The 57,671-nt window shown below is 44.5% G+C and carries 46 protein-coding genes (2 of these 46 running past the window's edge); 37 read left to right on the top strand and 9 right to left on the bottom strand.

The window, feature by feature from the left end; translation table 11 throughout:
* Together M2444_RS15920 and M2444_RS15915 are read left to right on the top strand one after the other, a co-directional pair.
* A protein-coding gene (locus M2444_RS15920) for a DUF5692 family protein (RefSeq protein WP_094876867.1) crosses the window boundary here: on the top strand, window positions 1–163 show its end. Its footprint begins 755 nt before the window's first position; the window shows 163 of its 918 coding nt (coding positions 756–918); the start codon falls outside the window, past its left edge; the stop codon is at window positions 161–163.
* Window positions 164–1,984: 1,821 nt separating this feature from the next.
* The gene (locus M2444_RS15915; RefSeq protein ID WP_094876576.1) at window positions 1,985–3,370 is read left to right on the top strand and encodes an MATE family efflux transporter; all 1,386 of its coding nucleotides are present in this window, start codon (window positions 1,985–1,987) and stop codon (window positions 3,368–3,370) included.
* A 199-nt stretch (window positions 3,371–3,569) separates the two neighbouring features.
* On the opposite strand, the gene M2444_RS33570 is transcribed toward M2444_RS15915, so the two are convergent.
* Window positions 3,570–3,893 (bottom strand): CPBP family glutamic-type intramembrane protease, encoded by a 324-nt coding sequence (locus tag M2444_RS33570; RefSeq protein WP_481857502.1) that lies wholly within the window; start codon window positions 3,891–3,893, stop codon window positions 3,570–3,572.
* Window positions 3,894–4,755: 862 nt separating this feature from the next.
* Between M2444_RS33570 and alaS the strand changes: the two genes are divergently transcribed.
* From alaS to M2444_RS15850, 13 genes are all read left to right on the top strand, one after another.
* Window positions 4,756–7,389, top strand: a complete 2,634-nt coding sequence (alaS, locus tag M2444_RS15910; RefSeq protein ID WP_280787438.1) for an alanine--tRNA ligase — start codon at window positions 4,756–4,758, stop codon at window positions 7,387–7,389.
* 316 nt (window positions 7,390–7,705) lie between these two features.
* Entirely contained in the window at window positions 7,706–7,981 is a 276-nt protein-coding gene (locus M2444_RS15905) for an IreB family regulatory phosphoprotein (protein WP_042125473.1), read from the top strand.
* Complete coding sequence (gene ruvX / locus M2444_RS15900) at window positions 7,981–8,397, top strand: Holliday junction resolvase RuvX (RefSeq protein ID WP_094870613.1); 417 nt, start codon at window positions 7,981–7,983, stop codon at window positions 8,395–8,397. The genes M2444_RS15905 and ruvX overlap by 1 nt, the downstream gene beginning before the upstream one ends.
* A 13-nt stretch (window positions 8,398–8,410) precedes the next feature.
* On the top strand, window positions 8,411–8,719 hold the full coding sequence (locus M2444_RS15895) for a DUF1292 domain-containing protein (RefSeq protein ID WP_038569507.1): 309 nt from the start codon (window positions 8,411–8,413) through the stop codon (window positions 8,717–8,719).
* A complete protein-coding gene (locus tag M2444_RS15890) occupies window positions 8,712–9,020 on the top strand; it encodes a DUF1292 domain-containing protein (protein WP_280787437.1) in 309 nt (102 codons plus the stop codon). Before M2444_RS15895 ends, M2444_RS15890 begins: the two co-directional genes overlap by 8 nt.
* Window positions 9,021–9,196: 176 nt before the next feature.
* The gene (gene mltG, locus M2444_RS15885) at window positions 9,197–10,246 is read left to right on the top strand and encodes an endolytic transglycosylase MltG (protein WP_280787436.1); all 1,050 of its coding nucleotides are present in this window, start codon (window positions 9,197–9,199) and stop codon (window positions 10,244–10,246) included.
* A gap of 56 nt (window positions 10,247–10,302) precedes the next feature.
* Window positions 10,303–11,235, top strand: coding sequence for a peptidase U32 family protein (locus M2444_RS15880; protein WP_280787435.1), 933 nt, complete (start codon window positions 10,303–10,305; stop codon window positions 11,233–11,235).
* Window positions 11,236–11,332: 97 nt separating this feature from the next.
* Window positions 11,333–12,664 (top strand): peptidase U32 family protein, encoded by a 1,332-nt coding sequence (locus tag M2444_RS15875; RefSeq protein ID WP_094870568.1) that lies wholly within the window; start codon window positions 11,333–11,335, stop codon window positions 12,662–12,664.
* A 318-nt stretch (window positions 12,665–12,982) separates the two neighbouring features.
* The gene (locus M2444_RS15870; protein WP_280787434.1) at window positions 12,983–15,160 is read left to right on the top strand and encodes a methyl-accepting chemotaxis protein; all 2,178 of its coding nucleotides are present in this window, start codon (window positions 12,983–12,985) and stop codon (window positions 15,158–15,160) included.
* Between the two features lie 162 nt (window positions 15,161–15,322).
* Window positions 15,323–17,203, top strand: a complete 1,881-nt coding sequence (locus tag M2444_RS15865; RefSeq protein WP_280787433.1) for a cache domain-containing sensor histidine kinase — start codon at window positions 15,323–15,325, stop codon at window positions 17,201–17,203.
* 22 nt (window positions 17,204–17,225) lie between these two features.
* Window positions 17,226–18,533: an ABC transporter substrate-binding protein gene (locus tag M2444_RS15860; RefSeq protein WP_094870571.1), complete on the top strand. Its 1,308-nt coding sequence runs from the start codon at window positions 17,226–17,228 to the stop codon at window positions 18,531–18,533.
* Window positions 18,534–18,578: 45 nt separating this feature from the next.
* Complete coding sequence (locus tag M2444_RS15855; RefSeq protein WP_094876584.1) at window positions 18,579–19,643, top strand: LacI family DNA-binding transcriptional regulator; 1,065 nt, start codon at window positions 18,579–18,581, stop codon at window positions 19,641–19,643.
* Between the two features lie 65 nt (window positions 19,644–19,708).
* Window positions 19,709–20,269 carry a GNAT family N-acetyltransferase gene (locus tag M2444_RS15850; RefSeq protein ID WP_094870573.1) on the top strand — a complete coding sequence of 187 codons (561 nt, stop codon included), beginning with the start codon at window positions 19,709–19,711 and terminating at the stop codon, window positions 20,267–20,269.
* On the opposite strand, the gene M2444_RS33565 is transcribed toward M2444_RS15850, so the two are convergent.
* The 4 genes from M2444_RS33565 to M2444_RS15830 form a co-directional block, all read right to left on the bottom strand.
* Window positions 20,156–20,395, bottom strand: coding sequence for a manganese catalase family protein (locus M2444_RS33565; RefSeq protein ID WP_373455820.1), 240 nt, complete (start codon window positions 20,393–20,395; stop codon window positions 20,156–20,158). The genes M2444_RS15850 and M2444_RS33565 overlap by 114 nt on opposite strands.
* A gap of 207 nt (window positions 20,396–20,602) precedes the next feature.
* Entirely contained in the window at window positions 20,603–21,775 is a 1,173-nt protein-coding gene (locus tag M2444_RS15840; RefSeq protein ID WP_280787432.1) for a glycoside hydrolase family 130 protein, read from the bottom strand.
* Window positions 21,775–22,989, bottom strand: a complete 1,215-nt coding sequence (locus M2444_RS15835; protein WP_280787431.1) for an AGE family epimerase/isomerase — start codon at window positions 22,987–22,989, stop codon at window positions 21,775–21,777. Before M2444_RS15835 ends, M2444_RS15840 begins: the two co-directional genes overlap by 1 nt.
* Before the next feature lie 22 nt (window positions 22,990–23,011).
* A complete protein-coding gene (locus tag M2444_RS15830; protein WP_280787430.1) occupies window positions 23,012–23,962 on the bottom strand; it encodes a glycoside hydrolase family 113 in 951 nt (316 codons plus the stop codon).
* 296 nt (window positions 23,963–24,258) lie between these two features.
* Here M2444_RS15830 and M2444_RS15825 point away from each other — a divergent pair, with 296 nt between their 5' ends.
* From M2444_RS15825 to M2444_RS15790, 8 genes are all read left to right on the top strand, one after another.
* Complete coding sequence (locus M2444_RS15825; RefSeq protein ID WP_280787429.1) at window positions 24,259–25,038, top strand: response regulator transcription factor; 780 nt, start codon at window positions 24,259–24,261, stop codon at window positions 25,036–25,038.
* 319 nt (window positions 25,039–25,357) lie between these two features.
* Window positions 25,358–26,728: an ABC transporter substrate-binding protein gene (locus M2444_RS15820; protein ID WP_280787428.1), complete on the top strand. Its 1,371-nt coding sequence runs from the start codon at window positions 25,358–25,360 to the stop codon at window positions 26,726–26,728.
* A gap of 129 nt (window positions 26,729–26,857) precedes the next feature.
* On the top strand, window positions 26,858–27,739 hold the full coding sequence (locus M2444_RS15815) for a carbohydrate ABC transporter permease (protein ID WP_042186108.1): 882 nt from the start codon (window positions 26,858–26,860) through the stop codon (window positions 27,737–27,739).
* 3 nt (window positions 27,740–27,742) lie between these two features.
* Window positions 27,743–28,576 carry a carbohydrate ABC transporter permease gene (locus M2444_RS15810; RefSeq protein WP_042186110.1) on the top strand — a complete coding sequence of 278 codons (834 nt, stop codon included), beginning with the start codon at window positions 27,743–27,745 and terminating at the stop codon, window positions 28,574–28,576.
* Window positions 28,577–28,652: 76 nt separating this feature from the next.
* Window positions 28,653–29,684: a glycoside hydrolase family 130 protein gene (locus tag M2444_RS15805; protein ID WP_094870579.1), complete on the top strand. Its 1,032-nt coding sequence runs from the start codon at window positions 28,653–28,655 to the stop codon at window positions 29,682–29,684.
* Between the two features lie 701 nt (window positions 29,685–30,385).
* A complete protein-coding gene (locus tag M2444_RS15800; RefSeq protein ID WP_280787427.1) occupies window positions 30,386–31,348 on the top strand; it encodes an acetylxylan esterase in 963 nt (320 codons plus the stop codon).
* Window positions 31,349–31,396: 48 nt separating this feature from the next.
* Window positions 31,397–33,469, top strand: coding sequence for a methyl-accepting chemotaxis protein (locus M2444_RS15795; protein ID WP_280787426.1), 2,073 nt, complete (start codon window positions 31,397–31,399; stop codon window positions 33,467–33,469).
* Between the two features lie 182 nt (window positions 33,470–33,651).
* Entirely contained in the window at window positions 33,652–35,451 is a 1,800-nt protein-coding gene (locus M2444_RS15790; RefSeq protein WP_094876589.1) for a peptidoglycan D,D-transpeptidase FtsI family protein, read from the top strand.
* Here the strand turns inward: M2444_RS15790 and M2444_RS15785 are convergent.
* A complete protein-coding gene (locus M2444_RS15785) occupies window positions 35,412–36,602 on the bottom strand; it encodes an AI-2E family transporter (protein WP_094870583.1) in 1,191 nt (396 codons plus the stop codon). The two genes, M2444_RS15790 and M2444_RS15785, sit on opposite strands and share 40 nt — an antisense overlap.
* Window positions 36,603–36,811: 209 nt before the next feature.
* On the opposite strand from M2444_RS15785, the gene M2444_RS15780 reads away from it, so the two are divergent.
* Window positions 36,812–38,212 carry a polysaccharide deacetylase family protein gene (locus M2444_RS15780; RefSeq protein ID WP_280787425.1) on the top strand — a complete coding sequence of 467 codons (1,401 nt, stop codon included), beginning with the start codon at window positions 36,812–36,814 and terminating at the stop codon, window positions 38,210–38,212.
* 172 nt (window positions 38,213–38,384) lie between these two features.
* Here M2444_RS15780 and ilvD read toward each other — a convergent pair whose 3' ends face one another.
* Entirely contained in the window at window positions 38,385–40,070 is a 1,686-nt protein-coding gene (gene ilvD / locus M2444_RS15775) for a dihydroxy-acid dehydratase (RefSeq protein WP_094870585.1), read from the bottom strand.
* 493 nt (window positions 40,071–40,563) lie between these two features.
* Here ilvD and M2444_RS15770 point away from each other — a divergent pair, with 493 nt between their 5' ends.
* From M2444_RS15770 to M2444_RS15735, 8 genes are all read left to right on the top strand, one after another.
* Window positions 40,564–41,517: a glycoside hydrolase family 43 protein gene (locus M2444_RS15770; protein WP_094876590.1), complete on the top strand. Its 954-nt coding sequence runs from the start codon at window positions 40,564–40,566 to the stop codon at window positions 41,515–41,517.
* Between the two features lie 404 nt (window positions 41,518–41,921).
* Window positions 41,922–43,667, top strand: a complete 1,746-nt coding sequence (locus M2444_RS15765; protein WP_094870587.1) for an extracellular solute-binding protein — start codon at window positions 41,922–41,924, stop codon at window positions 43,665–43,667.
* 11 nt (window positions 43,668–43,678) lie between these two features.
* Window positions 43,679–44,650: an ABC transporter permease gene (locus tag M2444_RS15760; protein WP_280787424.1), complete on the top strand. Its 972-nt coding sequence runs from the start codon at window positions 43,679–43,681 to the stop codon at window positions 44,648–44,650.
* 15 nt (window positions 44,651–44,665) lie between these two features.
* Window positions 44,666–45,601, top strand: a complete 936-nt coding sequence (locus tag M2444_RS15755) for a carbohydrate ABC transporter permease (RefSeq protein WP_094870589.1) — start codon at window positions 44,666–44,668, stop codon at window positions 45,599–45,601.
* Window positions 45,602–45,658: 57 nt separating this feature from the next.
* Entirely contained in the window at window positions 45,659–47,440 is a 1,782-nt protein-coding gene (locus M2444_RS15750) for a glycoside hydrolase family 2 protein (RefSeq protein WP_280787423.1), read from the top strand.
* Between the two features lie 27 nt (window positions 47,441–47,467).
* Window positions 47,468–49,216, top strand: coding sequence for a glycoside hydrolase family 2 protein (locus tag M2444_RS15745; protein ID WP_280787422.1), 1,749 nt, complete (start codon window positions 47,468–47,470; stop codon window positions 49,214–49,216).
* A 42-nt stretch (window positions 49,217–49,258) separates the two neighbouring features.
* Complete coding sequence (locus tag M2444_RS15740) at window positions 49,259–50,653, top strand: family 43 glycosylhydrolase (protein WP_280787421.1); 1,395 nt, start codon at window positions 49,259–49,261, stop codon at window positions 50,651–50,653.
* 144 nt (window positions 50,654–50,797) lie between these two features.
* A complete protein-coding gene (locus M2444_RS15735; RefSeq protein ID WP_280787420.1) occupies window positions 50,798–51,745 on the top strand; it encodes an ArsR/SmtB family transcription factor in 948 nt (315 codons plus the stop codon).
* 88 nt (window positions 51,746–51,833) lie between these two features.
* On the opposite strand, the gene M2444_RS15730 is transcribed toward M2444_RS15735, so the two are convergent.
* Window positions 51,834–52,874: an acyltransferase family protein gene (locus M2444_RS15730; protein ID WP_280787419.1), complete on the bottom strand. Its 1,041-nt coding sequence runs from the start codon at window positions 52,872–52,874 to the stop codon at window positions 51,834–51,836.
* A 199-nt stretch (window positions 52,875–53,073) separates the two neighbouring features.
* On the opposite strand from M2444_RS15730, the gene M2444_RS15725 reads away from it, so the two are divergent.
* The 5 genes from M2444_RS15725 (at window position 53,074) to M2444_RS15705 (ending at window position 57,526) form a co-directional block, all read left to right on the top strand.
* The gene (locus tag M2444_RS15725) at window positions 53,074–53,817 is read left to right on the top strand and encodes an alpha/beta hydrolase (RefSeq protein WP_094870594.1); all 744 of its coding nucleotides are present in this window, start codon (window positions 53,074–53,076) and stop codon (window positions 53,815–53,817) included.
* A 34-nt stretch (window positions 53,818–53,851) separates the two neighbouring features.
* A complete protein-coding gene (locus M2444_RS15720) occupies window positions 53,852–54,616 on the top strand; it encodes an HAD family hydrolase (RefSeq protein ID WP_280787418.1) in 765 nt (254 codons plus the stop codon).
* Between the two features lie 34 nt (window positions 54,617–54,650).
* Window positions 54,651–55,391 carry an NAD-dependent protein deacylase gene (locus M2444_RS15715; protein ID WP_280787417.1) on the top strand — a complete coding sequence of 247 codons (741 nt, stop codon included), beginning with the start codon at window positions 54,651–54,653 and terminating at the stop codon, window positions 55,389–55,391.
* A 99-nt stretch (window positions 55,392–55,490) separates the two neighbouring features.
* Entirely contained in the window at window positions 55,491–56,495 is a 1,005-nt protein-coding gene (mgrA, locus tag M2444_RS15710) for an L-glyceraldehyde 3-phosphate reductase (RefSeq protein ID WP_094870597.1), read from the top strand.
* Between the two features lie 32 nt (window positions 56,496–56,527).
* Window positions 56,528–57,526: an aminoglycoside phosphotransferase family protein gene (locus M2444_RS15705; RefSeq protein WP_280787416.1), complete on the top strand. Its 999-nt coding sequence runs from the start codon at window positions 56,528–56,530 to the stop codon at window positions 57,524–57,526.
* Between the two features lie 86 nt (window positions 57,527–57,612).
* Here the strand turns inward: M2444_RS15705 and M2444_RS15700 are convergent, their stop codons facing one another.
* Window positions 57,613–57,671, bottom strand: the end of a protein-coding gene (locus M2444_RS15700) for an AraC family transcriptional regulator (protein WP_280787415.1). The gene runs 808 nt beyond the window's last position; 59 of the gene's 867 nt are visible here — the last part of the coding sequence; its start codon lies beyond the right edge, outside the window; the stop codon is at window positions 57,613–57,615.

The raw sequence follows: 57,671 nt of genomic DNA, 5'->3' as shown, positions 1-57,671 counted from the left end.
CGAAACGGCGCTTTGGGTTGTGAGTGCATTGTCTTTAGCTGCTAATATTGCAGTGTTTGGCTATCACTTCTATAAGATTATCAAACATAAACGCAATCCGCTTAAAGTGGAAGTGTATACAGATTTAGCGGCTTATAAGACGATTGCGGAGAGTGCGAAATAATAGAAGAATTAATAGCTTCTTTAAGAATCCGCGCCTAGCGCGGGTTTTTTTATGGAATAGAATTTATAAAATTTCGAGATTTCGGAGAAATGTGAAACGAATTTATGGGATGGGCCTATATTCAACTGGTGGCGATGGGGAGCCCTGTTTTTAATTAAGCACACGCCTCTTTGGGATGTATAACGGGCCGAGCGCACCTTATATCCTTCGAAATGCATGTTTTAGTCGAGCTTACGGACAAATGTATGCGAAAAACCAAATACAATGTGCCGATGGTAACGTAAGCGAGCCAAATGTATGCGAAAAACCGAATACAATGTGGCACAAGTAACGTAAACGAGCCGAATGTATGCGAAAAACCGAATACAATGTGGCACAAGTAACGTAAACGAGCCGAATGTATGTGAAAAACCGAATACAATGTGCCGACGGTAACGTAAACGAGCCAAATGTATGCGAAAAACCGAATACAATGTGCCGACGGTAACGTAAACGAGCCAAATGTATGCGAAAAACTAAATACCAACCAAATACAATGTGCCGCTAGTAACGTAAACGAGCCGAATGTATGTGGAAAACCGAATACAATGTGCCGATGGTAACGTAAGCGAGCCAAATGTATGCGAAAAACCGAATACAATGTGCCGACGGTAACGTAAACGAGCCAATTGTATGCGAAAAACCGAATACAATGTGCCGACGGTAACGTAAGCGAGCCAAATGTATGCGAAAAACCGAATACAATGTGCCGACGGTAACGTAAGCGAGCCAAATGTATGCTAAAAACCGAATACAATGTGCCGACGGTAACGTAAGCGAGCCGAATGTATGCGGAAAACTAAATACAATGTGCCGACGGTAACGTAACGAGCCAAATGTATGCGAAAAACCGAATACAATGTGCCGACGGTAACGAAACGAGCCGAATGTATGCGAAAAACCAAATACAATGTGCCGACGGTAACGTAACGAGCCAAATGTATGCGAAAAACCGAATACAATGTGCCGACGGTAACGTAAACGAGCCAAATGTATGCGAAAAACCGAATACAATGTGCCGACGGTAACGTAAACGAGGGAAATGTATGCGGAAAACCGAATACAATGTGCCGCAAGTAACGTAAACGAGCCGAATGTATGTGAAAAACCGAATACAATGTGCCGACGGTAACGTAAACGAGCCAAATGTATGCGAAAAACCGAATACAATGTGCCGACGGTAACGAAACGAGCCGAATGTATGCGAAAAACCAAATACAATGTGCTAATGGTAACGTAAACGAGCCATCGCCGTTATCCGCCCCAAGTCACCCGGGAATGGGCTTGTTATTAGGGAATAAGTGCAATACGGTCCGTCTCTCGGAACCTTACTACGAAGTTCTTGCTTATAAGAAGCTTTCGAGTCACAAGTAAGAATATTCCTACACATTCGCATTTGCAGTTTTTAGATGTAGTGAAGAGGATATCTGAACAAAATGCTGTATTATTGCAGGGGCTTTAAGTGATATTAAGATATAATTTAGATGAAATATCAGACAATAGGTGCGACATCGTTCGAAGCCTTCTCAATCGAAGTTCCAACCTTGAAGGAGAGAGTCTGAACGAATGATTCTATGGTCTGAAGCTATATAATTCTGATGAAGTTTATGTTCTCCAAATATGTGAAGGACAGTTGCTGTTTTTTGACTCCCGCTTAAAGACTTAAAAGTGTATCTATAGTAAACTGAATGTAAAGTGCCCACGGTATAATGGGTATAATTTGTTGAAAAGCTCTTCGGATGAAGAGTTTTTTCCATTTTACAGAAAAGAATGTGATATGTTATGCAGCTTCGCGCGAGTCTTCAGAAGAAAAGATTGCTGGAGAAATATCTTTCTGGGGAGGGGATGGATTATCGGCAAATTATAGCTTTATTTATTCCAATTCTGATTGACCAGGCCTTCATTATTGGACTTAATCTGGTAAATACCGCAATGATCAGCTCGTCCGGGATGGCGGCGGTCAGTGCAGTGAATATGGTGGATTCGCTGAATATTTTTCTGATCAATGTGTTCGTGGCGGTTGCAACCGGGGGGACAGTGGTAGTCGCGCAGTATAAAGGGAGCGGAAATGACCGGATGGTGTCCCAGGCTACGGCGGCTTCGGTCGCCTCGGTGTCGCTGATCGCTTTGGGAATTGGTCTGCTGCTGATGGGCTTACATACTCCTATATTGAACCTTTTATTCGGAACCGCCTCACCCGAAGTGCTGGACAATGCCCGCATCTACCTGATCGGCAGCAGCATCTCATATCTGGGCATCGCGGTGGTTCAGGCGGTATGCGGGGCTCTGCGAGGAGTGGGCAAGACTCGGGCTTCTTTGATGCTGTCGCTCATCATGAACCTGCTGTATGTTATCCTGAACGTGGTCTTCATTAACCTGTTGCACATGGGTGTGCTGGGGATGACGCTTGCGATTAATATCGCGCGGTATGCAGGTATGGTTTGTGCCTTGGTGTATCTGTTCAAAGTGGATACGGCCCTGCGGGTGCGTTTTCGTGACCTATTCAGAATCCCTCTGACCATGCTGCGGAGAATCATGTTTATCGGCGTGCCGTTCGCGGCGGAGCAGATGTTCTTCAACGGGGGTAAACTGCTCACCCAGGTGTTTATTGTCAGCCTAGGCACTTATGCCATTGCGACCAATGCGATTGCCGGCTCGCTGGCTCTGGTGTTTCAAATTCCAGCCAGCGCGCTGTCGCTAACTATTGTAACGGTGGTCGGCCAATGTATCGGGCGAGGGAATGTCTCTGAAGCCAGAAAGTTCATCAAGTCCTTTCTCTGGATCGGGTCCGGCTCTTTGGCGTTGATCGCCTTGATTCTGATGCCGCTATTCCACCCGCTGGTATCGATCTTTTCCCCACCTTCCGAGATCATTGATGATCTGTTTGTGGTGCTGCTGGTGAATTCCATTGCCCAAGTTCCGCTGTGGGCCGTCAGCTTTATTTTGCCGTCCGCGCTTCGGGCAGCTGGAGATTCCCGCTTCACCTCAATTACCTCGATGCTGACAATGTGGCTGTTTCGGGTGATTTTTGGGTACATCCTTGGGATCCAGCTGGGCTACGGCGTCATGGGTGTCTGGCTGGCAATGAACTGCGAGTGGGCCGTTCGGGGGGGCATTTTTCTGTGGCGCTTCAAGGGCAAAAAGTGGTTTGCGCATAAGCTGATTTAGAATTGTTGATAAGGATACGTACTGCCAACGCCTGTTGCCAGAAACGTAGCTATTAAAAACGTGAAAATACAGCACAGGGCAGCGATTCTCATATTTACTTGAGAATCGCTGTCCTACGTTTTGGTTATCGACTGCTTGCATTAGCTGATTATGATTAGGACTGGGTCAGTCACCACTCTAGAAAATTCTCCGACTCCATCTATTCAGCTTGGCACTGCCCCTCTGATTTCTGCGCTCGGAATTCCTTTCTTTTGTAACAAATTAAAAGACAAGTCAGTAACAACACACAGATTAAAGTTGCTGTATAAGTGAAACTACTATCCCAAAACATAATCTGAACATTCATTAAGGCATGGACGCCTATCACGAAAAATAGATTCTTGGTTATGACATAGAGTAATGAGAATATGACCCCTAGAATTAATAGTGCGATAAAATCATAAACAAAATCCTTTCTGACTAATCCTGAATAGATCCGATTTGGGATATGTATAGCGACATAGATAGATTGTGAGATAAGCATTGCTTATCCAATTCGTGAAGTATTGTTATCGCCTTTTTTATAAGAGATAGCATTTCCGAAAATCTGTCCCAGGAATTCACCAAAAACGACGTTTGAATTCGTAAAGATATCATTATTGAATGTTAAACTTGAGTGAGTCAGTAATGTCATACCTAAATCAACAATGTTTATAGCGAGCCAAAATAATAAACTACCGAAAAGTGCTGCTAATAAAAATGAGACTGACCATAAAGCGTATTGATGTAGGCTTAACTTTATCCATCGATAGCTCCTCAGTTACTTTATTGCGCAGCATGATTTGTAATCCTCCATAGGTTTTACCCGAGAATTGAGTATTATAGAGCACTATTTATAATACATAATTTCCTAAGTAATATCTGAGATTTACTATGTTCTTTAAGTGCTTGAGTTCACCATTACAAAAATCATATATTCTCACGTATCCTTAACTCCTCCCCAGATTGACAGATGAAGGGGCACTGGCTATACTTGAAATGTTAAAATGCAAATCGGATAAAACGTTGATGAAAATGAAGTACACCGGAGGATGGCTTGATCAGAGAACAGGTTCCTTTACGAAAGCGTTTCGTAATGGCTGGGAGAACCTTGAAGACAGGCCGGTGGAAAGCTAATTTCGGAGTGTGAGATCACAAGCTCACCGGGGGCACCCGTTATCAGCCGCGACAAGGCGATCGCCCTTTAACTTTCCCGTAAATTGGGTCAAGGCGATAACCAGGGTGGTACCGCGATATTAATCGTCCCTGAATTATTCAGGGGCGTTTTTTTGTTTTTATTTTTTTAGAAAATTTGTAAAATCTGGCGCATGCGCCGAATTAAAAAGATGAGACGGGAGCTGTAAACAATGAAAGCAAGTGAAATTCGTTCCAAATGGCTTAAGTTTTTTGAAAGTAAAGGTCACAAAATTGAACCTAGTGCATCTCTCGTACCGCATAACGATCCTTCGCTGTTGTGGATCAACGCAGGTATGGCGCCGCTGAAAGCATACTTCGATGGCCGTGAGATTCCTGAGAATCCGCGCCTGACGAACTCGCAGAAATGTATTCGTACCAATGATATCGAGAATGTAGGGAAGACACGCCGTCACCATACGTTCTTCGAAATGTTAGGTAACTTCTCTATCGGCGATTATTTTAAAGAAGAGGCGATCACATGGGCTTGGGAATTCTTGACCGGCAAGGAGTGGATCGGCTTCGATCCAGAACGTATCTCCGTAACTGTGTATGCTGAGGATGAGGAAGCTTTCAAGCTGTGGAATGAAAAAGTAGGCTTGCCAGCAGAACGCATCATTAAGCTGGGAGATGAGAACTTCTGGGATATCGGCGAAGGTCCTTGTGGTCCTTGCTCGGAAATCTTTTATGACCGCGGCGAAGCTTACGGCAGCGACATGAGTGATCCAGAAATGTATCCAGGTGGAGAAAACGAACGTTGGCTCGAAGTATGGAACCTTGTGTTCTCACAATTCAACCATAATAAGGATGGCAGCTATACGCCGCTTCCGAACAAGAACATTGATACTGGTGCTGGACTGGAGCGTTTTGCATCCATTCTTCAAGATGTAGATTCCAACTTCGATACCGATTTGTTCCAACCGATTATTCAAAAAACAGCTGAGCTTGCTGGTGTAACTTACAAGGATAATGTTGAACAGGATATCGCGCTTAAAGTTATCGCAGATCATGTGCGTACCGTTACTTTTGCCGTAGGGGATGGAGTACTTCCTTCTAATGAAGGTCGTGGTTATATTATCCGCCGTTTGCTGCGCCGTGCTGTTCGCTACGGAAAGACCCTGGGTCTGGATCGTCCGTTCCTGCATGAACTGACAGAAACAGTTGGTGAGATTATGGGTGTGTATTATCCATCCGTTGTCGAGAATCGGGAATATATCGCCAAGATTATCCGTACAGAAGAAGAACGTTTCCATGAGACATTGTCTGATGGATTGGCTATCTTGGGTGAGATCAGTGCTAAAGCAAAAGCAGATGGACTCAGCACAATTCCTGGATCCGATGCATTTAAGCTATATGACACTTACGGATTCCCATTTGACCTGACGGAAGATTTCGCAGCAGAGCAAGGATTAACTGTAGACCGTGAAGGCTTCGATGTCGCTATGCAAGAACAGCGTGATCGTGCAAGAGCTGCACGTCATGACGGTGGCAGCATGAAGATCCAAGGTGGCGCATTAGCGGACCTGACGGTTAAAAGTGAATTTGTTGGATATAATGACTCGGTAACAGAGTCGAAAATCATGGCTATTGTTGTGGGTGATGAATTGGTCGATACCGCTGGTGAAGGCGTAGAGTGCCAAGTAATTCTTGAGGCAACACCGTTCTATGCTGAAAGTGGTGGACAAGTGAGTGACACAGGACTGCTTACTGGCGGTTCAGTTACAGCTAAGGTAAAAGGATTGTTCAAGGCTCCACATGGTCAACATGTACATTTGGTAACTGTGGAAGCTGGAGAATTGAAAGTAGGCGAATCGGTTCGCGCTGAAGTGGATCGTGCACAGCGTGAAGATATCGTGAAGAACCATACAGCTACTCACCTACTGCATAAAGCGCTCAAAGAGGTTCTGGGCGGTCATGTCAACCAAGCAGGATCTTTAGTGGAAGGTGCACGTTTACGGTTTGACTTCTCCCATTTCGGAGCGATTACACCGGAGGAACTAAGCGACATCGAGCATCGCGTGAATGCACAAATCTGGCGTGGTCTTGATGTAGTCATTGAGAACAAGCCAATTGATGAAGCTAAGGCTATGGGAGCCATGGCACTATTTGGTGAAAAATATGGCAATATCGTCCGTGTCGTTCAAGTCGGCGATTACAGCCTTGAGCTTTGTGGTGGATGCCATGTATCCAACACATCTCAAATTGGAATTTTCAAGCTGCTTAGCGAAAGTGGCATTGGTTCCGGAGTGCGCCGTATCGAGGCAGTAACTGGACGTTTCGCTTACCAGTTTACTGAGAGCCAACTGGATCTGCTCAAGCAATCTGCGGGTCTGCTGAAGTCTTCTCTGAACGACGTTCCAAAACGGATTGAAGCATTGCATAACCAAGTGCGTGAGCTTTCGCGTGAGAATGAATCCTTGCAATCTAAGCTTAGCGCAACCTTTGCCGCTGAACTAACAAGCAGTGTGAAGACGGTTGGTGCAGGTACACAGCTTCTTGCTGTTGCTGTTCAAGCAGGAAATATGGACGCTCTGCGTTCTACTGCAGATGAATTGAAATCCAAGCTCCCGGATGCTGTGCTTGTTCTGGGTGCAGCCATGGACGACAAGGTGAACTTTGTTGTTGCTGTACCACAGGATCTGGTGAAGAAGGGCTTCCACGCTGGTAAGATTGTTAAAGAAGTCGCAGCAGTATGCGGTGGCGGCGGTGGAGGACGTCCAGATATGGCACAAGCTGGTGGTAAAGATGCCTCCAAGCTTGGCGTGGCACTGGCTAAAGCAGAAGAATTAGTGGCTTCCCTAGCATAAATAAAAATTACGAAACTATTTCTTAATTTAAACGTATTACGAAAAAACATAGCGGTACTGAGAGTTTGACATCAGTACCGCTACTCTTTATTAACAGGTGGTTAGATTTTCATGAATAGTTGTGCTTGACAATAGCTTAAAAGCCAAAAATATCATTATTTTTGTAGAGGAAATGCCAAAAAAATCGTGATTCCACGCGCAGGATTTCCTCGTTGGGCTATGAATATGTTATGATAAAGGAAGCAAGTGAGCTGCACAGTAGCAACTTTGCGAAGCCGCCCTTTTAGGGTGATTTTGCAGAAGGAAGGTGTCACAAATGGACTCCATGGACAAAACGGTCAAATTCAATGTGAAGGGCGACGAAAAGGAAGCTTCTCCCCAGGAAATATTGCTCGCTGTATACGATGCACTGGTGGAGAAAGAGTATCATCCGATCAATCAGATCGTAGGGTATCTACTTTCCGGAGACCCAGCTTACATTCCGCGTCATAACAATGCGAGAAGTTTGGTCCGGAGAAAAGAACGTGATGAGCTGATTGAAGAGCTGGTTAGATTCTACCTCGTCAATCACAAGGTGGATAATCCCAGATGATGAAGAAGTTAGGACTGGATTACGGCGACCGTAGAATCGGTGTAGCCACAAGCGATGTTTTTGGATGGACGGCACAAGCTCTTGAAACGATTGAGCGCCGCGGTACTGGTAATGAGTTCGAACGTATTCGTGAACTTATTACGGAGCACGAAATTGGAGAGATTGTCGTTGGTCTACCGAAGAATATGAACGGCTCAGTAGGACCCCGGGGCGAAATCTGCATAGAGTTCGCTGACAAGCTACGGGAGCAATTTGCAATGCCCGTACACCTTTGGGATGAGCGTCTGACGACGGTATCCGCAGAGCGGGTGCTGATTGAAGGGGACGTCAGCCGGAAGAAACGCAAAGGGATTGTGGACAAAATGGCTGCAGCCCTGATTTTGCAAAATTTTTTGGATGCTAACAGTAAAAGGTGAGGGGTGCGAGGATATGACAAACGAACAGATTGGCCAAGAGGAAGAACCGGAAATTATCTATATTCCTGATGAGGAAGGTAATGAAGAGGAATTCGAGGTCATTATGAAGTTTGAGGTTGATGGCTCGGACGCTAAGTACATGATGGTGGTTCCGCTTGATTCCGAGGACGAGGAAACCGATGAGGTTTATGCGTTCCGTTATGTGGAAGAAGGCGATGATCTTCAATTGTTTATGATCGATAATGACGAGGAGTGGGCGATTGTCGAAGAGACTTTCAACACACTGGTTGACGAGTTGGACGGAGGATCAGAGAATGACTGATGTATCCGCTGATCAAGCGGTTTGGACCTCGCGGCTTAAGGAAGCCTATGGAGAAACAGTAGAACTGGAAGATGAGCAGGGCAAGTCTTCCATTTACGATATTATCGCCGAATTTGAAGTCGGTGGTATTGGCTATGCGGTGCTGAAAGGCGCTGGTAAAGATGTGGAATATGAAATTCTGCGTATCGTTGTCTCTCCTAACGGACTTCCGGAACTAGAGAACATCGTGGACGATGAAGAGTGGGAAGACATCTCTGAGCTATATGATGAGATGACGTTTCCAGTGGACGATGCAGAATAAACTTTAAACATGTACGTTACATTTATGATGAGTACGGAAGAGGGCGGAGAATTCCGCGCTCTTTTTGCTTGGAATACGATCAATATAATTAAAACAACAATCATGATCATGAAATATGTATTGAATTTTAAGTAGTACACTTTTATACTTTATAGTCGGAAAGTGAGGAACCTGACTTGAAATCCGCAATCCGTACGGTGCTTATCGTTATTCTTTTGCTGGTAGCAGCAGGAGGCGGAGGCGCTTGGTACATTTGGAACGGGATGCAGCCGGTAGAACCTGCAGGTCCTGCCGTAACATTTACGATAGAAAAGGGCATGGGCAGCGCGGAAATTGCTGATCTGCTCGAACAAAATGGCATTATTCGGAACAGTCTTTTTTTTAAGGGATATTTGAAATGGACTAAAGAAGGCTCCAGCTTTAAAGCTGGTACTTATGTTGCTAGTCCAGGAGACACCTATGACGAGCTCATCGAGAGGTTAAATGCTGGTGATGTTGTTAAAGAAGAGACCGTGACTTTCACGATTCCGGAAGGATATACTGCTGAGCAGATTGCCAAGAAGCTTGCTGAGGCTTGGAATCAGGATGCTGCTATTTTTCTTGAAATCATGGATACCGGTGCAGGCTTGAAGGGAATTGATGCTCTAGGTATCCCACAGGATAAGAACCTTCGTCATCGTCTTGAAGGATATTTGTTCCCTGAAACATATGAACTGGCCAAGGATAGTACGCCGCAGGAAGTTGTAGAAGCATTATTGGATCAGTTCCAGCAGAAACTGGATACGATCCCGAACTGGAAGCAAAAGCTTGAAGCACGTGGAATGACACTTCATGGGCTGTTGACAGTGGCCTCGTTAGTCGAACGTGAGGTTGTTGTAGATAGTGAACGACCACTAGTTGCTGGCGTGATTTATAACCGCTTAAAGAAAGAGCAGAAGCTTGAGATCGATGCTACGGTTCAATATTTGCTCGACAAACAGAAGGAAAGACTGTTATATAAAGATTTGGAAGTTGACAGTCCTTATAATACGTATAGAAATATTGGGCTTCCTCCGGGACCTATTAGTAATCCGGGGCTGGCCTCCATTCAGGCAGCACTTGAACCTCAGGCATCTGAATATTACTTCTATGTGACTAAGAAAGATGGTACACAGGGCCATTTGTTTGCTAAGACCTACAAGGAACATTTAGCCAATATCGAAAAAAGTAAGCAAGAATCGAAATAAAATATTAAAATGAAGAGTGGTGCGGTTGAAATAACTGTACAAGTAGGAGGTACAACATGATTAACAAACCGGAATTGTTGGCGACAGCAGCATCCTTAGAGGAAGCTGCTGCTTTGCTGGATGCCGGAGCAGATGCATTGCTCATCGGGGATGACCGTTTCGGCATGCGTCTTGCCGGACATTTCTCTTTGGAGGATACAGCTGCTGTTGTAGAAATGGCACATGCGCGTGGCTGCAAAGTATATGCTGGACTAGGTGGACTCATGTCCAACCTTCTTCTGGAAGAGCTTCCTGCCTATGTGAAAGCTATAGGTGAACTTGGTGTTGACGGTGTTGAGTTCGGTGATCCTGCGGTGTTAACCACAGTGAAGAAGGAAGCACCGGGTATGAATCTGCATTGGAATGCGGAAATGACCTCTACCAATTACGCAACCGCGAATTATTGGGGGCGTAAAGGTGCTACTCGCGTAGTTCTTGCGCGTGAGCTGAATATGGATGAAATGACGGAAATGGTTCCGCTTGTAGAGGTAGAGGCACAGGTTCAGGTTCACGGCATGACCAATATATACCATTCCAAGCGTAAGCTTGTAGAAAGCTATATGTCACATCAAGGACGTCCAAGCGAGGGCGGCAGTCTTGGTAAGGAACGTGGTCTATTTTTGATCGAGGCAGAACGAGATGACCAAAAGTTCCCGATCTATGAAGACGAGAACGGTACACATATTATGAGTTCGGAAGATATTTGTATTTTGGAGGATCTTCATATTCTTATGGCTGCAGGCGTGCAGAGTTTTAAGATTGAAGGATTGTTGAAATCAACAGCGTATAATGTGGCGGTTGTTAAGACTTATCGCAAAGCTATTGATCTTTATGCAGCTGATCCAGAAGCTTATTCTTTCCAAGAGGATTGGATGGAAGCTATCAGAACGCTGCAGGATCCAGAACGGGAGCTAAGCTTCGGATTTTTCTATAAAGAGCAAGTATATTAAGTTTAATTTAATGAGAGTTTTTTAGATCCCCGCAAAGACTAGGTGCAGTAATCATGCATAGACATCACTTTGTGGGGCGATGGAGGGGAGAACAGGAATGGGAACCATGACAAAGCCGCAATACAAGGGCAAACGATACCGTCTGGATAAACCGGAGCTCCTAGCTCCGGCCGGTAATTTGGAAAAATTAAAATTCGCAGTACACTATGGTGCGGATGCTGTTTATATCGGAGGGCAGAAATACGGCTTGCGTTCAGGAGCAGACAATTTCAGCTTTGAGGAAATGCGTGAAGGTGTTGAATTCGCCAAGAAATACGGCGCTAAGGTATTTGTTGCAACGAACATCTATGCTCACAATGAAGATGTCGCAGGGATTGAAGAATATCTGCGTAACTTATATGAAGTTGGTATTGCTGCTATTATCGTTGCTGATCCGGTCATTGTAGATACAGCACGCCGTTTAGTACCTGGATTAGAGGTACATTTGAGTACTCAGCAGTCTACACTAAACTGGCAAGCGGTATCCTTCTGGAAAGAAGAGGGTCTGCCACGTGTCGTACTCGGACGTGAGACAAGCCTGGAAGAAATCGCTGAGATTAAGAAGCATGTTGATATTGAAATCGAAAGCTTCATCCATGGAGCGATGTGCTCTTCATACTCAGGAAGATGCGTATTATCCAATCACTTTACAGACCGTGACTCCAATCGGGGAGGCTGCTGCCAGTCTTGCCGCTGGAAATATGATCTGTTCGAGGATGCGCGGCCTGAGGACACTTGGGTGTCTGAAGAAGATCAAGCTGAAGCACAATCTCCGGCACCTATGCTTCCAGGTGTAACTCAGATTCCACTGCATCAGCAAGGAGATAATCCTTTCTCTATGGGATCTAAGGATTTGTGCATGCTGGAAAGTATCCCTGAACTTATTGAAGTAGGTATCGATAGCTTCAAGATCGAGGGACGGATGAAATCGATTCACTATGTAGCCACTGTCGTTAACGCTTATCGTAAAGCTATTGATGCTTACATGGCTGATCCTGAAGGATACGAGTTGAAGCAAGAGTGGTTGGATGAGCTGAACAAAGCGGCGAACCGTCCGCTTAACACAGGATTCTTCTACGATACTCCGGATCATGAAGATCATATCTATGAGCCTGAAGAAAAAGCGGCTCCTTATGATTTTGCCGGACTTGTACTGGAATACGATGCTGAGAGTGGAATGGCGCTAATTCAACAACGTAATCACTTCAAGCCTGGTCAGGAAGTTGAATTCTTCGGACCCAATGATACATTCTTTAAGCAGACTGTAGCGGAATTGTGGGATGAAGCAGGTAACCCGCTTGACGCAGCCCGTCATCCTCTGCAGCGTGTTCGCATGAAGGTAGATCAGCCCGTAGCATACTTTGATATGATGCGTAAGAAAAAATCTTGATAAGATACAGGGATGTTCTTTGCAAAAAGGGCATCCCTGTTTTTCTTTTGACAAAGCTAACAATAAGTTATATATATTAGTAACTAACAAATAAATCCAAGAAGGAGGGTAGAACGAAGGGAGTTTTTTTGTCGAAACATACATAGGTTAAAAGTTATAAAAAAAGTATAGTAAAGCTAAGAAAAAAGGCCTAATAAACCGATATATAATATAGTTAGCGCTTTCATATGTCCTCTAATATTAGCGGGTAGATGATCATGATGGGGATCCTGATCAAGATAGTATTAGTGAATAGCATAAAGAGAGAAGGTTAGAGAGATGAAGAAGAACAATAAAAAATCTGTAAATGCACAGGGCAATGAAGTAGGCACAGGAAAGACATCAAAGTTAGAGGCTAAGAAAATGATGTTGGGTTGGGGAAGCCAAATCAAGAGAGTTAATCCTATCCAATCCGTAGGAGTGAAGTTATTTCTAATATTCCTATGTTCCACTGTAATTGTAGTTATGTCACTTGGACTTATATCTTATTCGAAGGCGAAAACAACGATAAAGAATAATGTATCCGAAGCCTATCGTCAGACTATTATCCAGACTGCTGAGAAGCTGGATATTACCTTGAAACAGTATGAGAACTTGGCATTACAGCTTTATTTTGATGCGCAAATGCAAACAGATCTGAAGGCTTTGTCTACTGCACAAACAGCATACGAGAAATTTGAAGCAACAAGTGCAATAAGTAAGAAATTGTCCAGTCAGACGACAACTGATTCTAATATTATCAGTGTCTCTTTGATTCCAGAGACACCTGAGCAGGATATCGTTACTAGTGGTAGTGCTGGCATTAGTCTTGACGGATTACGTGAACAAGAATGGTACAAGAAGATTGTAGCCGACACCAAAGAGTATAATTCATATTATTCGGACGGTGACAAAGGCGGCGCGAAGAATATTTGGTTCTCCACTTCTATTCAAGGAAATGAAGATAAGGAGATTGCTATGGTAAGATCCCTTAAAAATTTGGGATCGGAAAAAGGATACATAATCATGCTTGTGTTGAAAAACACACTGCTGGAGGAATCTTTTGCAAGTGTGAAGCTGGGAGAAGGCTCCCGTATTCAACTAGTATCTCCTGAAGGTACAGTTGTAGCTTCTTCTAATTCGGTAGACGATGGTAAGCCATCGGAGTTTTCTTTTATTAAAGAGAGTAAGAAAAATAACAGTAGCCTAGAAGCTAAAGATCCAAATGGAAAAGAAATTCTGGCAGTCTTTAATCCGATGATACGGGCGGATTGGAAGCTATCAGGCGTAGTGCCTACAGACGAGTTAGTGAAGGAAGCCCGTCCGATTCTGTTGACGACGTTCATTACGGCTGCTGGTGCGGCACTGCTTGCAATATTGATCGGGATTTGGATGGTTCGTATGATCGCTCAGCCTCTGGCACGATTGAAGAATCTTATGGTTCAAGGTGCAAGCGGGGATTTGAGTGTACGTACAGAATATGTGTCTAAGGATGAGATTGGACAACTTTCAGCCTCCTTTAACTTGATGATGGAGCGTATTACTGAGCTTGTATCGCAAACTAGAGAAACTGCTCGAGATGTGCTAGAGACCGCTGGCGAGCTTGGAGAAGCTTCGCGTAAGACGGCTATATCCGCGAAGGAGATAGCAGCTGCTACGGAAGAAATCGCTGGAGGAGCAGGCAGTCTGGCACTTGAAGCTGAACGTGGTAATGAGCTTACAGACGTGATAGCTACGCAAATGCAGACCGTGATTAATGCCAACAGTGAGATGGATGAGGCCGCACGCGGGGTTGGAGAAGCCAGCGCTCAAGGTGCCAAGCAATTAACGGATTTACTGGAACAGACTAGCCGTACTGGGGAAAAGACAGGTGCGCTTGTAGAACGAGTTAACAATTTGAAAGAAACAGTATTCTCTGTGATTAAGGTGCTGGATGTGATGAAGAGTATCACACAGCAGACGAATATTTTGTCATTAAATGCGACGATAGAAGCTGCACGTGCAGGCGAAGCTGGCAAGGGCTTTATGGTGGTAGCCGGTGAGGTAAGGCAGCTTGCCGACCAATCGAAGCAGTCTATTGCTCTAGTAGCCGGAATCACTGACAAGATCATAACGGAAATGAACGAAACGGAAGCTGTATTATCTGAAGTGGCTCCTCTCTTTAAAGAGCAAATAAGCTCAGTGAAGAACACGAGCGATATCTTTGTATCGGTAAAAGGACAGATGGATGAGTTCATTACTAGTCTGGAATCGGTGACAACAGCGATCAGTAGCTTGAATCATTCACAGGTTGTATTGTCGGAAGCAATGGGTAACGTAAGTGCTGTAGCTGAGCAATCATCAGCGACTTCCGAAGAAGTGGCTTCACTCAGTAATGAACAGCAAAGTGTAAGTGATCAACTTGTTTCATTGTCAGGTAAGCTGGAAAGTGCTTCAGGACAGTTAAAGGATAAATTGTCATTATTCACGATAAAATAACTGGATCTAACTAATTTTTTTATGATTTACATAACAAAACCGCTTCTTCGTTATGAGGAAGCGGTTTTGTTATTGTGTAAAGAAGGACTTCCCCGTATAATAATTTTGTTAGGTAAATAATAATAACAAGTTAGGTAAAAAAGGGTTAAGGAGAAGGACCGTATGAAAGGTAAACGCATCTTTGGCTGGTGGTCCGTTATCGGGGACATGAGTATGGAACGCAAGCTGCTCCTCGTCTTTTTAATAATTATTACCCTTCCGCTTACCTTCATTAGTGTGTTTACTTATAAGAGTTATTCAGAATCTATACAAGGCAACACCATTGCTTATTCTGAGAAGTTAATCGATCAAATGATGGATGGAGTAGATGATTATATCGAAGATATGAAGCGTATTTCATCTATGCCAGCCTATGTGAACGATATTAAACAAAATTTAATTCGTTCAAACCAATACCATGAGCAGAAAGAGATCATGGGTGGCGAATCAGGCAGTGCTACATTGTTACCCGGAGATTTTGATTTACTGTTGTCCATCCAACGGGGCATAGAAGGCAACATTTCATTTATTAACAATATTAAACGAGGCGCGAACACGGTTTATATTTTTGACGCGTATGGAAATGGGTATTATTCTGCCAAAGATGGTGGTGTACGGCTCGACCTCGATCAAAGCTATAAGTATTGGAGTCAGCAGACGAAGAATTCCAGCGGAGAGGCACTTTTGTTTGGTACCCAATCATTTACGAGTAATTTGCAGAGCACTCGATATGCTTTTACCGTTGTTCGCAAAATCGTGGATGGTTTGTTAAATCCGATTGGGCTTATCGCGGTTGAAGCGAATATTAGCAATTTGGAGAATCGGGTTACGGAGTTGGATAAAGTAACGCATGGCAAATCTCTGATTGTTGATGAGATGGGGATGGTCGTGTACAACAGTGACAAAAAGCTTCTTGCCACGGATGTATCTGATTCAGAGCTATTCAAAAGGGCCGATGGGAAATCCGGAAGTTTCTATGATACAGTCAACGGAAAAGAATTTCTGAATATTTACTCAAGCTCTAGCAAGACCAATTGGAAGGCCATTATCTCTATTCCTGTGGATGTTCTGATGCGGGATGTGAAGGTAACCCGTAATGCAACGCTCGTTGCTACACTAAGTATCATTGTACTGGCGTTAATTATCTCCATTATCCTTTCCTTTGCACTCACTAAATCACTATCGCAGATGATTCAACTAATGAAAAAGGTTCAGGGCGGCGATCTAGAGGTGATGTTTAGGGTTAGACGGCGTGACGAGATTGGTCTGCTCGGGCATCAGTTTAATCGAATGCTGGCTCGGATCAGGCAGTTAATTCAGGATATCTACCGAATTGAAGAGCAGAAGAAGGAAGCGGAGCTTCATGCTCTGCAGAGTCAGATTAATCCTCATTTTATCTATAATACACTGGAGTCGATCCGAATGACCGCTGAGCTCAATGATGATATTGAAGCTGCGGATATGATCTCAATTTTAGGTAAACTGCTACGGTATAGTACAAGTGATTTGAGCGGCAAAACGACAATGAAGCAAGAGCTTGGATATGTACGGAATTATGTTGAGCTGCTGAACTGTCGTTACCCTAATCGTTTCGTACTCGAAATCGACGTGCCGAAGGAGCTAGATAATTACTCTATTATCAAGCTGGTCTTCCAGCCGATCATAGAGAATGCTGCTTATCATGGCTTGGATGATAATAAACCACAAATGAATTTAAGTATCCGTTGTGAGATGACTGAGCAAATGCTGTTCTTTCATATTAAAGACGATGGCTGTGGAATGGATAAGATCACTTTGGAGAGATTGAACGCTGGGCTGCAGAAAGAAAGTCCTCCTAAGAAAAGTATCAATGGGGGGATTGGTATGAAAAATATACAGCAGCGAGTGCGTCTTCATTATGGAGCGGCTTTTGGAATTGAGGTATTTAGTGAGCTTGGACAAGGGACGGATGTTATTTTGTCGCTGCCGTTGCTGGAACCGGAAATGATTAGATTATCTGACTGAAATAAGAGGAGGCTGTCCGTTGATGGGGATGAGATTACACTGGACTACGCGTACCATACTGCTGCTTCTCTTTTTGTTATCGATAAGTGGCTGTGAGAACAACACCAAGCAGACGGAATCAACAGTGCCTCCAGTTGGAGATGAGGGGAAGTCTGACTTATCCGGCACCATAGTCATGATGACCAATCGAATAGATCTGATTGAGAACGGAACCTTTCAAGGGTACGCGGATCAATTCAAGCAAAAGTACCCCGAAGCGAATGTTGAATTTGAAGGTTTATCCAATTACGCAACGGACATTCTGGTAAGACTATCCACCAAGGACGCCGGAGATGTACTTTTGCTTCCTGTGAATCTTCCATCAAAGGAACTGGATTATTTTTTTGAACCGTTGGATGAAGAAACTTCGGCTAGTGAGCGCTTCACTTCTTATGCTACTTATGATGGTAAGCGATATGGGCTATCTACGGGAACTACCACGGTAGGGATTGTCTATAATAAAAGATCCTTCGAAAAAGCAGGAATTACCGCGGTTCCACAGACACTGGATCAATTCTACGAAGCTTGCGCTAAATTAAAAGAGGCTGGAATTATCCCGCTGTATATGAATTATGGAGCCGTCTGGCCACTGCGTGAATGGGGAAATAGTCTGGTCAATTATATGACAGGCAACCCTGAGTATCTAAATAATATGGTAAATGAGGATAGTCCATGGCAGCTTGATAATGAGTGGGGGAAATCCATTTCCATTGCTCGAACCTTAATTGCTAAAGGTTATGTAGAGCATGAACTTTTCTCGAACAATTGGGAGATCTCTAAGACTAGACTCGCTAAAGGTCAAGCTGGCATGTATTTACTTGGAAATTGGGCGGTTGGTCAAGTGCTTGATATGGGGGCTTCACCAGATGATATCGGATTCTTCCCTTTTCCTTATGATAATAGTAGTACTCACTATGCGCCGATCAATCCAGACTGGTTCGTGGGTGTTAGCAAATACAGTAAGAATAAAGAGCTTGCTATGGCTTGGTTGAATTTTTTTGTAAAAGAGACTTCGTATTCAGATGATTGGGGATTCCTTCCTGCTGATGGTAGTCTGAACCCTTTTATGCCGCAGTACCGTGAATTTTTATCTTATGAACCAAAGCTGGTTTATGGCACGGTACAAAGTGATGCGTTCATCGATCTGGCGAATGGAGCTAAGCTATCCTTTTGGTCCGGGGATTATATTCAGGAGTTACTTGCTGCGCCTGATTTACAAAAGTCTTTTGACGAATTAAATGCAAAATGGACGGAAGCGCGGGCAGGTACACAGGTAACTTCTCAGCCTTAACTTTAGTTCAACATTAATTTTAATACAATCTCTGGAGGGTTTAATATGGCTAAAAAAGTCACCATGCAAAAAATAGCTGATCATCTCGGTGTATCCAAATTTGTTGTCTCTAAGTCACTTTCTGGTAAAGCTGGCGTTAATGAGATGACCAGAGAACGAGTGATTCAAGCGGCTTCGCAGTTAGGCTATTTTACGCAAAAGAATGCTTTTGTCCAAGGTGTCAAGCGTACTCCTCCGGTAGGGGCCAGTGATCGGAATAAGCAATCTGTGCTTGTATTAATGCCGAATATCCGCTCGCAAACTCAGGATTCTTTGTATTGGGGGAAAATTGTGGACGGCATTGCCCTTGCGCTGGATCAAGAAGGACTTGGAATGGTGATCATCTCTGAGAATCGTGCGGATAATTTCGTGAATATCTTGAACCCAAGCGGGATTCTTGGTTTGGTAGGTGTGGGCGAAATCTCCACTTCTTTACTACTTGAGGTGCATCGCATCGGTCTGCCGATGGTGTTGATTGACCATGAAGATCCATTAATTCCAAGTGATACTGTATTCGCGAACAATGTGGATTCCATGGCTCGACTTACTAATCATTTGATGGGGACAGGCCATACACAAATGCATTTTATCGGGAATATTGGATTTTCACGCAGTTTCCGGGATCGGTGGATCGGCTTTCGGAGTGCGCTGGAGGAGAGTGGGATAAGACTGCCTTTGGAAGATGATGCGAATCTCTTTTTGGAAGGGGTGGAGGAAGAGGTATTCCAAGAGGATTTTAAAAATTGGGTGATGAAACGGAAAAAAGCTAAGACACTCCCCACCGCCTTGGTCTGCGCCAATGACAAAACCGCACTTACGGTCAGTGATATCCTGAAGGCAGATGGTATTAATATTCCTGGGGATATCTCGGTTACGGGCTTTGATAATATTGAGGATGCCTCAAGAGGCGTTCCGCCGCTTACTACTGTGCATGTCCCTAAAGAAGCGATGGGCCGGGCGGCAGTGGAGAAACTGCTAAGTCGGATTGGGCACCCCTCTGCACCGCTGGAGAAAATCCTGATCGCAGCAGACATAGTGCATCGTGATTCTGTGGATATACCGCGAGATTAGAAATTAGCCGATTAAAAATAATTGAACGCCATGAAATTATGGTTATGGTTAGGGGGAATTCAGTTATGTCAGAAGCAGTTGCAATACCAAAGATTGAGGGCGAGAATATTCATCTGCGTGGTGTAGAAGAGTCCGATCTGGAGGCCTATTACAAATTTTTACTTGATGAAGAGATGGGACGTCTAACAGGGTCGCAAGGAGAAATCTCACGCGAGCAAACTGCAGCCTGGATTCGTAAGATTAGTGTTCCAGCTGAAGATCGTGTGGATCTTATGATTATCGTCAAGGAAACGGATGAGCTTATTGGAGAAGTGGTGCTGAACGAAATGGATCCAGACAACCGTAGCGCAAACATTCGAATTGGGATTCGTAGTCATAAACATAGAGGGAAGGGGTACGGTACTGAAGCTATGACTCTAATGCTGCGATATGGCTTTGAAGCCTTGAAGCTGCATCGTATCCATCTGGGTGTATATCCTTTTAATCCAAGAGCGATTCATGTCTATGAGAAGCTAGGTTTCAAGCGCGATGGTGTGGAGCGGGATGCTCTTTATGTAGACGGAGAATTTCATAACATGATTCTGATGTCTATACTGGAAGATGAATATCGGGCTTTGTACAATTAAAAATTTGCTCGTCGACATTTCTCCGAACTTTCCGCCTAGCAGTTCTTGTACAGCGGCAGCAGCATTGGGATCTGGCTTCTTTACTTCAGGAATTTCGATCATGATCTCATCCATACGTTTGAACATTTATATCTCAGCCTCCTTCGAGTTAGGGGATTACTGAGCAATTTTGAGCTTCTTACCAAGCAATAGCGTCATCTGAGTCCGTAAGCTCCGGGGATGATGGATATACGATATAAGCTAGCCGCCAATGATCCAAAAAAACAGAACAGCGATCCTCCGATAACAGGAGAATCGCTGTTCTGTTGATTTCTATGGACTCTGAACTCTTACTTACAGAGCTAAATTACGATCAATGAGGGCGATGCGTTGCTGTACACAAGCATAAGAGCGAAGCGGGTCTTCTGGTGTGTTCAGTACATAATCTAACATTTGGTCAACGGTAGTTGTCGCTACATGGATGCGAGTGTCGGAGGAAGCGTAGTAGATATAAATCTCACCGTTATCGCGTGCAATCACACCATTACAGAATACGACGTTGGATACATCACCGACACGTTCCTCACCGTCTGGTGCGATGAAATGACCGCCTGGGGAATGGGTAACTTTGTTTGGCTCCTCCAAATCAGTTAAAAAGGCATAAAGCACGTATCTAAGCCCAGCAGCAGTGTTTCGCACACCATGAGCAAAATGCAACCAGCCTTTTTCAGTTTTGATTGGAGCTGGACCTTGACCATTCTTAACTTCCTTGATGGTATGGTAATGGCGCTCATCCATGATGGTTTCACTCGTAATCACGGCATCCTCAATCGAATCCGAGAGCCCCCAGCCAATTCCGCCACCGGAACCTGCATCAATAAAGCCATCCTGTGGGCGAGTGTAGAAGGCGTATTTTCCATCAACATATTCAGGATGGAGCACAACATTACGCTGCTGAGCTGACCCTGTTTGGAGATCGGCCAGACGTTCCCAGGTCTTCAGATCTTTTGTGCGAACAATACCACATTGGGCTACTGCGCTAGAAAGGTCACCGTGTGGGGCATCTGGATCTTTACGTTCTGTACAAAAAAGGCCATAAATCCAGCCATCTTCATGGCTTACAAGGCGCATGTCGTAAACGTTAATATCCGGAACATCTGTCTCGGGCAGCACGACTGGACGATCCCAGAAGCGGAAGCCATCCACACCATTATCACTTTCAGCTACAGCAAAAAAAGATTTACGGTCATTACCTTCCACGCGGGCAACAAGATAAAACTTACCATTAAGTTCTATGGCACCAGGGTTGAAAACGCCGTTGACACCGATTCTTTCAGCGAAGTATGGATTGGTGTCAGGGTTGAAGTCGTAACGCCAGATTAGAGGAGCGTGCTCAGCGGTAAGCAGTGGATGAGTATAACGGTCATAAATACCGTTTCCATAAGGGAGCTTTTCATTGTTACGGGTGATCAGTGCCTCATAACGTTCTGTAAGTTGTTGTTTGCGTTCTTGAAATAATGATGACATTATACAGTCTCCTTTAGAGTTGGTTTGATTCGTCCGATCATTTCAAAGCAGGCTCTGCTGTTATGATAAGGGCATTTCCAGGCACTAACCTTGGTTGCGTGAGGGAGAGGCAGATGCTTCTCGTCCACACCCCAGTACCATTCGCCTAATTTGTGATCCACCATATATTTATCTATAAAAGTCCAGGAGGCTTGGGCAGCCTCGTTAAATTTGCTGTTACCGGTCAGCTGATAAGCATTATAGAATCCGACAACCGCCTCCGCTTGCGGCCACCAATCTTTATCTTTGCTTAGCAATCCGCTCGGATCAGCTTCATTCCATATCCCGCCATCGGTATCTATACCTTCTGCAAGAACAGCTTCTGCCATGGAGGTAGCGACAATTCGAACACGCTGTAGCAGCTTTTCTTCTCCAAGTATTTCTGCGGCTTCCACAAGCAGCCAGCTGCCTTCGATATCATGTCCATAGGAGATAATATCTGACTTAACATTCCAGGCCTCATCAAAGAAAAGATGAAAATGCTTGCCTTCGTTATCAATGATATGGTCCAGCATCGTTTCAATTAGCTCAGCCAGCGTGTTTTCCAGCTCCTCTGACTTCCATACTCGATAAAGTCCGGTATACGCTTCTAACACGTGTAGATGTGTGTTCATTGATTTTTTCTCATTCAAGTCCTTGCTGCTAAGGCTGAGGTTATCCGTGATTTGCCATTCCCGTGATAAAGCTTCAACATAACCTTTATAAATAGAATCATAGCCGTATTTCTCAACGAGCTGGAATATTTGAATGGCCTCATCTAATACCTCAGGCCGCCCAGTCGCGCGGTAGAATTCAGCCAATGCGTAGATAGCAAAAGCTTGGCCATAGATCTGTTTTTTCTCCTGTGAAGGTCTGCCCTCAGCATCCACCATCCAGTATAAACCGCCATATTCTTTATCGATGAAATGATCCATTAGATAGATATAAGCACGTTCTGCCATAACCAGATATTCTGTCTTGCCGTAGATTCGGTAAGCGCTCGCAAAGGACCAAAGAATACGTGCATTAAGCACAAGACTTTTCTCCGCGTCAGGTGTTATGTTTAGCTGATTGTCGATTTCACCAACAAAACCGCCATTGATTTCGTCCTTCGTCTGTTTCATCCAAAAACTAAGAATATTACCCTGTAGCTCATCCTCAAGCTGGGTCAACCATAATTCTGGTGAATTAATCATTGGTAAGTAGTCACTCCTCACATTACTTATTGATTTTCGAGGTGAAGTATTCTTTAATGATCCCAGCGGCTTGTTTGCCATACATACAATAATCATCATTGTGTTCTGCTTCATGAATTGGATAAAGATGAGTAGGCCAATCCCAAAGCATAAAGCCCTGAACCCAATCTCTGCGCTCACAGCCTTGAAACATTGCCTGATAGAATTTGCTTTGTTCTGCTTGACTTGGTTCACCCTTTAAGGTCCAATCATTAGGAATTGCCGCGCTCCCACTTCGGCTTGGGCAACCCGCCTCCATAAAAAAGAATGGCTTATTCTGCGATCTAACCACACTTTCAATCCGGTCGAGCTGAGCTTCCCAATCATTAGCTGGATAATATCCACTTGAAGAAATCACATCGAGCGCATCCCACCAGGTCACGTTATCCTCCTGATATTTATCGCAATTATAAGTGAGAATTCCTGAGTAAACCTTCCGAACCTCGGCAATAAGCGTGCGCCATTCGGCATCGCGTCTATCCGCTTGGACAAGCTCGCAGCCGATACAGAACATCTCACAACCCGATTCTTCAGCGATAGCAGCATAATGCAGAATAAATTTAGTATAAGAGCGGAACCATTCCGACCATTTAGGCTCACAAGGGACATCCTTATCGAAAAAGTTAATGTGAGCACGCCAAGTTCCGTCCGCACAATTAACAATCGGCTTAAGGCATACCTTAAGCTGCAGTGACTTTGCTTTACTAATGGCCTGTTTCACTTCTTCGTCAGTAACGGTTGGAGCCTCCCAATAGGGGATTTCCGTAGAATGAGCGGTTGATTGAAGTGCACTAAGTGCAATGGCTGTCCAGTTCGCCCCGGTGACTGAAGACATGAGTTCCATCGAACGTTCCGCTTCTTCTGTTGTCCATGAACCACGTGTACCCGAGAAGCCCCAGGTTATGCCTGCAATGTATTCGTTGTTAAATACCATCGAGAATCCCACCTTACATGAAAATAGAAAAGATAATTATTATGTTAATTTGTTATATAGTTATTATTAATTTGTTAGTTTATAATAACAACTTAATTCAGTTATATACTTTTTCGGAGATGATTTCAAGGACAATTTATAGTGGCGGCTGGGAAATTAGAATAACTTTCGTTATAGTAAATGCAAGACTATAAAAGAGCGAAATCGTACATTGACTTAAGACATAGGAAGAATTCTATTCGTGATGATGGTGCAATCATAATAACTGGCAGATACAGCTGGAGGGAAGTGCTCAAATGATAAATGTTATGATTGCGGACGACGAGGAGGTCATTCGCAGGGGGCTCGAAAAAATCACATCCAGGATGGAGCTGGACGTACATGTAATTGGATCCTACGGTAACGGGTTGGAGGCCTGGGAGTATATTGAAAAGTTATCCCGAGCGGAAATAGATCTGCTTATTACAGATATAAAAATGCCTAGAATGGACGGCTTTATGCTTATTGAACAGGTTAGAGGTTATATGGAGGATTTACCTATTGCCGTTCTTAGCGGTTTTAGTGAATTTGAATATGCCCGCCGAGCCATCCGTCATGGGGTGATAGATTATTTACTAAAACCTATTGATAAGACTCAGCTATATGAATTGCTCAAAAGAGTAGAGGATACAAAGAAAAAGAGCGTTAAAGACCAGGAGGAGATCATCTCCCAAGCGGCGGATGGTGGAGAGCATTACGTAGTTGAACAGACTAAAAGCATACTGGAGAGGGAGTATGATCAGAACTTCGAACTTGAGCGTTTGGCGGAGACCGTCGGTATGAATGCGAGCTACCTTAGCCGGTTATTCAAAATAAAGACGGGGCAAACCATCACCGAATATCTAATTCAAATTCGAATTACTAAGGCGAAAGAATTGCTGATCGAGCATCCCGACCTAAAAAATTATGAAATTGCCGATAAGGTTGGCTATAGTGATCCGGTTTATTTTAATAAATTGTTCAAGAAAATGTGTGGGATGACACCTAAGGATTACAAAAGTGGCTGTAAATTACCGAAAATGGAACGTGAGGTTTAGTCCTATATAGGAAGCTATTATTTAGGAGAGCGATAAGCTCTCTTTTTTTGTGGTTATTTTCAATAAATTAGATAATAAAAACGCCATAACAAAAACAAAAATAACAAATACAAGACCAGAAAAAGCAATTCAAACCATCGTTTTGCGTGGAAAATAGATCTATAATGGGTTTGTAAGCGATATCATCACTTTTTTTCAAGAGTATTTCTGTTAGTTTGATAATGGTAATTACTCTGTTAAATTAATGGTGATGATATAAGTTATTATTTTTGTTATTAAACCAAATTAGAGTTGAATGGAAGAGAGGGGTCGTAAAAGCATGAAAAAAGGAAAAACAATGATGGGCTTGATGGCACTGACACTTATGGCAGGATTGTTTAGCGGTTGTTCCTCAAACAACAACACCAACAATGAAGGCACTAAAAACACAGGAAGCAATGGATCCTCAACAGAGGCGACGGCAGCTCCGGCTGATGATGCAGCAGCCAAGGATATTAAAGGGGATATCACGGTTATTACACAAAGAACGGATATTGTTGATACCGTATTCAAAGAGTATGCGGCTAAGTTCAATGAGAAATATCCTGATGTAAAGGTGAATTTTGAAGCGCTTGCTACTTATGAAGATCAAATTAAAATTCGCATGAGCACTAGTGACTATGGCGACGTTCTTTTGTTACCTACAAGCATAGCTATTAAAGATATTCCCGATTTCTTCGAACCACTGGGTACACTCGAAGATATGCAAAAGCAATATACAGGGGTAGAAGAACGAGCAGTAGACGGAGTGGCTTACGGAATTCCAATGACCATCAACTTTAACGGTATTATTTACAACAAACAAGTCTTCAAGGATGCAGGGATTACAGAGGTTCCAAGAACTCCTGAACAATTCTTAACTGCTCTGCAATCTGTTAAAGACAAAACGAAAGCTGTGCCTCTGTATACAAACTACGCAGCTGGCTGGACATTGACCCAATGGGAAGCGGATCTGGCTACAGTAGCTGGTAACCGTGATTATGTGAACATTGGTCAAGTGGCTAGCGACGACAACTATGTTCCAGGTCAACCTCACTATGAGCTGTACAAAATCCTGTACGATGCAGCACAAAAAGGTTTGATTGAAGAAGATCCAACGACTACAGATTGGGAATCTTCTAAAGGGGATCTGGCTAACGGAAAAATCGGCACGATGGTTCTTGGATCTTGGGCAATCGGTCAAATCAAAGGTTTAGCAACGAATCCAGATGATGTTGGCTTCATGCCATTCCCTACGAATGCAGATAAAATCCTTGTACCGCTTGCTGGTGACTACAATCTGGGTGTCAGCGTTCATAGTAAAAACAAAGAAGCTGCTAGAGCTTGGGTGGATTGGTTCATTAACGAATCTGGCTACCCAACGACTGAAGGTGGCGGTATGAGCCCGGCTATCGGTGCTGAGCTTCCAGAAATTCTGAAACAATATGAAGGTACTGAAGTAACCTTTGATACACTTGCAGCTGCTAAAGCCGGTGAAGAAGGCTGGTCTGATGAAATCGACAAACAAGCCGAAATCGGTGCTTGGCAACCAGACTTCAAGAAACGTATTATTGAAGCCGCAATTGGCAACAGAAAAGAATCCTATGATGACATCATGAAGGACCTCAACGACAAGTGGAAAGCCGCTCGCGCGAAAGTCACAGCACAGTAACAACTATAAGCTTTCTTAAATGCTTTAGGCGGTAGTGGAAGTGGAAAGGGGATATGCGATCGGGCATTTCCCCCTTCACATTTAAACGAGTCATAAATAAATGAGGATGCTTTTCTGGAGGTGTATCGGGTGTTCAAGTTTTCGAATTTGAGTTACAAAAATCAACGTATTGCCATCATATGCTTGTTCTCATTAGTACCGATCGTATTGCTACTCACGTTTGCTTATTATCCAGTCATCAGTATGTTTCGGTACAGCTTCACCAGCTGGAATGGCCTAAGTAAAAATATGGAGTACGTTGGGTTAGAGAACTACAAAACCATTTTTACGAAACCGGAGTATTTTTCCGTATTTAAGGTCAGCTTGTATTATTTCTTTACCACCTTTATTCAGATGGCGCTTGCTTTGTATTTTGCAACCATTCTGAGCTTTAGTGTTCGCATGAAAAATTTATTCAAAGGGATCTTGTTCTTCCCAACCTTGCTAAACGGTGTAGCGATCGGCTTTATCTTTTTGTTCTTTTTCAAACCAGATGGAACGCTAGATACGATTCTTAACCTGCTCGGACTCAGCGGTTTACAGCAGAAGTGGCTGCTCAATCCGAATTTGATTAACTTCTCACTTGCAGGTGCGTCACTGTGGAGATACATGGGGATGAATTTCCTGATCTTCCTTGGGGCTATTTCCTCGATCGGTTCGGATATTTATGAAGCTGCTGAGATTGATGGTGCAAACCGATGGCATCAGTTTATGCATATTATTTTGCCAAGTATTAAGCGGATTCTGCAGTTGAACTTGATCTTAGCGGTTAGTGGCGCCATTGGAGTATTTGAAATTCCATACGTCATGACAGGCGGATCTAACGGAAGTAGTACATTTGTTATTCAGACGGTCGATGTAGCTTTCAAATATAGCAAAGTTGGATTAGCGTCAGCGATGGCCGTAGTTTTGCTGGGTATCGTTATAGTAGTTACTATTTTGCAGCGCGTTCTGATCAAGGAGGAGAAATAAACTATGCATTCTGTAAAATATACCACTGCTAGTATATTCAAATATCTCACCTTGATTTTGGGAGCACTTGCAGCGTTGATACCTATCGTAGTTGTATTTTTTGCTTCATTAAAAACAGGGCCAGAATACGCTTCAACCGGACCGTTAACGTTGCCAGAGAATTGGCTGAATTTCTCCAACTACACTAAGGCTTTTGTTGATGGGAAAATGCTTCTGGGATTTAAAAACACGGTCATTATCGTTGTGATCTCTATCCTGGGTGCAACGCTGACGGGTTCAATGATGGCTTATATTTTATCCCGCTTCAAATTTAAAGGCAGTAAAGTTCTTATCAGTATGTTTCTGATTGCTACTCTGATTCCGGGTGTTACTACGCAAGTAGCAACTTTCCAAATCATCAATCACTTGGGCTTGTTTAATACCAGATGGGCACCCATCGTGATGTACCTCGGTACGGATATTATCGCTGTATATATTTTCATGCAGTTCTTGGATTCGATTTCCGAGTCACTGGATGAATCCGCGATGCTGGACGGGGCTTCGTATTGGACGATTTATTGGAGAATTATTTTGCCGCTGCTGAAACCGGCGATTGTAACAGTAATTATTGTGAAGGGCGTAAATATTTATAACGATTTTTACACTCCTTTCCTTTATATGCCGAAAACAGATCTCCAAACGATCTCCACAGCGCTCTTTAAGTTTAAAGGTCCGTACGGATCACAGTGGGAAGTTATATGTGCGGCGATTATGATCGCAATTATCCCGACCTTGGTTGTGTTTACCGCGTTGCAAAAGTATATCTACAATGGATTTTCGCAAGGTTCCGTGAAGTAAGCTTAGTAGTAGATTTCATAACAGTACTAGATAAAATAGCAATCTAAAAAGTTGCATACATTTGGAGGGAATACTAATGAGTGAAGTGAAATTGGTAGGAGCAAGTGCAGTGAACATCCCGAACATGCCTTGGCAGGATAAGCCTGCTGGCTACGAGAACCCGATTTGGAGACATAATGATAACCCGGTTATCAAAAGAAATCCCGCAAAAGGTGTAGCCCGTATTTTTAATAGTGCGGTTGCTGCGTATGAAGGGAGTTTTATTGGAGTATTTCGTGTAGAAGATAACACGACTCGTCCGCATTTGCGTATGGGACATAGTGTTGATGGTCTAGATTGGAAAATCGATGATGAGCCGATCCGATTTATAGATGAAGAAGGTAACCCTTATCAGCCGCGGTATGCTTACGATCCACGTCTGGTTAAGGTCGAAGATACATTTTATATTATCTGGTGTACAGATTTTTACGGCGCAGCCATTGGTGTTGCCAAAACACAAGATTTCAAAACATTTATCAGCTTGGAAAATCCATTCCTGCCCTTCAACCGGAACGGCGTATTGTTCCCTAGAAAAATTAACAATAACTTCGTGATGTTGTCCCGTCCAAGTGACAGCGGTCATACCCCATTCGGTGATGTATTCCTTAGCGAAAGCCCTGACTTTGTATATTGGGGTAAACACCGTCACGTGATGAGCAAAGGGGGGCAAGGCTGGTGGCAAAGTGTGAAGATTGGCGGCGGACCTGCACCGATTGAAACCTCTGAAGGCTGGTTGATGTTCTACCATGGCGTTACCGGAACTTGTAACGGTCTTGTATATAGCATGGGTGCAGTTATTTTGGATATTAACGAGCCTTCGAAAGTAAAATATCGCTCGAAAAATTTTGTTCTAACCCCTGAAGAGTGGTATGAGGAAAGAGGTTTCGTGAATAACGTTCTGTTCCCATGTGCTACTTTGCATGATGCAGAAACCGGCCGTATCGCCATCTATTATGGTGCTGCTGATACTTATGTAGGCGTTGCATATACAACTGTTGATGAAATTGTCAACTATGTCATCGATACCCATGAAGAGGTTGGCGATGATGCGGGTTTAGGCAAAATTTAATAGAGTGAACAAGCTTTGGGGAACAACCTTAGATAGAGTGAAGTGGGGTAGATGCTTGGTGGTCGTGTAGCGTTCGAAAGAAGTTTACAGCGTGCAGTGTAATGTGTTTTGTGTGCTGGGTTCTGCACGTTGCGCGCTTTGTGTTATGTGTTATGTAGCTTGGGCTTTTCATTGCATTCTCTGCAATAGAAATCTCGATTTCGTCTAAAAAATAGAATCTATTGCACTCTCTGCAATGGATTCCCGCAAAAATCACTTTTATGCTCGGTTTCGCTCGAACTGATTGCACAAAGTACAATAGAACACCGACTGATGCTCATATGGAGAGATTCTATTGCACAAAGTGCAGCGCAAGAGCCACGAGTGAGTACTATGAGCTCATTCATGAGAGGCCAGTATGTCTAGGCTAAAGCCGCAGTTGCACAAAGTGCACTTAAACTAACCTGTTTGGTGGTGTTTAGTGTAAATAGTTGCACATTGTACACTTATTTCAGGCGATTTTGCCCCGGAAACCCCGCTGTGAGCAATTTTAGTTGTATAGAGTGCAATTAAATGAACAACACAACTTACTTAGCTGTAATAGTTGCACAAAGTGCAACTAGCGAGCTCTTGTTATTAGTAGAAGCTAACGGAAAATCCACATATGCGGGTTTTCCGTTTCCATTGTTTTTAAGTGAAAAAACCTTAAGGAGGACCTTAATATGGGAAACGACATGACATTGTCACAATTAAAAGAATATAACGGAAGCAGCCCAAAGCCGATAGACTTTGACGCGTTTTGGGAGCGGGCTTTGCGTGATCTGGACGCCCAGTCACTAGATTATGAACTAGAGCCTGCGGAGTTCGTCAGCGAGCTGGCGGAATGTTTTCATCTTTATTTTACCGGCGTTGGCGGAGCAAGAATTCATTGTAAATATGTAAGACCGAAGAAAAGGAGTTCAGAAAAAAGTTCTGGTGTCGTGATGTTTCATGGATATTCCTGTGACAGCGGGGATTGGATGGAGAAGGTGACTTATGCGACCCATGGGATTAGTGTCCTTGCGATGGATTGCCGGGGACAAGGCGGACTTTCCGAGGATAATCTTACAGTAAAAGGCACAACCATTCGTGGACATATTATTCGCGGCATTGACGATCCTAATCCGCACAACCTTTACTATCGTAATGTGTTTCTGGATACAGCACAGACTGCTCGAATATTGATGTCTATGGAGGAAGTTGATCCTGCACGAGTAGGTGCTTTTGGTTTATCTCAAGGCGGAGCGCTTACTGTAGCTTGTGCAGCATTAGAGCCGCGTGTGAGCATGGCCGTTCCTGTGTATCCGTTTCTTTCAGATTATAGACGGGCTTGGGAGCTTGATATCACTACGTCAGCTTATGAGGAAATTAACTATTATTTCCGCTTTTTTGATCCCCATCATTTACGTGAGGACGAGATTTTTAATAGACTGGGTTACATCGATATTCAGAATCTCGCGGAGCGAATTCAAGCTAAAATGTTGTGGGTTACAGGGTTATCCGATGTGATTTGTCCACCTTCAACGCAGTTTGCCGCATACAACAAAGTACTAGCGCCCAAAGAGCTTATGGTTTATTATGAGTACGGTCATGAGTATTTGCCATATCTTTCCGATCGGGTGTTACAAATGTTCATGACCTTGTAAACGATAAGCCAGTAGGCATAACAGACGACAACGGTGGTGAATGATTAGATGAAAGTACAAGTGAAAAAAGAAAAAAGACGATTCCAGCTGCATCCATCCAAATCCATTGGGGTGCGGCTTTTTCTCATCTTCTTTGTTTCGACGATGGTGCTCGTGCTCTCTCTCGGCTACACTTCCTATTCCGTAGCTGAGCATACGATCGAGACGAATGCGCTGTCAGCCAATCAACAGACAGTCGTTCAAACCGCTGAGAAGTTTGATGTGGAATTGTTACGTTATGAGGATGGTCTAGGAAGAATCTTGTATGACAATGAAATTCAAAATGCACTCAATCAAGGGAATAATCCCACTACAAGTAATGAGGAACGTAAGGTACTATCTAACCAGATTAGTGCGCAGCTAAATGATTGGCTCACGGCATCAAACGGTGTGGAGGCCGTATACCTTATTCCGATGAATGAAGGTTTTCCAATTTCTTCGGCAGGGACAAAAGATAGCGCTTTTATTGAGAGTTTCAGAGAATCCTCATGGTTTAAGCAGCTACAGGAGAAGCCACAGAGTGTATGGATTCCACGTGAATTACAGGGCCAGGAAGGAAATACGTCAGGTGTTTTCCATTTGGCCAAATCGATTGCCGGTGATTCTAAAAGCAAGGGATACATAGTTATTAACGATATTAGAATTAGCGAATTAGAAAATCAGCTTCGTAAAGTGGATCTTGGAACAAGCTCCTACATGCAATTGCTGACGAATAAGGATGAATTGATTGCCTCCTCCCAGCAAGTGGGGACAGATACATATCTGAATTTGGGAGGGACGCTTCTGGGTGGTCTGCAGAATACAGCAGGCTCATTGCCAACAAAGGATGAAAAGGGAAAATCTATATTAGCTGTATACGGAACACTAGAAACCTCGGGATGGAGATTACTTGGTGTTGTACCGGCTGAGAACTTGACGAAAGACGCGCTGCGTATTCTCAAGACTACTTATATTATTGTTGCTGTAGCTGCTGTTATCGCCATTCTGATTGGATATTGGATGTTCAGAATGGTATCTCGGCCCCTGACCAGACTTAAGAATTTGATGTCAGAGGGAGCTGAAGGGAATCTAGGGGTGCGTACGAATATCACCTCACGTGATGAGATCGGTCAGTTATCCAGCTCTTTTAACATGATGATGGAACGGATAACAGAGCTGGTTATTCATACGAATGAAACCGCCCGGAAGGTACTGGAAACCGCCGATGAGCTTAGCGGTGTTTCGCGTAAGACTGCTGATGCAGCTATGGATATTGCTGCGGCCACGGAAGAAATTGCGGGTGGTGCAGGTAGTCTGGCCTTGGAAGCTGATCGTGGCAATGAGTTGACAGGACAAATTTCGGTACAGATGGATTTAGTTAATTCAGCTACTCACGAGATGGATCACACCGCACACAGCATCGGCGAACTCAGTGAGGAAGGCTTCAATAGATTAAAAGAACTGCTTAATGAGACAAATAGGACGGGCCTGAAGACGAATCAGCTTGTGATGAAGGTTAACGAGCTGACAGAAACGGCATCTTCCGTTATAAAGGTTCTTAATGTCATGCAAAATATTACACAGCAGACGAATATCTTGTCACTGAATGCCACCATTGAAGCAGCAAGAGCAGGCGAGGCTGGACGCGGATTCATGGTGGTAGCCGATGAAATACGCCAGCTTGCAGATCAATCGAAAGAGTCTATTGCTGTTGTGGCTGAAATAACAGATACCGTTATGAGAGATATGAACGAGACGGTTGTGGTCCTTTCAGAAGTTGCACCGCTCTTTAATCAGCAAATGACTTCCGTGCAGAGCACTAGCGATATTTTCGTATCTGTGCAGGATCAAATGCAGCATTTTATCGCCCGTCTGAATGCTGTAACTGTGTCGATGGACAGCCTGAGTCAATCGCAAAAGGTTCTATCCGATTCGATGAGCAACGTAAGCTCAATAGCTGAGGAATCATCAGCTGCCTCTCAAGAAGTTGCTTCACTTAGTGGTGAGCAACAAAGTGTAAGTGATCATTTGGTAGAGCTTTCTTTGAAGCTGGAGGATGCATCCTTGCAGTTAAAGGAGAAGTTATCGAAGTTCAGCGTGTAGGGTAGCCGTAACAGAATACTAAATTAAAGAACCGCTTATTCCTTTAGGAGAAGCGGTTCTTTGATTTTTACTTTTAATTTAAATATTTTTTTGATTTTGATGTTGTAATGAACATTTTATGGCGATTCTAATGGATGTAGATAGGACATAATAGGTGTGGATTCTGCTCAGGAGGGAAGACATTGCGTAATAACAAACATCGGCGTGTATTCAGCGGTCTTCTTATTTTATCTGCGGCTGTAGCCGTGTTGATCCTTAGGCTGGCGTGGGTTCAACTAATTATGAAGGAACAGAAGGTTCCTGGAACAAAATATACACTTGCGAAGATGGCGGAAATTCAAAGTGAACGGGAAACTGTACTGGACAGCGGTCGGGGACGTCTGTATGACCGCAAGAATGAGCCTCTTGCGGGGGAAACCATTTGGACGGCGGCTTTTTTTCCACAAGAGGAGAGGGCTAAGAAATCAGTGACGAAGGTTGTTTACGAAGAAGCTAAACCCATGCACCGACTGGCGGAGATTCTGGGTGTCAGCTATGAACAACTGTTGAATAAGCGGTCGTCACTTAAAGAACCTTTGCTATGGCCATCTTCAGTGGGAAAAGGGCCACTCGCGTTGTCTCAGGCACAGGCAGAAGAAGTGAGTGCACTGGGGATCGACGGAGTAGGCGTGCTCCCTTTCGCACGCAGATATGATGGAATTTCTTCAGGTCGGCAATGGCTAGGCTATTTATCGGAAGCCATCATGCATAAAGCTTCTCCTACGGGTCTTAGAGTTCCTATGACGGGAACGGACGGTTTAGAAAAGACATTAGAGCCTTTGCTTCAAGGGGTAGGTCACACGGAAGCATTTGTTCAAGTGGATGCGCGTGGGAATCGCCTTCCAGGCAGTCCCATTCAAGTTAAAGCTCCGGGCAATCCATATTTCCCTCTTTCTTTATATACAACGGTTGATAAGAAGCTTCAGGAGGGAATTGAGGAGCTTGCGCTCAAATCCGGAATGAAGGAAGGAGCCATAGTGGTGTTAGATACCGGGACGGGCGATATTGAAGCCATGGTATCTTTACCCTTCTATAATCCAGAGAAGGTATCTCCGCAAGGAGGGGAGTGGAACAATCGGGCACTCCAGGCTGCCGTTCCTGGATCGATCTTCAAAATCGTTACAGCCGCCGCGGCGTTAGAAGCGGGTATAACTTCCGCTGACGAGCTTTTTTATTGTTCAGGGCAATACGAGAAATATGGTTTGTCTTGTATGACAGGAAAAGGACACGGCCCCCTTACGCTGGCGCAAGGATTCGCCGTGTCCTGTAATACTGTATTTGCTGCTCTGGCAGAGCGCTTAAGCGGTATCCAGCTTCAATCGACTGCACTGGCGCTAGGACTCGGTAGAGATATCAGCTGGCAAGCCGAGAAGACGCTTGGGTTTCCAATTCTAAAACCACTATCCGGAGAGCAAAAGGGAACCATCTTTACTACCTTACTGCCGGATGACAAGGGAGCCAGGGTGCAGACTGCAATTGGACAGCGAGATGTACAAGTAACCCCTCTACAAGCAGCTAATCTTATTGTAACGCTACTGCATGGAGGTGAAGTAAGGGCGCCAAGGATTCTGCAGCGAGTCACATTTGCCAACGGGCAGAAGCTGGAGGATCTGCCGGGACATCTGTCCCCTTCTTCTGCAGGGAGGATTTCTGAGTCTACAGCCCGCCAGTTACTGTCTATGATGCGCAAAGTTGTGACTGATGGAACGGGAGCCCGTCTACAAAGCACACACTGGCCTCTTGCAGGTAAATCAGGGACAGCACAGACGCTGGTTAAGGGCGTAGCACGCAATAATCAATGGTTTATCGGCTACGGTCCGGTGGATCACCCAAGATATGCTGTATCAGTTGCTGTAGAGAATGTCGCTCCCGATAGTCCGCATCTTGCCATTAAGCTGTTCGGTCAGATATTTGATTTATTATCATCTTCTACAGAAGCTTGAGGCTCCGGAGGAGTAGCAGTGGCCTTGCCCTTAGATGAAGGGCCATTTGCAGCAAAGGGCGAAACGATAAACTCCTCTTGAGGCAAATAGATCCAGCTCTGAAGATATCCTTGTTGAATTAGTTCTTTGATCAGAATAAGCAGAATCGGCGACAGGATCAGACCGGCCATACCGAAAGCGGATGTGGACAGAATGACAAAGGACAGCATCAGAAAAGCAGATGATACGCCGATCGAATTCCCGGTAATCTTGGGTTCAAGCAGTTGTCTTACAATCAATACAATCGCCAGGAGTACGATTAAACCGATGGCTAAAGAGGTATTACCAACAATAAACAGGTATATGATCCAAGGGACTAAAATCGTCGTTACACCAAGGAGCGGTAAGACATCAAATACAGCACAGATAAGCGCCATAGTGATTTCGTTACCGGTCCTTAGTATGAATAAGCCAACCAGTACGATAACAAAGGTAATGCTAATCAGAATAAGCTGGGCTTTTAAATAAGAGCCGATGGCTTTGAAGACGTTGCCCTGCAAAAAGGCATAAGCGGTTTTAAATGTTTTTGGCATTTTGTCATGGGCAACCTTGCGCCAATCTTTAATCTCCATACTAAGGAAAAATGCTAAAATAATGGCGATCCCAAAATTAGCCATGAAGGAGGAGAAGGATCCGAGCACACCGACCATATACTTTAGAAAAGTAACAAGCCAATGTGTAAGGACATTCGTGGCATCTTTAAAGTATCCATTTACTTTGTCGGTAATATCCGGCGGCAAATTATTGATTTTTTGCTGAAGATAGGTTGTGGATTCTACGAAATGTTGTTGTACCACATATGTATATTTAGGAAGGTTTTCTTGAAAGTGAAGAGCTTGGATGGTGACCAATAGTCCAGCGCCAAATAACGTACCTAGAAGAATGATTAGGAATAGCAGCACTGAGATCGCCGAAGCGAAGGGTTTGGCAAGTCCGCGCCGGTTCAAGAAACGGGCAAGTGGTTCAATAAGCAAAAATACAAAAAAAGATAGGAATACAGGTGCAGCTAACTGATACAATTTACTGAAGGCGAACATAACCAGATAGACCGTGAGGACAATTAATCCAATGTCGAAGAACGTGCGCCAATATTTTTTGTACAACGGCAGCATAGATATAAACAACTCCCTTTTTAATTAAGTTGATAGGTCAGCTTGAATACATTGTACATGATTTTACGTAAAAACCGTCTATTTCTTTGATACATGTGTTAAAATAGGGGGTAACGTATTTTTTAACTAACTTCACTTGGCCGTATCACAGGTTCTGCTTGCAGACGTAAGGCGAGCCAAAGTCAACTCTGGAAAAGCGAGGAATTCATATGCAGACTTTGCTGCTCTGGTTATTTTATATCTCCACTTTTTATGCTTTTATCCCTGGTATGATTAGTCGCATTTTTGGTTTTCGTGTCTTTCGTAAAGGAACTGGGCAAAATGAGTTTGCGTTGACCTTTGATGATGGGCCTGACCCTCGGTTTACGCCGTTACTTCTGGATTTATTGAAGAAGTACGATGCAAAAGCTACCTTTTTTGTAGTAGGATCTAACGCTGAACGTTATCCGGATCTTATTAGGCGGATACATGGAGAGGGACATCTTATTGGAATTCATAATTATGTTCACAAGACGAACTGGCTCATGCGGCCCGCAACCGTTCGTCGGCAGATTCAGCGCACGAATGATATTATCTACAACATAATAGGCGAGCGTAGTACTTATTACCGTCCACCTTGGGGGATTGTTAATTTATTCGATATTTCCAAACGTCGCCAAGTTGAAATTGTTCTATGGTCGGTAATGTTTGGAGATTGGCGTGAGAAGCTTGGTGCGCAGCGTCTCACTGAGAAGATGCTGGCGCGATTGAACCCCGGTGAAGTGATGCTGCTGCATGATAGTGGCACAACATTAGGTGCCGATCCGGGCGCACCCGAGAATATGCTTATAGCTCTTGAACTGACGCTGCAGGAGGCCCAAAAAAGAGGATTGCGCAGTATTCGAGTGGACGACATGATCAAAATGGCGGAGAAATCACCGATTCGGCGGTTATCCTTTAGTAAAAGAGTACTGGTCGGACTCTGGTTGGCTTGGGAGCAGGTATTCCAAGTATTGTTCCAGCTCAAGACGATTAACCCGGCCGATCCGTTCATGCATTATCGAATGCGTAAATATCAGGGAGAGCCTGTTGAACTTGGTAATGGAACCTTGCTGAGTAAAGGTGATAAAGTCATTGAGCTGCATATTGATAACAGGCAATTATTCGAGTTAGGTATTCATTCTCGTTCTTCTGCTCAACTTGCGATTCGAATGATCCGCAGAATGGAGAAAGGGTTGCCAATGCTAGCAGAAGTTATTGCCGATGATGTAAACCTCGCGCAAGCCAAAGCACTTTATGGTGTTAGTATGATTAACCGTGGGCCAGAGAAATTCGGTTTTAGCGTACATGATTTGCCCGATGGCATATTCGCACGCTCCACCAAGTTTTACTTAAAGATCCTGTTAAGTGTAATTCATCCAGATGGTGGTGCTAGGCTCAAGGAGCGTAGTGAGGTACTTGTACCGAAGCTAATCCTGATGCCTGTCTCAGAATTATTCAAGAAGATGAATAAGCAACTGCCTCATGATGAAAGGTCGGTAAGGAAACGTAAACCACAGCAAGAGGAAGCATTGTCGCTTAACGATTCACTCACAGAAGTGGAATTACCAGGAGCAACAGTAACGAATTGATTCATGATATTATTTAGACTTATAATGAGCCGTAATATAGATGCCTCACAAACCAGCAATGGATTGTGGGGCATTTTTTCTTGTGTCCAATAAAAAAGAGCAGTCCGACCATAGATTATCTAAGGTAGACTGCTCTTGTATGCAAGGAACAACTAGAATTCGGGTTTGCTAATTAAATCTTCAGGACTGCACCGTTACTTGCGTTGGTAACCATTTTGGAATAGCGAGCCAGGTAACCAGTCTTAACTTTAGGCTCAAACTCTTTCCAGCCGGTACGGCGAACCGCCAAAACTTCTTCTTCAACCAGCAATTCAATCTTACGGTTGTTGAGATCCAGTTCAATGATGTCTCCATCCTCAACAAAAGCGATTGGACCGCCTTCTGCAGCTTCTGGAGAGATATGACCGATGCTAATTCCGCGGGAAGCCCCCGAGAAACGTCCGTCTGTAATCAGACCGACCTTAGCACCAAGACCCATCCCCACGATTAGAGAAGTAGGAGCTAGCATTTCCGGCATACCCGGTCCACCCTTTGGACCCTCATAACGAATAACGACTACATGACCTTCTTTAACCTTACCGTTAGCGATACCTTCGAGTGCGGATTCTTGGGAATCAAAGCAGATCGCAGGACCTTTGTGATATCCACCAACAGAAGCATCAACTGCACCTACTTTAATGATGGAACCTTCTGGAGCCAGGTTGCCGTATAGGACGGCGAGACCGCCTCTTTCGGAGTAAGGATTATCGATCTTATGAATGACGGAAGTATCTTGGATTTCATGACCGATTACGTTCTCGGCTAATGTTTTGCCGGTAACTGTCATGCAGTCTCCGTAAAGAGCACCTGGTTTCTTCAGCAATTCATTCAAGACGGCACTAACGCCGCCTGCGCGGTCCACATCTTCAATGAAAATATCGGATGCTGGAGCCAGCTTCGCCAAATAAGGAACCCGGTTAGCCACTTCGTTAATGCGTTCAAGCGGATAATCGATACCAGCTTCTTGAGCCAGGGCAAGGGTGTGCAGTACTGTGTTAGTAGAACCGCCCATTGCCATATCCAGTGCAAACGCGTTATCGAGTGATTCTTTAGTTACGATATCTCTTGGTTTAAGGTCCAACTTAATCAATTCCATCAGTTGAGTAGCAGATCTGCGTACAAATTCTCTGCGCTCATCGGCTACAGCTAGGATGGTACCATTACCTGGCAATGCCAGTCCAAGTGCCTCTGCAAGGCAGTTCATGGAGTTGGCAGTGAACATTCCTGAACAAGATCCGCAGGTAGGACAACCGAATTGTTCTAATTCAAGTAACTCAGCATCATTGATTTTTCCAACTTGATGAGCACCTACGCCCTCGAATACGGAGGTAAGGGAGAGTTTTTTACCTTTACTGTCTACGCCGGCTTTCATTGGACCGCCACTTACGAACATGGTCGGGATGTTGACACGCAATGCGCCCATCATCATGCCTGGTGTGATTTTATCGCAGTTAGGGATGCAGACCATGCCATCGAACCAATGCGCGGAAACGACAGTTTCCAAGGAGTCAGCGATGATCTCACGGCTTGGCAGGGAATAACGCATACCGATATGTCCCATTGCGATACCGTCATCAACACCGATCGTATTGAATTCGAAAGGAACGCCGCCAGCTTCACGAATCGCTTCCTTAACAATCTTACCGAACTCTTGAAGATGCACATGACCTGGAACAATATCAATATAGGAATTGCAGACCGCAATAAACGGCTTTCCGAAATCTTCTTCTTTTACTCCGGCTGCACGCAGGAGACTACGGTGTGGAGCACGGTCAAAGCCTTTTTTAATCATGTCTGAACGCATTTTCTTGGCTGCCATAATGACATTCCCCCCTAAATGAATTTCAATCAAATATAGTGTCGCATTAACGCAATGAACTCCAAAGACCTGCGTATATACGGTTTATAGAAAGAACGGGGACCTGCTTCCTGAATAAGAAAAGCGATGCCGTTTCTATAAAAAAAGCCGCTGTTTTGGTATAAACAGTTACCGCCTAAAATGAACGGAGAAGTCATTGTTATTAGTGAGTCTATCACAAAGAGCACGTTTTTTCTACCGGACAATGTGAGATTTGTCGATTGACGAAGAGCGTGGGAAGTGAAGGAAAAGCCCATTTTCGTAAGGAAAGTGCTTTATTTGGAAATAGATCAGGGTTCTGATGGATCTATTTGCCACTCTAGACAACTTTAGGAGAGCTGAGTATGATGGGAATTATTATTTTATGGGAGGTGCTGGAAAATCGGGATTCGTCTACAATTACCGCCGTGGTAGATTGTTTGTACGGGGATGAATAGCTAAGGAGGAAAAGAGAATGTCACAGCGTACAACTTTTTTAAATCCAATTGTAGCAAGCTCGGGAGACCCGTGGGTATTCAAACATACCGATGGCTATTATTACTTTATGGCAACGAAAGGTAAATGTCTGGAGCTGACGAGATCTAGAACATTGACCGGTCTTGCAGAGGGTGACAAGAAAGTGATCTGGTCTCCCGAACCTGGGGGCAGCTACAGTTACAATCTGTGGGCGCCGGAAATTCATCATTTGGATAACAAATGGTACATTTACTACACTGCGAATGACGGAGGAGGCGACGAGTCTCGGCGGATTTGCGTGCTGGAAAATGAAACGGCTAATCCGCTGGAAGGACTGTGGGTATGGAGAGGTGCACTGCAGACACCTGTCTCAGGGTTGGATGGAACAGTAATGACTTTGCGGGAACAGCTGTACTTTCTGTATGCGGGATATGGTCATTTCCCTGATTATGGGTCAGCCATATACATTATGCGAATGAGTAATCCATGGACCTTGGAAGGTGAGCAACATCTGCTCACAGCTCCAACTCTGTCATGGGAGAAGCAAGGTGGCATGGCGATTAACGAAGGTCCGGTTATTTTGCAGCGAAACAATCGTATTTTCATGGTTTATTCGGCTAGTACGACGTGGTCTGAGGATTACGCACTAGGTATGCTCACCATGAGCGAAGCAGCAGATCCTTTGCAACCGCTCTCATGGGAGAAATCAATGTCACCTGTATTCTGCAAAAGTGTTGAGAACGGGATTTTTGCTACGGGACACAATAGTTTCACCCGATCTCCTGACGGCGAGGAAGATTGGATAGTCTATCATGCGCTTCCTTCCGCTGGAGCGGATGTGTCTTTACGCGCAACCCGTATCCAGAAATTTGGCTGGAATGTGGATGGAACACCGGATTTTGGGGTACCTTGTAGTGATACGCTTGCTCAGACTGCGCCATCGGGAGAGTAACATTAAAACATAAAATCAAGATTGAAAAGGCCGTTTATTACAGGAAAACTGTAATGAATGGCCTTTTCATTTAATGTGGATATTTTTAATCGTCGTCCATAATAATTGACGGAAAACGCCTGATTAATAAGGGTTATTTCATAAATGTGTAGATTTGTTGGTATGTTTTTTAATAGATTTGTAGCGTGATATAGTCATATATTTATTTGAGGAAAGTTCATAAGGTTACAAAAATATTGTATGAAAGCGTTGACATTTTGATTTTGGATGCTTATAATTCGATCTGAGATACAGAAAAACTGTATTAATCAAGGGGAGCTATCTACGTGGCAAAAAGGGCGTGGTTCCAAGCTTTGGATTTGCTTAAGGCGTTGTGGCAAATATTTTATAGTGGGAGGTTAAGTATGAAGAACAATGCAAAGCGTTATTTTAGTCTTTTATTTGTGTTAATACTGATCATTTCGACTGTAACAGCATGTAGTGGCAACAGTGCAAACAATGGGGCGGATAAAGGTGTCTCCAACAACAAAGAGAAAGAGAGCACAGCCAAAGACCCGGTTGATTTTACAGATATCAGCGCGGACATACGCGGCAATACAGCCCCAACCCAAGAGCAAATCGACGAAGTTAATCATTCCTTGAATGATACATACCTCGGCGACGTCTTCGATGAAGTCATTCCAAATGATTACTCAGCTTACCCTGTTAAAGGTGATGTGGTTCTGGATGTATGGATGCCTGCGAATTCTAATATTCCGGATATGAACAATCATGCCGTCCAGAAGCAGGTCGAGCAATTGACGGGCATCAAAGTAAACTTCATCACGCCGCCAATCGGCCAGGAAGCGGATGCCTTTACGTTGATGATTTCCTCCGGTGATCTGCCAGATATTATCATTGAGCCGGGACGCTACCCAGGGGGACTTGAAGCAGGTGTAAATGACGGTGCTTATATCGATCTGACTGATCTGATGGAAAAAAATGCTCCGAACTATACGAAGTGGCGCAATTCGGATGAATCAAGAAGAAAAACCACGGTCACGGATGACGGCAAGCTGCTCGGTTTTTATGGGATTGCCCCATACTCGGAGTGGACTTGGTTTGGGACGTTGATTAAGCAGGAGGCGCTGGATAAAACTGGGCTTGAGGTTCCAAATACGATTGACGAATGGCATACCTTCCTGACAAAAGCAAAGGAAGTTGGATACAAAGCTCCACTCAATTACGGATCTACTTATGGGCAGATCTTCACCGGCATCATAAATGGTGCTTATGGAGTTTGGGATTGGACCTTCCTTGATAAGAACGGCAAAGTAGCCTGGGGGCCGGCGCAGCCGAAAGCTAAGGAATATTTGACCACTATGCAGCAATGGAACAAAGAAGGATTGTTGAACCCGGACTGGGCGACGGCAGATTTTAACCAAAGAATGGCCAGCGCTATTTCGGGGGACACCGCTGTGATGATGGATTCTCCGGATACGATGTGGAGTTATTGGAAAGAGCAAAGCGGAATCGACTTTGTGGGGGCGCTGAACCCGGTTCTGAATAAAGGGGATAAATCTGCTACCACATACAAGAATTTTAAAAGAGCAGGGACCGAAGCTGCGATCACTACCCAAAGTGAGAATGTGGAAGCGGCAATGGCCTGGCTTGATTTCAATTACAGTAAAAAGGGCTGGGAATTGATTAACTTTGGCGAGTATGGAACGGTACATCTAATTGATGAGGCGGGAATGCCTTATTATCCGGAGAACAGCTATATCTATAAGGATCCTGAAGGTCAGCCGGTATCGACTACGTTATTCAAATACCGTATGCATAATTGGCCGAATATCCGTGACGAGCATCATGCCAATCCGCTGATTGCTACCAAAGGAAGCTACTCCGGAGATATCCGGAAATACTGGACTGAGAATATGGATACCAGCATGGCCATGCCGCCGATTTCCTTTACCAAAGAGGAGGCCTCACGGGAAGCTGAACTTGGTAACCAATTGTCAACTCTACGTGGAGAGTATTTTGCAAAGATTGTAATGGGAGAATTGTCGGTTGATGCCTATGATAAGTTCTTGAAAGAAGCTCAGAATATGGGACTGGATGAATTCCTAAATATCCATCAGGCAGCCTTAGATCGATATAACAAACGATAGGTGGTTGTTTTATGGAGATATTAAGAAAAAATAGAGAAATAAAGCCGATTCCTGAGTTCGCTAAACCTAAAAATACCAAGCTAGTGATTGAGAAAGATTTGAAAAAAAACTGGTTTGTATATCTGTTGGCCGTTCCTGTAGTGGCGTGGTTCCTGATTTTCTGCTACGGGCCGATGTGGGGGGTTATGATCGCTTTTAAGGATTTTAAACCCCTGCTGGGGTTTGGCCAGAGCGAGTGGGTAGGGTTCAAGCACTTTATTGATTTCTTCCAAGGTCCGTATTTTTGGAGAGTTGTTAAGAATACCTTGCTGCTTAATGTTTGGGGAATCGTCTTCGGATTTACAGCGCCGATTATTTTAGCTTTAATGCTGAATGAAATTCGTGGGGCTAAGTTTAAGAAAACCGTTCAAACCATTACCTATATGCCTCACTTTATTTCACTCGTGGTTGTCTGCGGGATCATCCATATTTTTGCTGCGGATGAAGGGATTATTACGCAAATCCTGCAATTTATTACCGGAAAAGAATATTCTTCACTGCTCGGATATTCTTCTTTCTTCCGGCCGCTTTATACATTCTCTGGCATTTGGCAGAGCATTGGTTGGGACAGTATCATTTACCTCGCTGCGATGAGCTCAATTGATACTTCTTTATATGAAGCAGCTGAAATCGATGGCGTAGGAAGAATAAAGAAAATGTGGCATATTACATTGCCGCAGATTAGCCCGGTGATCATCATCTTGTTCATTTTTGCAATTGGAGGGTTAATGTCATCCGGCTACGAGAAAATTATTCTGCTATACAATCCTCTGATTTACGATACTGCTGATGTCATTGCATCTTATGTTTACCGTCGCGGCTTAAGAGAAGCCAGTCTCAGTTATTCTACGGCGGTGGGGTTAATCAGTTCGATTGTTAACTTCGGGCTACTGTGGATGACCAATAGTATAGCCAAACGCAGATCCGAGGCCAGCTTATGGTAAGAAAGAGGGACAGCCATGAAAGATAATCTGCAGCCTAAATCGAAAAAAATCAGAAAGCATAGATCCACAGGGGACAGAATATTCGACTATTCACTGTATGCCTTATTAACCGCATTAACGCTGGTGTGCTTTTATCCTATCCTGCATATATTGTTTGCTTCCGTCAGTGATCCTAGCTCATTAGTTGCCCATAAAGGAATCTTGCTAAGACCGCTGGGGTTCACTTTGGATGGCTATAAGCTGGTGTTTAAAGATAACAGTCTGATCAACGGCTATAAAAACACGATTATATATGTAGGGTTAGGCACATTAGTCAACATGATCATGACCATTCTGGGAGCTTATGTATTGTCCAGACGAGGTTTGTATTTCAAAAACTTCATCATGATCCTGATTACAATCACCATGTTCTTTGGTGGCGGGTTGATTCCCTGGTTCCTATTAATGAAGGATATTGGTTTGTACAATAATTTGTGGGCTATGATTTTGCCAAGTGCTTTAAGTACATGGAACATTATTATTTTACGAACAAGCTTTCAAGCCATTCCGCAGGAATTGGAAGAAGCGGCTACCATTGACGGGGCAAGTCAGGCCCATATTTTAACGAAAGTGATTCTGCCGCTGTCCAAAGCTACGCTGGCTGTAATCTTTTTATACTATTTAGTTGGGAATTGGAACTCATGGTTTAATGCGATGGTGTTGTTGAAGGACAGACAGCTGTTCCCGCTGCAGCTATTAATGAAGGAAATATTAGTAGCTAATGATGCAACCGCAACCTCGATCGGCAGTGCAGGCGGTGTAGTCATCGATAGTGCCCAGAGCCAGACGGCTTTCCGCGAGCTGGTTAAGTATTGTGCGATCGTCGTTTCTACGCTTCCTATATTAATGGTATATCCTTTCTTGCAAAAATATTTTGTTAAAGGTGTTTACGTAGGTTCGATCAAAGGATAGCGGGCAAAACCCCCAAGTTCATCTTATATAGAATTATTAATAGGAGTGAAGTACACCATGTTGACAGAAGCGAGCAGCACATCCGTTCCACGTCCAGAATATCCAAGACCCCAATTTGCCCGTAAGGATTGGCTTAGCCTAAATGGAGAATGGGATTTTACGTTTGATGATGAAGATGTCGGTGAGGAAGAACAATGGTATCGGGCGGACATTAAGGGTCTATTTTCACGGGCTATTCAAGTGCCCTTTGCATTTCAGAGCAAGCTGAGCGGAATTGAAGATCCTTCCTTTCATGATGTTGTGTGGTATAGAAGAGCTTTCGAAGTTCCTGAGGGTTGGAACGGGAAAAGGATTGTCCTCCATTTCGGCGCCGTTGATTATTTGGCAAAAGTCTGGGTGAATGGTCAGCTGGTGGCCATGCATGAAGGCGGACATACGCCATTTCAGGCTGATATCACTCCTTCGCTAATTAAAGGAAGTAATACTATTATACTGCGCGCAGAGGATTTCAGCCGGGATGTCACTTTGCCGCGGGGCAAGCAATATTGGCTGGAACAGTCTGCTGCCATCTTCTATACCCGCACAACCGGAATCTGGCAGAGTGTCTGGCTTGAACCGCTGTCTGCAGTGCATCTGAGCAAAGCTATGATGACACCTGATATTGACCGCAATGAAATACGGCTTCGGACATTTCTGCAAGGATTTAAGTCTGCTGAGCAGCTCAAGCTGCGCATAACGGTATCGTATGACGGTGAAGTGATTGCAGAAGATCAATATTTGGTCCTGAATGCTGAGCAGCTGCGGACTATCGGCTTGGGTGATTTTGCGGATCATGGTCTTGGACGTTTATGGAGCCCTGAGCATCCGAATTTGTATGATATTCAATTCCAATTGCTTCGAAATGAGGAAGTAGTTGATGAAGCAGTGAGTTATTTCGGCATGCGCAAGGTGTCGATTGAAAATGGCAAGCTATGCTTGAATAACCGTCCATATTTCCAGAGACTGGTGCTGGATCAGGGGTACTTCCCTGACGGGATATTAACTGCACCGACAGACGAAGAGCTGAAACGTGATGCCCAGCTGACAAAGGAAATGGGTTTTAACGGGGTGAGAAAACATCAGAAGACAGAAGACCCCCGGTTCCTGTATTGGTGTGATAAGCTCGGCCTGTTGGTATGGAGTGAGGCGGCTAATGCTTATGAATATTCCGAGGCGTATGTGCGCCGCTACACGAAGGAATGGCAGGAGATCATTGAGCGCGACTATAACCATCCTTGTATCGTGACCTGGGTTCCGCTTAATGAGAGCTGGGGTGTTCCCAATGTCCAGATTGATACACGCCAGCAGCAGCACGGATTGGCAATGTATCATTTAACGAAATCCTTGGATGGGATGAGACCTGTTGTGTATAACGATGGGTGGGAGCATATGACTACAGATCTGGTAACTATTCATGACTATGAGAGCCATCAGGAAGTACTGGAGGAGAGATATGCCACGGCAGAATCTTCTGTAAATGCGATGCCGGCCAACCGCAAAATATTCGTCGGTGGAGCTTCGTATCAAGGCCAGCCGATTCTCGTATCCGAGTTTGGTGGAATTGCCTTCAAGAAAAGCGAGTGGGAGGGCTGGGGTTATTCTGGGGCAGAGAACGAAGAGGATTTCCTGATGAAGCTCAAGGCAGTGGTTGACCCGATGTTCACTTCCCCGGTGATCCAAGGTTATTGCTATACTCAGCTGACGGATGTCGAGCAGGAAATCAACGGACTGCTCACCTATGATAGACAGTCCAAAGCTCCGCTTGAAGCGATCCGCAATATCATGATGCATATCCAATAAATAACGATTACTAAAAGGAGTTACACCATGACACAACAAGTAACGCTTCCACGTCCTGAATATCCCCGCCCTGACTTTGTTCGACCAGAGTGGATCAATCTGAACGGCCAGTGGCAATTTGAAATTGATCATGGCAAAAGTGGGAAGGAACGCGGATACCCTGTTAACGAACATAATCTCTCAGGGACAATTACTGTGCCCTTCTGTCCGGAAAGCAAGCTGTCCGGTGTAGAATACAAAGATTTTATGGCTGCCGTATGGTATAAAAGGGAGTTTAATATGCCGGAGAACTGGATAAATGGCAGAGTTATCCTTCATTTTGGCGCCGTTGATTATATGGCAGAGGTCTGGGTGAATGGAGTATCCGTAGGTACGCATCGCGGAGGATATACTCCGTTTAGCTTTGATATTACTTCTAATCTTTTACCGGGCAGTAATGTGATTACTGTATATGCTGAAGACGACGTTCGATCGGGACGACAGCCGCGGGGCAAGCAGAGTGAACAGTTCCATTCGCATGGCTGTGATTATACACGCACTACAGGAATCTGGCAGACGGTATGGCTTGAGCAAGTGCCTGAAACCTATCTGTCTACTATGAAAGTTATCGCTGATCCCGACAATAGCTGCGTACATCTGGAAATGAAGGTACAAGGGAACGCAGCGGGAGATATACTTAGCGCTACTGCTCTTTATGGCGGCAAATCCGTTGGGGACAGCAGTGTGATTGTTTCCGGGCTCTCTATAAAACTTACGATTCCACTGACAGAGATTCACTTATGGGAAGTTGGAAACGCCAGATTGTATGACCTGAAGCTGTCTTTGCATAGTCAGGGACGGGAGAGTGATGTCGTCCATTCTTATTTTGGACTCCGCACTGTACGACTGGATGGGATGAAATTCCGGATCAATGGAAAATCCGTATTTCAGCGGTTAGTGTTGGATCAAGGTTTCTATCCGGAGGGAATCTATACCGCTCCTACTGATGAAGATCTGCGCAGAGACATCGAAATCTCGATGGGGCTTGGTTTTAATGGTGCGAGACTTCACGAGAAGATTTTTGAGCCGCGTTATCTTTATTGGGCTGACCAATTAGGTTATCTTGTCTGGGGAGAACATGCCAATTGGGGGTTGGATATTACTGGAGCTGATAGTCTATCGCACTTCCTGCCGGAATGGCTTGAAGGTATGCAGCGTGATTTCAATCATCCTGCGCTGATCGGCTGGTGTCCTTTTAATGAGACCTGGGACCGGGACGGTGTGAAACAGCATAACGCTGTGCTCCAGATTGTTTATGACGTATCAAAATGTATGGATCCAACTCGTCCGGTAATTGATACGAGCGGTAACTTCCATGTGGCTACAGATATCTTTGATCTTCATGACTATGACCAGAATCCGCAGACGTTCCGGGAAAGATATGAACCGATGAAGCATGGCGGTGAAGTATTTAATACCTTCCCGGCTCGCCAAACGTATGAAGGTCAACCTTACTTCATCAGCGAATATGGCGGAATTTGGTGGAACCCACAGCAGAAAGATGAGAAATCATGGGGGTATGGGGACAGACCGACCTCAGAGCAAATGTTTATCGAACGCTACGAGGGGCTGACGAATGTACTATTGGATCATCCGCTGATGTTTGGATTCTGCTATACCCAGCTGTACGATGTGGAGCAGGAAGTCAATGGACTGCACACTTATGACAGACAGCCGAAGTTCGATCCGGAGCGTATCCGCCGCATCAATGCGCGCAAGGCTGCAATTGAAGATTAGAGGCGCTACGTAACTATTCATTCGAAAGGAATGTGATAGATTATGAAAGTGAATTTCCGGCAAAAATGTCTGGTCGCCTTAAGTGTCCTTCTTATTCTTCCAATGGGGAAGGCGACCCTTGCAGTCTCTGATCATAATGACTTTTACAACGTGGTTATGCAGGACGGGGCGGACCCATGGGTATATAAACATACAGATGGCTTCTATTATTTCACCAAAACAACTGGCGGTAATGTTACCCTCTGGAAGTCAGCCCAGTTGACCACTATTGATGCAGCGCCTACAAAAGTTGTCAACACGGGCGGAAGCGGTATCTGGGCGCCTGAGCTGCATTATATAAACGGAGCTTGGTATATTTACTATGCGATGGACGATGGAGATAACGTCAACCACCGCATGCATGTAATGGAGAACACAGCGGCAGATCCGATGCAGGGAACTTGGCAGTATAAAGGCCAGATTACAGATTCAAGCAATATGTGGGCTATAGACGGTACTGTACTGCAAGTGAACGGCGAGCTGTATTTTATCTGGTCCGGCTGGGAGGAGAATGTCAATGTGCGGCAGAATCTCTATATCGCGCATATGAGTAATCCCTGGACTATTGATTCCGAACGCGTAGAGATTTCAAGACCAACGTATAGCTGGGAAACGAATCATTCCCCATATGTGAATGAAGGACCGCAGGTGATTATAAATGGAGAAGTCATTAGTTTGGTCTATTCGGCAAGTGGAAGCTGGACCAATGATTATTGTCTGGGACTGATCACCGCAGACATCTCCAGTAATCTGTTAAATCCGGCATCATGGCATAAACGCATTCAGCCTATCTTTTACTCAGGCAATGGACTTTACGGACCTGGACACCATTCGTTTACTAAGTCTCCTGACGGCCAAGAGGATTGGATTATGTACCATGTCGCCAAATACAATAACGCAGGCTGGAACCGCGAGGTGCGGATGCAGCAATTAAGCTGGAATGCTGATCATACCCCTAATCTGGGTATTCCTGTTAACCCTAATCTTCCGATAGCTTTACCTTCAGGTGAAACCATGCATACCCGCTACGAAGCGGAAAAAGGGGCGTTTGGCGGTATTGCCTATGCTTCTTCTAGTCCCAAGGGCTCGGGTGGACTGAAGGCTGGCCATATTGATACGCCGGACAGTTACGTGGAATTTTCAGTTGATGCGGCAGCCGCAGGCGAATATATTCTTTTGGCTCGAACGGCGAATGGAACGGCTGGCGGGAATTGGTCGGATTTTCAGCTGAGTGTCAATGCAGGACCATCCAGCCCATTTTATATCACCAATAAAGGGTGGGAGAATTGGGGGCTGTCCACAGCACGGATTCAACTGAAGGCAGGCATGAACAAGCTTCGTTTTACCAAAGGCGATGGTTACGGAGAAATTGATTTCATTGATATTAAGCCATTGTGAATCGAACAAACCAAAGAGACCTATGAAATGGCTTCCGGTTTTCCGGAGGTCATTTTAGGTGAAAGGACCTGTTGGTGTAATTGTTTTTCATCTCATTAAGAAGTAAGATTAGGATAATTATTAGGATACAAGGAGAGCTGATTTGTGCTGGAACTTAGCTTAAACGACCCGGAAAAATTAGTCAAAGTAACGCATGCATTATCAACTCGTTCTAGGGTTGATATTCTTCGGCTCTTAAACTCCAAAAACTTAAACATTATTGAAATCGCTGAGAAGCTGAAGCTTCCAGTGTCGACAGTAGCCAGCAACATCAAAGTATTAGAAGCAGCAGAGTTAATTCATACAGAATTGCTTCCGGCTTCACGCGGGGCGATGAAAGTCTGCAGCCGGAATTATGATGATCTTCATATTGCCTTGAATCTGAAAGAACCAATGTCAAAGGGATTAACACAAGTCTATGAAGTAGAGATGCCAATCGGTCATTATAGCGACTGTGAGGTATCTCCTACTTGCGGGATGGCTAATAGCGAGGGTCTTATTATCAAAGAAGATGAACCGTCGAGCTTCTATCACCCAAAACATGTCAACGCTCAGCTGATCTGGCTCCGCAAAGGATTTCTGGAATATTTGCTGCCTATGGATATCCCCTCCGGAGCACAAATTGAATCGCTTGAATTATCAATGGAGATCTGTTCCGAAGCTCCGAATTATGACCAGAATTGGCCTTCGAACATTTCCGTATGGGTGAATGGTTCCGAGATCGGCATGTGGACCAGTCCTGGTGATTTCGGTGACCGGCGGGGTAAGCTGAATCCTAATTGGTGGTGGGATGGATCCACACAATACGGGTTTCTCAAGACCTGGCGTGTTGACAATGAAAAGACGACGCTTGATATGGAGAAGGTGTCGAATGTTTCCTTAAATGATCTTCTGATAAACCGGAGCCCCAAATTGCGGCTGCGCATCGGAATCAATCCTGATGCAGTTCATCAGGGCGGACTGAACCTGTTCGGGCGCCAGTTTGGTGATTATGAACAACATATTATGATGAAAGTAAAATATACAATGGATCAGGATGAAGTAGAGCTTTAGCTTAGGAGATGAACAAATCAAGGGGGGCCTCGGAAACGAATCTTCGTATCCAAGGAACCGCCTTGATTTGTTCGTTCTGGATGTAAAGTCAGAGTGTGCGCCTTAGGGCGGCACGCTGAAGGGTGATCATCCAGTCAACGGACGGCTCAATCAGCGGGTGAAAGAGACGTTTAACTGACGGCTGAGCCAGCAATATGGTGAATAATACGGCGGTGAGCAGCAGAACCACTGCCCCAGCAGCATTGCCAATATAGGTGTAAATATCGGAAACAGCGGCCAGACGAACGATAAAACCATGAAGCAGGAAGACATACAATGTGCGGCGCCCGCAGTCGGTCATGCGGCTCGCTCCGTAAGGTACAAGGCCGAGGAAAGCGAGCGAAGCGACAATTTGTAGTCCGTACAGTCCCAGGCGGTATACGCCTGCATACCATACATTGGCATCAAGCTGCATATAGGTCATGTTGCCATATAACCAGCCTAAGGGAAATCCCGCCCCCCATCCTGCCATGACGGCAAAGAGTAGAATAGAGGCAGCAGCTGCAATGATTTTGATATATTTCTGATAGAGCTTGACGAAGGTTTCGAACGAAAAATGATAGCCGATAACGAAAAAAGGCAAATATACAAAGGTACGGCTGATGCTGAACCATACACCGTCCAGCTGGAGATATCCGACAGCCACCCCCGCTGTTACAGTGAAGAGGAGCTTAGCGGTTACGGACCATTTGCTCATTCCGAGCATCAGGAGGCGCCAGCAGGCATGACTGGCCAGAAACCACAGGAGCAGATAGGGTGCGAAAATGGAATGCTGGATGTTGCTTACGTGAAAGAGAGAAACGTCGAGTGCAGAATATAAGCTTTGAAAAATGAGGTATTGCAATCCAATTTGCAGCAGGATTTTGCGGCCGGTAGTTCCGGCAAGGCTTTTTCTGGCGAAATAGCCGGTCACCAGTACGAACAGCGGCATGTGAAAGCTGAAAATCCACATATATAATCCGTGTATTCCGCCCATTTTGTTAATCAGAGGTTCAATTGCATTACCGGCAAAAACAGTGATCATAAGCATAAAACGCAGGTTGAGAAAAAAGATTCCTCCGCGCGCTTCCAGCGAGTTTCCCCCTACCATGATTTAGCCTCCAAGTTGTGCTGTATGCAAATTGATTAATTTAATTTTAAAATACAAGATTTTCTTCAATTGAATTGTGAATTAACTCACTATTGAAAGCGTTGTCATAAGTATCAAATGTGGCGATGTGTTGAAGGTTGTTAGAATAGTGGGTTTCTACTATAATTTTCTTATATGCAGTAACATCCGGGAGTGGAGCATGTTGAAGAAAAGAATAACTAAGCGTCGTATTGGTTTAATTGTAATAATCATTCTTGTTGTAGCCGGATTGCTGTTGTGGAGATATTTAACGCCATATGCACCGGCTCAAGAAGCCGAAACTGCACTGATTTCAAGTGGTGGAGTTACCGTCGAACAGAATGATAATTGGATCTCGTTCGAACCTTCCATCACTAAAGGCGCCTCGATTATATTTTATCCTGGGGCTTTGGTTAAACCGGAAGCTTATTCCCCTCTTGCGAAGAGCGTCGCTGCTGAAGGGCATCCCTTTTACATCGCCAAAATGCCGTTTAATTTAGCCGTAACCAAGGGTGATGCCGCAGAAGAGATCATTCGTGTGCATCCGAAGCAGTCATTTGTGCTGGGTGGACATTCACTTGGGGGTGTTATGGCCTCACGTTACGCAATTCAGCATGCGGACCAGCTGGAAGGTGTGTTTTTCTTAGCCTCTTATCCAGATGACAAAGGAAGTCTGCGAGAGACTACTTTGTCAGTGTTGTCGGTTGTGGGTACTGAGGATCAAGTGATTGACAGAGACAGTTACAACAAAGGCCGTTCCTATCTGCCAGATAACACAGTTTATAGTTCAATTATAGGTGGGAATCACGCGCAATTTGGCAGCTACGGGCCTCAGAAGGGGGACGGTGAAGCCACAATATCTGAGGAAGAGCAGCAGAGTCGCACAGTAAGTGCCCTGTTGGATTGGCTGGGAAATCTGAGGTAGCTATGGCTCATTCAACAGAGGGAGGAAACAATTCATGCCAGTATTACACATTAAAGATGAATGCGTTTCCTGCACCGGAATATTGTTCGATAAAGACGGGACGTTATTGGATCTATTAGCCACTTGGGGGAATTGGGCCGAGCTTGTACTGTGTGGAATGGAAAATCAGCTTGCGATTATGGAAACCGATTTTATCGTGGATCGGAGTAAAGTGCTGGGTACCCAGCATGATGCTGCAGGAAAGCTGATTGGTTATGATCCGGCAGGGCCGCTCACCATGGCTACAGAAGAAGAAAGTTATGGTGTGCTTGCATGGCAGCTGTATGCTGCGGGTGTTCCTTGGAATGAAGCGTTGACCCGTGTAAAGAGTATAGCTAAGGACGCTATGTATGAATTACGCAAACGCCGCACGGCACAACCCCTGGAAGGGCTTCTTCCTTTTCTGGAACAGTGCGCGGCTGCATCACTCAAGCTAGGGGTGGTTACCTCAGATGGCGCAAAGACCACTCAGGAGCATCTGGATTGGCTTGGTATTGCTCATTACTTCCATTCGGTAGTTACAAGAGACAGAGTATTAAACGGAAAACCCGCACCTGAAATGGCTGAATTAGCCTGCCGGGAGCTTGGGCTGTCTCCTGAAGTGACGATTATAATTGGTGACAGTAATGCAGATATGCAATTGGGTAAAGGTGCAGGCTTACGCCTCGCCGTTGGAATCTCCAACATGGGTGATGGGAATCACTTGATTGACGCAGATGTGATTATTTCTAGCTTTAATGAGCTAAGGATCACCTACTGATCAGCATACTAATGGAAAGGATGTGCTACAACAAATGGATCAATTGCAGACACTTGCTTCTTGGATTAAAGACTGTGACAACATCGTTTTTTTCGGAGGGGCAGGTACATCAACCGAGAGTGGGATTCCGGATTTCCGCTCGGCAGCAGGATTATACCAGACTCAACACAATTCACCTTATCCGCCTGAAGTGATGCTGAGCCGTACTTTTTTTATGTCCTCACCGGACATTTTTTTTGATTTTTACCGTAGTAAAATGCTTCATCCTGCTGCTCGTCCAAATGGCGCGCATCAGCTGCTTGCAGAATTGGAACGGCAGGGCAAGCTTAAGGCAGTGATTACGCAAAATATTGATGGCTTACACCAGCTGGCGGGTAGCCAAAAGGTACTTGAGCTGCATGGTTCCATTCATCGTAACTATTGCATGGACTGCTCACGTTATTACGGGCTGGAGCAGCTCCTAAGTACCACTGAGGTCGTCCCTCGCTGCCCCGAATGTGGTGGCATTATCAAACCAGATGTTGTGCTTTATGAAGAAGAACTGGACCATTCGTTGCTGATTAGTTCTGTCGAAGCGATAGCCGCTGCAGATATGCTAATTATTGGTGGAACTTCTCTTACAGTTCAGCCTGCAGCTAGTCTGGTCACTTATTTTCGGGGCAAACGCACGGTGCTGCTGAATGGGGACCCCACCCCTTTTGATGATCAAGCTGATCTTTTGATTACAGACCGGATTGGGAAAGTACTTGGAAGTGTAAAGGATATGCTTGGTTAGAGGTTCTCATGGCTTGTCTTTTGTCAGATTATTATTGCGCTCAGAAGTTTAAAGATAAGGAAGAACGAAGTAGCGCGCAATGAGAGGCAGGGATAAGCAATGGTATATGTAGCAAGTGATGAACGGTATGTAGAGATGTGTTATAACCGTTGCGGGAACTCAGGTCTTAAGCTTCCGGCAATCTCATTAGGACTATGGCAGAATTTTGGTGGAATTGATCCTTACGAGAATGGCCGAGAAATGATCACCCGTGCCTTTGATCTTGGAATTACTCATTTTGATCTGGCCAACAACTATGGACCACCAGCAGGTTCAGCAGAAGAACTGTTTGGAAAAGTGCTTGCTAGTGATATGGCTCCATATCGAGATGAAATGGTAATTTCAACGAAAGCAGGGTATAACATGTGGCCCGGCCCTTATGGAGAATGGGGTTCGCGTAAATATATGCTGGCCAGTCTGGATCAGAGTCTGAAGCGGCTGGGCCTAGATTATGTTGATATCTATTATTCGCACCGGCCGGACCCGGAAACACCTCTTGAAGAAACCATGCAGGCGCTTGACCATGCTGTCCGTTCCGGCAAAGCTCTGTATATAGGATTATCTAACTATACCGCGGAGCAGACGCTCGAATCGATTAGAATTCTGAATAGTTTAGGAACACCGCTCTTAATTCATCAGCCTAGTTATTCTATGCTCGATCGCTGGATTGAGGGTAGTTTACAGGATGTGCTGGAACAGAGCGGAGTTGGCAGTATCGCTTTTACACCTTTGGCTCAAGGATTGTTAACCAATAAGTATTTAAATGGAATCCCAGAAGGATCAAGAGCGGCCAAACCCTCTGCTGCGTTAAATGAAAGCCGGATAACACCGGATGTGAAGCGCAAGATCCACGCGTTAAATCAGCTTGCTGTTTCAAGAGGCCAGAGTTTAGCGCAGCTTGCACTAGCTTGGACACTACGTGATGGGAGGATTACTTCTGCATTGATAGGGGCTAGCAGAATTAGTCAGATTGAAGAGAATATAGCTGCACTTCAGCATTTGGAGTTCTCGCAGGCAGAATTGGATCGCATTGAGACTATTCTTCAAACGGAGAATGGAACTTGATGAAGACGCGGGTGAAGGGATGAGCGACATCAATGGAGTTGCTTCAAGATGAGAACAAGGTGAAAGAGTGGGCCGAAGCCAACTCGGGATCTATAGGCTTAAACAGGTCGAAGATTGAGGCTAAGTATATTTGGAATCCTGGAGGGTTTGTAAACCAATCTTATCGCATAACGGATGGTCAATCCTCTCGTCATTTAAAACTCTCGCAAGTACAAAAAGCAGCAGGACTTAAACAGTGGGTTAAGATCAGTGAACATTTGACTTATAATTACAATTCACCACGGTTGATTAGGGAGATTACACAAGAAATAACCTCTGGTTATTCTTATGGTTTAGTGTTTGATTTTATCGAAGGTAAACCATTAAGCTCCATTTCCGATCCACTGCCAGTGATTGAAAAGGTTCTGAGGTCACTTCATCAATTACATGGGGATAAAGAGATTAGGCTGGCAGTTGCAAGTGAAGATAAGAACTACAACTATGCCGCCGCATTTACTGACGAATACATCAATCGATTTGAAGAAGATCTGCAATTTATTAGAGCGGAGAAGCATTTGCTAGACTTCGTAACGGCGGACACTTTAGAATGGTTCGATACAGAAGTGGAAGCTTTGAGAATAATGGTTAGTCAGCACCCTTCTTTTCAGAGAAAGGCGTCCGACATCGTACACAATGATGTGAATTGGCAGAATATCTTAGTCAATGATCCTAATGAATTTTGGATCATTGATTGGGATGACCTAACGGTATTTGGAGACGCTGCCATGGATTATTCCGTACTACTTTGGCCGCTCTATAAATCAAAAGATTGGACTTACTGTAGAGATCTGGTTATTGATTTAGCAGGCATTGCAATAATGGAACGGATTGAGTTTTATTTTAGAGCGAAGCTTCTTGATGATGTGATTGATGTTCTCGCTGACTATGTGGATGCGGAGCATGTGCCAGAACTGAAAGAAATGGCTCAGAAAAGGGCGAAAGAGATACATCTACGAGCTTACCCTGAATATCTGAGTCTATATGCAAAATAACCGAAGCTCACTGAAAGATCAGCTTAATAAAGGGATTCTCATATTGGACTTGCCTAATATGTGAATCCCTTTTTCAAAGGCTTCCCTTACTGATTTGTCTTTTTTACATGTCTAGTCGTTGTGAGACGGTAAGCGGTGGGTGACT

The sequence above is a fragment of the Paenibacillus sp. PastF-3 genome (genome assembly GCF_029893135.1).
Lineage (GTDB): Bacteria > Bacillota > Bacilli > Paenibacillales > Paenibacillaceae > Paenibacillus_AQ > Paenibacillus_AQ nitricinens.
The sequence above is the reverse complement of the archived record's forward strand: the minus strand, read 5'-3'. Positions and strand labels throughout refer to the sequence as shown.

Excerpts from the sequence above, each read along its gene's own strand:
- M2444_RS15915 (WP_094876576.1), top strand. The coding sequence starts at position 1,985 with ATGCAGCTTCGCGCGAGTCTTCAGAAGAAAAGATTGCTGGAGAAATAT.
- M2444_RS33570 (WP_481857502.1), bottom strand. The coding sequence starts at position 3,893 with ATGCTTATCTCACAATCTATCTATGTCGCTATACATATCCCAAATCGG.
- alaS (WP_280787438.1), top strand. The coding sequence starts at position 4,756 with ATGAAAGCAAGTGAAATTCGTTCCAAATGGCTTAAGTTTTTTGAAAGT.
- M2444_RS15905 (WP_042125473.1), top strand. The coding sequence starts at position 7,706 with ATGGACTCCATGGACAAAACGGTCAAATTCAATGTGAAGGGCGACGAA.
- ruvX (WP_094870613.1), top strand. The coding sequence starts at position 7,981 with ATGAAGAAGTTAGGACTGGATTACGGCGACCGTAGAATCGGTGTAGCC.
- M2444_RS15895 (WP_038569507.1), top strand. The coding sequence starts at position 8,411 with ATGACAAACGAACAGATTGGCCAAGAGGAAGAACCGGAAATTATCTAT.
- M2444_RS15890 (WP_280787437.1), top strand. The coding sequence starts at position 8,712 with ATGACTGATGTATCCGCTGATCAAGCGGTTTGGACCTCGCGGCTTAAG.
- M2444_RS15880 (WP_280787435.1), top strand. The coding sequence starts at position 10,303 with ATGATTAACAAACCGGAATTGTTGGCGACAGCAGCATCCTTAGAGGAA.
- M2444_RS15875 (WP_094870568.1), top strand. The coding sequence starts at position 11,333 with ATGGGAACCATGACAAAGCCGCAATACAAGGGCAAACGATACCGTCTG.
- M2444_RS15870 (WP_280787434.1), top strand. The coding sequence starts at position 12,983 with ATGAAGAAGAACAATAAAAAATCTGTAAATGCACAGGGCAATGAAGTA.
- M2444_RS15865 (WP_280787433.1), top strand. The coding sequence starts at position 15,323 with ATGAAAGGTAAACGCATCTTTGGCTGGTGGTCCGTTATCGGGGACATG.
- M2444_RS15860 (WP_094870571.1), top strand. The coding sequence starts at position 17,226 with ATGGGGATGAGATTACACTGGACTACGCGTACCATACTGCTGCTTCTC.
- M2444_RS15855 (WP_094876584.1), top strand. The coding sequence starts at position 18,579 with ATGGCTAAAAAAGTCACCATGCAAAAAATAGCTGATCATCTCGGTGTA.
- M2444_RS15850 (WP_094870573.1), top strand. The coding sequence starts at position 19,709 with ATGTCAGAAGCAGTTGCAATACCAAAGATTGAGGGCGAGAATATTCAT.
- M2444_RS33565 (WP_373455820.1), bottom strand. The coding sequence starts at position 20,395 with ATGTTCAAACGTATGGATGAGATCATGATCGAAATTCCTGAAGTAAAG.
- M2444_RS15840 (WP_280787432.1), bottom strand. The coding sequence starts at position 21,775 with ATGTCATCATTATTTCAAGAACGCAAACAACAACTTACAGAACGTTAT.
- M2444_RS15835 (WP_280787431.1), bottom strand. The coding sequence starts at position 22,989 with ATGATTAATTCACCAGAATTATGGTTGACCCAGCTTGAGGATGAGCTA.
- M2444_RS15830 (WP_280787430.1), bottom strand. The coding sequence starts at position 23,962 with ATGGTATTTAACAACGAATACATTGCAGGCATAACCTGGGGCTTCTCG.
- M2444_RS15825 (WP_280787429.1), top strand. The coding sequence starts at position 24,259 with ATGATAAATGTTATGATTGCGGACGACGAGGAGGTCATTCGCAGGGGG.
- M2444_RS15820 (WP_280787428.1), top strand. The coding sequence starts at position 25,358 with ATGAAAAAAGGAAAAACAATGATGGGCTTGATGGCACTGACACTTATG.
- M2444_RS15810 (WP_042186110.1), top strand. The coding sequence starts at position 27,743 with ATGCATTCTGTAAAATATACCACTGCTAGTATATTCAAATATCTCACC.
- M2444_RS15805 (WP_094870579.1), top strand. The coding sequence starts at position 28,653 with ATGAGTGAAGTGAAATTGGTAGGAGCAAGTGCAGTGAACATCCCGAAC.
- M2444_RS15800 (WP_280787427.1), top strand. The coding sequence starts at position 30,386 with ATGGGAAACGACATGACATTGTCACAATTAAAAGAATATAACGGAAGC.
- M2444_RS15795 (WP_280787426.1), top strand. The coding sequence starts at position 31,397 with ATGAAAGTACAAGTGAAAAAAGAAAAAAGACGATTCCAGCTGCATCCA.
- M2444_RS15785 (WP_094870583.1), bottom strand. The coding sequence starts at position 36,602 with ATGCTGCCGTTGTACAAAAAATATTGGCGCACGTTCTTCGACATTGGA.
- M2444_RS15780 (WP_280787425.1), top strand. The coding sequence starts at position 36,812 with ATGCAGACTTTGCTGCTCTGGTTATTTTATATCTCCACTTTTTATGCT.
- ilvD (WP_094870585.1), bottom strand. The coding sequence starts at position 40,070 with ATGGCAGCCAAGAAAATGCGTTCAGACATGATTAAAAAAGGCTTTGAC.
- M2444_RS15770 (WP_094876590.1), top strand. The coding sequence starts at position 40,564 with ATGTCACAGCGTACAACTTTTTTAAATCCAATTGTAGCAAGCTCGGGA.
- M2444_RS15765 (WP_094870587.1), top strand. The coding sequence starts at position 41,922 with ATGAAGAACAATGCAAAGCGTTATTTTAGTCTTTTATTTGTGTTAATA.
- M2444_RS15760 (WP_280787424.1), top strand. The coding sequence starts at position 43,679 with ATGGAGATATTAAGAAAAAATAGAGAAATAAAGCCGATTCCTGAGTTC.
- M2444_RS15755 (WP_094870589.1), top strand. The coding sequence starts at position 44,666 with ATGAAAGATAATCTGCAGCCTAAATCGAAAAAAATCAGAAAGCATAGA.
- M2444_RS15750 (WP_280787423.1), top strand. The coding sequence starts at position 45,659 with ATGTTGACAGAAGCGAGCAGCACATCCGTTCCACGTCCAGAATATCCA.
- M2444_RS15745 (WP_280787422.1), top strand. The coding sequence starts at position 47,468 with ATGACACAACAAGTAACGCTTCCACGTCCTGAATATCCCCGCCCTGAC.
- M2444_RS15740 (WP_280787421.1), top strand. The coding sequence starts at position 49,259 with ATGAAAGTGAATTTCCGGCAAAAATGTCTGGTCGCCTTAAGTGTCCTT.
- M2444_RS15730 (WP_280787419.1), bottom strand. The coding sequence starts at position 52,874 with ATGGTAGGGGGAAACTCGCTGGAAGCGCGCGGAGGAATCTTTTTTCTC.
- M2444_RS15725 (WP_094870594.1), top strand. The coding sequence starts at position 53,074 with ATGTTGAAGAAAAGAATAACTAAGCGTCGTATTGGTTTAATTGTAATA.
- M2444_RS15720 (WP_280787418.1), top strand. The coding sequence starts at position 53,852 with ATGCCAGTATTACACATTAAAGATGAATGCGTTTCCTGCACCGGAATA.
- M2444_RS15715 (WP_280787417.1), top strand. The coding sequence starts at position 54,651 with ATGGATCAATTGCAGACACTTGCTTCTTGGATTAAAGACTGTGACAAC.
- mgrA (WP_094870597.1), top strand. The coding sequence starts at position 55,491 with ATGGTATATGTAGCAAGTGATGAACGGTATGTAGAGATGTGTTATAAC.
- M2444_RS15705 (WP_280787416.1), top strand. The coding sequence starts at position 56,528 with ATGGAGTTGCTTCAAGATGAGAACAAGGTGAAAGAGTGGGCCGAAGCC.